This is a genomic window from Aeromonas sp. SER, assembly GCF_038739615.1.
Lineage (GTDB): Bacteria > Pseudomonadota > Gammaproteobacteria > Enterobacterales > Aeromonadaceae > Aeromonas > Aeromonas jandaei.
In genome coordinates this window covers 1-57,416 of the sequence record NZ_JBCGFC010000018.1, presented here as the reverse complement: position 1 = coordinate 57,416, position 57,416 = coordinate 1, and the positions used below count along the sequence as shown (strand labels likewise).

At 60.0% G+C, this 57,416-nt stretch carries 51 protein-coding genes, 1 tRNA gene, 1 rRNA gene and 1 riboswitch (1 of these 54 running past the window's edge); of the genes, 25 read left to right on the top strand and 28 right to left on the bottom strand.

What is annotated here, in order from left to right:
* The 5 genes from fadB to AAHA41_RS20270 form a co-directional block, all read left to right on the top strand.
* On the top strand, positions 1-9 hold the final stretch of the coding sequence (gene fadB / locus AAHA41_RS20290) for a fatty acid oxidation complex subunit alpha FadB (RefSeq protein WP_323071151.1). Its footprint begins 2,139 nt before the window's first position; only the last 9 of its 2,148 coding nucleotides appear in the window; its start codon lies off the left edge, out of view; the stop codon is at positions 7-9.
* On the top strand, positions 10-1,194 hold the full coding sequence (fadA, locus tag AAHA41_RS20285) for an acetyl-CoA C-acyltransferase FadA (protein WP_323071150.1): 1,185 nt from the start codon (positions 10-12) through the stop codon (positions 1,192-1,194). It abuts the gene before it with no gap.
* Positions 1,195-1,459: 265 nt separating this feature from the next.
* Positions 1,460-2,182 carry a response regulator transcription factor gene (locus AAHA41_RS20280; protein WP_033112852.1) on the top strand — a complete coding sequence of 241 codons (723 nt, stop codon included), beginning with the start codon at positions 1,460-1,462 and terminating at the stop codon, positions 2,180-2,182.
* Positions 2,179-3,621 carry an ATP-binding protein gene (locus AAHA41_RS20275; RefSeq protein WP_041210601.1) on the top strand — a complete coding sequence of 481 codons (1,443 nt, stop codon included), beginning with the start codon at positions 2,179-2,181 and terminating at the stop codon, positions 3,619-3,621. The genes AAHA41_RS20280 and AAHA41_RS20275 overlap by 4 nt, the downstream gene beginning before the upstream one ends.
* Positions 3,622-3,628: 7 nt before the next feature.
* A complete protein-coding gene (locus AAHA41_RS20270) occupies positions 3,629-4,867 on the top strand; it encodes an ABC transporter substrate-binding protein (protein ID WP_201931666.1) in 1,239 nt (412 codons plus the stop codon).
* A 73-nt stretch (positions 4,868-4,940) separates the two neighbouring features.
* On the opposite strand, the gene AAHA41_RS20265 is transcribed toward AAHA41_RS20270, so the two are convergent.
* A complete protein-coding gene (locus AAHA41_RS20265) occupies positions 4,941-5,132 on the bottom strand; it encodes a hypothetical protein (protein ID WP_005339471.1) in 192 nt (63 codons plus the stop codon).
* Positions 5,133-5,301: 169 nt separating this feature from the next.
* Here AAHA41_RS20265 and tusA point away from each other — a divergent pair, with 169 nt between their 5' ends.
* Positions 5,302-5,547 carry a sulfurtransferase TusA gene (gene tusA, locus AAHA41_RS20260; RefSeq protein ID WP_005342448.1) on the top strand — a complete coding sequence of 82 codons (246 nt, stop codon included), beginning with the start codon at positions 5,302-5,304 and terminating at the stop codon, positions 5,545-5,547.
* A gap of 22 nt (positions 5,548-5,569) precedes the next feature.
* Positions 5,570-5,917, top strand: coding sequence for a RidA family protein (locus tag AAHA41_RS20255; protein ID WP_033112855.1), 348 nt, complete (start codon positions 5,570-5,572; stop codon positions 5,915-5,917).
* A 144-nt stretch (positions 5,918-6,061) separates the two neighbouring features.
* Here the strand turns inward: AAHA41_RS20255 and AAHA41_RS20250 are convergent, their stop codons facing one another.
* A complete protein-coding gene (locus AAHA41_RS20250; RefSeq protein WP_043850520.1) occupies positions 6,062-6,718 on the bottom strand; it encodes an OmpA family lipoprotein in 657 nt (218 codons plus the stop codon).
* A 252-nt stretch (positions 6,719-6,970) separates the two neighbouring features.
* Here AAHA41_RS20250 and AAHA41_RS20245 point away from each other — a divergent pair, with 252 nt between their 5' ends.
* The gene (locus tag AAHA41_RS20245; RefSeq protein ID WP_323071149.1) at positions 6,971-9,007 is read left to right on the top strand and encodes a bacteriohemerythrin; all 2,037 of its coding nucleotides are present in this window, start codon (positions 6,971-6,973) and stop codon (positions 9,005-9,007) included.
* An 81-nt stretch (positions 9,008-9,088) separates the two neighbouring features.
* On the opposite strand, the gene AAHA41_RS20240 is transcribed toward AAHA41_RS20245, so the two are convergent.
* Positions 9,089-9,676: a DNA-3-methyladenine glycosylase I gene (locus tag AAHA41_RS20240; RefSeq protein ID WP_043850518.1), complete on the bottom strand. Its 588-nt coding sequence runs from the start codon at positions 9,674-9,676 to the stop codon at positions 9,089-9,091.
* Positions 9,677-9,898: 222 nt separating this feature from the next.
* Between AAHA41_RS20240 and glyQ the strand changes: the two genes are divergently transcribed.
* On the top strand, positions 9,899-10,822 hold the full coding sequence (gene glyQ, locus AAHA41_RS20235; RefSeq protein WP_005339464.1) for a glycine--tRNA ligase subunit alpha: 924 nt from the start codon (positions 9,899-9,901) through the stop codon (positions 10,820-10,822).
* 9 nt (positions 10,823-10,831) lie between these two features.
* A complete protein-coding gene (glyS, locus tag AAHA41_RS20230) occupies positions 10,832-12,901 on the top strand; it encodes a glycine--tRNA ligase subunit beta (RefSeq protein ID WP_043850517.1) in 2,070 nt (689 codons plus the stop codon).
* 125 nt (positions 12,902-13,026) lie between these two features.
* Here glyS and AAHA41_RS20225 read toward each other — a convergent pair whose 3' ends face one another.
* Entirely contained in the window at positions 13,027-13,500 is a 474-nt protein-coding gene (locus AAHA41_RS20225; protein ID WP_043850516.1) for a DUF2846 domain-containing protein, read from the bottom strand.
* A 798-nt stretch (positions 13,501-14,298) separates the two neighbouring features.
* Between AAHA41_RS20225 and AAHA41_RS20220 the strand changes: the two genes are divergently transcribed.
* Positions 14,299-15,063, top strand: coding sequence for an EAL domain-containing protein (locus AAHA41_RS20220; protein ID WP_323070771.1), 765 nt, complete (start codon positions 14,299-14,301; stop codon positions 15,061-15,063).
* A gap of 88 nt (positions 15,064-15,151) precedes the next feature.
* On the opposite strand, the gene AAHA41_RS20215 is transcribed toward AAHA41_RS20220, so the two are convergent.
* Positions 15,152-17,191: a bacteriohemerythrin gene (locus AAHA41_RS20215; protein WP_323070770.1), complete on the bottom strand. Its 2,040-nt coding sequence runs from the start codon at positions 17,189-17,191 to the stop codon at positions 15,152-15,154.
* Between the two features lie 324 nt (positions 17,192-17,515).
* On the opposite strand from AAHA41_RS20215, the gene AAHA41_RS20210 reads away from it, so the two are divergent.
* Positions 17,516-17,920, top strand: coding sequence for a g-type lysozyme inhibitor (locus AAHA41_RS20210; RefSeq protein ID WP_071914724.1), 405 nt, complete (start codon positions 17,516-17,518; stop codon positions 17,918-17,920).
* Positions 17,921-18,006: 86 nt separating this feature from the next.
* Here the strand turns inward: AAHA41_RS20210 and AAHA41_RS20205 are convergent, their stop codons facing one another.
* Positions 18,007-20,271 (bottom strand): methyl-accepting chemotaxis protein, encoded by a 2,265-nt coding sequence (locus AAHA41_RS20205; protein WP_323070769.1) that lies wholly within the window; start codon positions 20,269-20,271, stop codon positions 18,007-18,009.
* A 240-nt stretch (positions 20,272-20,511) separates the two neighbouring features.
* Complete coding sequence (locus AAHA41_RS20200) at positions 20,512-21,516, bottom strand: substrate-binding domain-containing protein (protein WP_033112863.1); 1,005 nt, start codon at positions 21,514-21,516, stop codon at positions 20,512-20,514.
* Between the two features lie 434 nt (positions 21,517-21,950).
* Here AAHA41_RS20200 and AAHA41_RS20195 point away from each other — a divergent pair, with 434 nt between their 5' ends.
* The 8 genes from AAHA41_RS20195 (at position 21,951) to AAHA41_RS20160 (ending at position 28,542) form a co-directional block, all read left to right on the top strand.
* Complete coding sequence (locus tag AAHA41_RS20195; RefSeq protein WP_033112864.1) at positions 21,951-23,072, top strand: branched-chain amino acid ABC transporter substrate-binding protein; 1,122 nt, start codon at positions 21,951-21,953, stop codon at positions 23,070-23,072.
* Positions 23,073-23,138: 66 nt separating this feature from the next.
* Positions 23,139-24,065 (top strand): high-affinity branched-chain amino acid ABC transporter permease LivH, encoded by a 927-nt coding sequence (gene livH, locus AAHA41_RS20190; protein WP_323070768.1) that lies wholly within the window; start codon positions 23,139-23,141, stop codon positions 24,063-24,065.
* Positions 24,065-25,333 carry a high-affinity branched-chain amino acid ABC transporter permease LivM gene (locus AAHA41_RS20185; protein WP_033112866.1) on the top strand — a complete coding sequence of 423 codons (1,269 nt, stop codon included), beginning with the start codon at positions 24,065-24,067 and terminating at the stop codon, positions 25,331-25,333. Before livH ends, AAHA41_RS20185 begins: the two co-directional genes overlap by 1 nt.
* Positions 25,330-26,103, top strand: coding sequence for a high-affinity branched-chain amino acid ABC transporter ATP-binding protein LivG (livG, locus tag AAHA41_RS20180; protein ID WP_041210591.1), 774 nt, complete (start codon positions 25,330-25,332; stop codon positions 26,101-26,103). Before AAHA41_RS20185 ends, livG begins: the two co-directional genes overlap by 4 nt.
* Positions 26,104-26,113: 10 nt before the next feature.
* A complete protein-coding gene (locus AAHA41_RS20175) occupies positions 26,114-26,815 on the top strand; it encodes an ATP-binding cassette domain-containing protein (protein WP_071914731.1) in 702 nt (233 codons plus the stop codon).
* A gap of 122 nt (positions 26,816-26,937) precedes the next feature.
* The gene (gene glpE, locus AAHA41_RS20170; protein WP_323070767.1) at positions 26,938-27,261 is read left to right on the top strand and encodes a thiosulfate sulfurtransferase GlpE; all 324 of its coding nucleotides are present in this window, start codon (positions 26,938-26,940) and stop codon (positions 27,259-27,261) included.
* A complete protein-coding gene (glpG, locus tag AAHA41_RS20165; RefSeq protein WP_323070766.1) occupies positions 27,258-28,091 on the top strand; it encodes a rhomboid family intramembrane serine protease GlpG in 834 nt (277 codons plus the stop codon). Before glpE ends, glpG begins: the two co-directional genes overlap by 4 nt.
* Positions 28,092-28,284: 193 nt before the next feature.
* Complete coding sequence (locus AAHA41_RS20160) at positions 28,285-28,542, top strand: accessory factor UbiK family protein (RefSeq protein WP_033112871.1); 258 nt, start codon at positions 28,285-28,287, stop codon at positions 28,540-28,542.
* 51 nt (positions 28,543-28,593) lie between these two features.
* On the opposite strand, the gene AAHA41_RS20155 is transcribed toward AAHA41_RS20160, so the two are convergent.
* From AAHA41_RS20155 to trxA, 6 genes are all read right to left on the bottom strand, one after another.
* Positions 28,594-29,607 carry a sensor domain-containing diguanylate cyclase gene (locus AAHA41_RS20155; protein WP_323070765.1) on the bottom strand — a complete coding sequence of 338 codons (1,014 nt, stop codon included), beginning with the start codon at positions 29,605-29,607 and terminating at the stop codon, positions 28,594-28,596.
* Positions 29,608-29,821: 214 nt separating this feature from the next.
* Positions 29,822-30,520 carry an NAD(P)H-flavin reductase gene (fre, locus tag AAHA41_RS20150; RefSeq protein ID WP_042032751.1) on the bottom strand — a complete coding sequence of 233 codons (699 nt, stop codon included), beginning with the start codon at positions 30,518-30,520 and terminating at the stop codon, positions 29,822-29,824.
* Between the two features lie 146 nt (positions 30,521-30,666).
* Positions 30,667-32,136, bottom strand: a complete 1,470-nt coding sequence (gene ubiD, locus AAHA41_RS20145) for a 4-hydroxy-3-polyprenylbenzoate decarboxylase (RefSeq protein ID WP_042032750.1) — start codon at positions 32,134-32,136, stop codon at positions 30,667-30,669.
* A 33-nt stretch (positions 32,137-32,169) separates the two neighbouring features.
* Positions 32,170-33,168, bottom strand: a complete 999-nt coding sequence (locus tag AAHA41_RS20140; protein WP_323070764.1) for a hypothetical protein — start codon at positions 33,166-33,168, stop codon at positions 32,170-32,172.
* Between the two features lie 108 nt (positions 33,169-33,276).
* Entirely contained in the window at positions 33,277-34,542 is a 1,266-nt protein-coding gene (gene rho / locus AAHA41_RS20135; protein ID WP_005339417.1) for a transcription termination factor Rho, read from the bottom strand.
* A 200-nt stretch (positions 34,543-34,742) separates the two neighbouring features.
* A complete protein-coding gene (gene trxA, locus AAHA41_RS20130) occupies positions 34,743-35,069 on the bottom strand; it encodes a thioredoxin TrxA (RefSeq protein WP_005339416.1) in 327 nt (108 codons plus the stop codon).
* Between the two features lie 113 nt (positions 35,070-35,182).
* On the opposite strand from trxA, the gene rhlB reads away from it, so the two are divergent.
* The 3 genes from rhlB to AAHA41_RS20115 are packed head-to-tail and all read left to right on the top strand — an operon-like array spanning position 35,183 to position 38,269.
* Entirely contained in the window at positions 35,183-36,469 is a 1,287-nt protein-coding gene (rhlB, locus tag AAHA41_RS20125) for an ATP-dependent RNA helicase RhlB (protein ID WP_120415937.1), read from the top strand.
* 12 nt (positions 36,470-36,481) lie between these two features.
* Entirely contained in the window at positions 36,482-37,972 is a 1,491-nt protein-coding gene (gppA, locus tag AAHA41_RS20120) for a guanosine-5'-triphosphate,3'-diphosphate diphosphatase (protein ID WP_108571140.1), read from the top strand.
* A gap of 27 nt (positions 37,973-37,999) precedes the next feature.
* The gene (locus AAHA41_RS20115) at positions 38,000-38,269 is read left to right on the top strand and encodes a Rho-binding antiterminator (RefSeq protein WP_215802572.1); all 270 of its coding nucleotides are present in this window, start codon (positions 38,000-38,002) and stop codon (positions 38,267-38,269) included.
* 74 nt (positions 38,270-38,343) lie between these two features.
* On the opposite strand, the gene AAHA41_RS20110 is transcribed toward AAHA41_RS20115, so the two are convergent.
* A complete protein-coding gene (locus AAHA41_RS20110) occupies positions 38,344-39,090 on the bottom strand; it encodes a class I SAM-dependent methyltransferase (RefSeq protein ID WP_042032741.1) in 747 nt (248 codons plus the stop codon).
* A gap of 76 nt (positions 39,091-39,166) precedes the next feature.
* Here AAHA41_RS20110 and AAHA41_RS20105 point away from each other — a divergent pair, with 76 nt between their 5' ends.
* Complete coding sequence (locus AAHA41_RS20105) at positions 39,167-39,907, top strand: transporter substrate-binding domain-containing protein (protein WP_323070763.1); 741 nt, start codon at positions 39,167-39,169, stop codon at positions 39,905-39,907.
* A 3-nt stretch (positions 39,908-39,910) separates the two neighbouring features.
* On the opposite strand, the gene AAHA41_RS20100 is transcribed toward AAHA41_RS20105, so the two are convergent.
* Together AAHA41_RS20100 and prlC are read right to left on the bottom strand one after the other, a co-directional pair.
* Positions 39,911-42,460 (bottom strand): EAL domain-containing protein, encoded by a 2,550-nt coding sequence (locus AAHA41_RS20100; RefSeq protein ID WP_323070762.1) that lies wholly within the window; start codon positions 42,458-42,460, stop codon positions 39,911-39,913.
* 206 nt (positions 42,461-42,666) lie between these two features.
* A complete protein-coding gene (prlC, locus tag AAHA41_RS20095) occupies positions 42,667-44,709 on the bottom strand; it encodes an oligopeptidase A (protein ID WP_323070761.1) in 2,043 nt (680 codons plus the stop codon).
* 424 nt (positions 44,710-45,133) lie between these two features.
* Positions 45,134-45,219: riboswitch (cyclic di-GMP riboswitch) on the top strand.
* A 54-nt stretch (positions 45,220-45,273) separates the two neighbouring features.
* Between prlC and AAHA41_RS20090 the strand changes: the two genes are divergently transcribed.
* Complete coding sequence (locus tag AAHA41_RS20090; RefSeq protein ID WP_323070760.1) at positions 45,274-47,466, top strand: immunoglobulin-like domain-containing protein; 2,193 nt, start codon at positions 45,274-45,276, stop codon at positions 47,464-47,466.
* 172 nt (positions 47,467-47,638) lie between these two features.
* On the opposite strand, the gene hemB is transcribed toward AAHA41_RS20090, so the two are convergent.
* From hemB to rrf, 12 genes are all read right to left on the bottom strand, one after another.
* On the bottom strand, positions 47,639-48,655 hold the full coding sequence (gene hemB / locus AAHA41_RS20085; protein WP_005355877.1) for a porphobilinogen synthase: 1,017 nt from the start codon (positions 48,653-48,655) through the stop codon (positions 47,639-47,641).
* Between the two features lie 3 nt (positions 48,656-48,658).
* A complete protein-coding gene (locus tag AAHA41_RS20080; RefSeq protein ID WP_323070759.1) occupies positions 48,659-49,444 on the bottom strand; it encodes a TatD family hydrolase in 786 nt (261 codons plus the stop codon).
* Positions 49,445-49,555: 111 nt separating this feature from the next.
* Positions 49,556-50,311, bottom strand: coding sequence for a twin-arginine translocase subunit TatC (gene tatC, locus AAHA41_RS20075; RefSeq protein WP_033112884.1), 756 nt, complete (start codon positions 50,309-50,311; stop codon positions 49,556-49,558).
* On the bottom strand, positions 50,308-50,757 hold the full coding sequence (gene tatB / locus AAHA41_RS20070; RefSeq protein WP_108573079.1) for a Sec-independent protein translocase protein TatB: 450 nt from the start codon (positions 50,755-50,757) through the stop codon (positions 50,308-50,310). The genes tatC and tatB overlap by 4 nt, the downstream gene beginning before the upstream one ends.
* A 3-nt stretch (positions 50,758-50,760) precedes the next feature.
* Complete coding sequence (gene tatA, locus AAHA41_RS20065; protein WP_041210572.1) at positions 50,761-51,009, bottom strand: Sec-independent protein translocase subunit TatA; 249 nt, start codon at positions 51,007-51,009, stop codon at positions 50,761-50,763.
* 42 nt (positions 51,010-51,051) lie between these two features.
* Positions 51,052-52,692 carry a ubiquinone biosynthesis regulatory protein kinase UbiB gene (ubiB, locus tag AAHA41_RS20060; RefSeq protein WP_323070758.1) on the bottom strand — a complete coding sequence of 547 codons (1,641 nt, stop codon included), beginning with the start codon at positions 52,690-52,692 and terminating at the stop codon, positions 51,052-51,054.
* Complete coding sequence (locus AAHA41_RS20055; protein ID WP_042032730.1) at positions 52,692-53,300, bottom strand: SCP2 sterol-binding domain-containing protein; 609 nt, start codon at positions 53,298-53,300, stop codon at positions 52,692-52,694. Before AAHA41_RS20055 ends, ubiB begins: the two co-directional genes overlap by 1 nt.
* Before the next feature lie 8 nt (positions 53,301-53,308).
* Positions 53,309-54,061, bottom strand: a complete 753-nt coding sequence (gene ubiE / locus AAHA41_RS20050; protein WP_043850499.1) for a bifunctional demethylmenaquinone methyltransferase/2-methoxy-6-polyprenyl-1,4-benzoquinol methylase UbiE — start codon at positions 54,059-54,061, stop codon at positions 53,309-53,311.
* Between the two features lie 355 nt (positions 54,062-54,416).
* A complete protein-coding gene (locus tag AAHA41_RS20045; RefSeq protein ID WP_323070757.1) occupies positions 54,417-55,682 on the bottom strand; it encodes a cytosine deaminase in 1,266 nt (421 codons plus the stop codon).
* Positions 55,676-56,920, bottom strand: coding sequence for a cytosine permease (gene codB, locus AAHA41_RS20040; RefSeq protein ID WP_323070756.1), 1,245 nt, complete (start codon positions 56,918-56,920; stop codon positions 55,676-55,678). Before codB ends, AAHA41_RS20045 begins: the two co-directional genes overlap by 7 nt.
* 253 nt (positions 56,921-57,173) lie before the next feature.
* Positions 57,174-57,249 (bottom strand) — tRNA-Thr (locus AAHA41_RS20035).
* 47 nt (positions 57,250-57,296) lie between these two features.
* A 5S ribosomal RNA gene (gene rrf / locus AAHA41_RS20030) occupies positions 57,297-57,411 on the bottom strand.
* Between the last annotated feature and the right edge of the window lie 5 nt (positions 57,412-57,416).

Here is a 57,416-nt window from a genome sequence, read left to right as displayed (position 1 = left end):
TTCTACTGATTGCGGAAAGGAGATCCATTCATGAAAGACGTAGTCATTGTCGACTGTATCCGGACCCCGATGGGCCGGTCCAAGGGCGGCGCCTTCCGCAACGTGCGTGCAGAAGACTTGTCCGCGCACCTGATGAAATCCATCCTGCTGCGCAACCCCAACCTCGACCCGAACGAGATCGAGGATATCTACTGGGGCTGCGTGCAGCAGACCCTGGAGCAGGGTTTCAACATCGCCCGCAACGCCGCCTTGCTGGCCGGTATTCCGAAGCAGGTGGGAGCGGTCACCGTCAACCGTCTGTGCGGCTCCAGTATGCAGGCGCTGCATGATGCCTCTCGCGCCATTCAGGTAGGTGATGGGGATATCTTCATCATCGGCGGCGTCGAGCACATGGGTCACGTGCCAATGAGCCACGGCGTCGACTTCCACCCCGGCATGGCCAAGTCGGTAGCGAAAGCCTCCGGCATGATGGGGTTGACCGCCGAGATGCTCGGCAAGCTGCACGGCATCAGCCGTCAGCAGCAGGACGAGTTTGCCGCCCGCTCCCATCGCCGTGCCCACGCGGCAACCGTGGAAGGACGTTTTGCCAAGGAGATCGTCGGGCTGGAAGGCCATGACGCCAGCGGCGCCCGCTTCTTCTACGACTACGACGAGGTGATCCGCCCGGAGACCACGGTCGAAACCCTGAGCCAGCTGCGCCCGGTGTTTGACCCGGTCAACGGCACCGTCACCGCCGGCAGCTCCTCGGCCCTGTCCGATGGCGCCGCCGCCATGCTGGTGATGAGCGCGGATCGTGCCAAGGCCCTCGGCTTCACGCCGCGCGCCAAGGTACGTGCCATGGCCATCGCTGGCTGTGACGCTGCCATCATGGGTTACGGCCCGGTTCCGGCGACCCAGAAGGCGCTCAAACGGGCCGGTCTGACCATCGGTGACATCGACCTGTTCGAGCTGAACGAGGCGTTTGCCGCCCAGTCCCTGCCCTGCGTGAAAGATTTGGGTCTGCAGGATCAGGTGGACGAGAAGGTGAACCTGAACGGCGGCGCCATTGCGCTGGGTCACCCGCTCGGCTGCTCCGGTGCGCGCATCTCCACTACCCTCATCAATCTGATGGAGGAGAAGGATGCCACCCTGGGGGTTGCCACCATGTGTATCGGTCTGGGTCAGGGCATCGCCACCGTATTCGAACGGGTGTGATCCACAAGCAACTCGATCGAATATCAACGTTTTCGGGGCCGGCATTACCGGCCCCTTTTCAAATCTGAGGCCATCGCCACACGGGGTGCTGGCCTGTAGTCGGATGCTGGGTATTGGCCGTCCCGTTTGGGTCGGCCTTTTTTCGTTTTAAACCCGGCAATGGGTGGTTATTGCTCCAAACCTCACATTAGATGGGGGGCTTGCTTGCTTTTTGCTCCCCCGACAGGTTCAATCTGCACAAAAAAATGGGTGGATGCACATACATATGTCAATGAGCAAACAACTGCTGATCGTCGATGACGACCAAGAGATCCGCGAGCTGCTCAATGAATACCTGACCCGGGCGGGCTTTCAGGTATTGACGGCGGCAGAGGGCAACGAGATGCGCGAGCAGCTCGCCCAGCACAGCCCGGACCTGATCATTCTGGACATCATGATGCCCGGCGAGGATGGCTTTACCCTCTGCCAGCAGATCCGTCGCACCTCCCAGGTGCCCATCATCATGCTGACTGCAGCTTCCGACGAGGCGGATCGGGTGATCGGCCTCGAACTCGGCGCCGATGACTACATCGCCAAGCCCTTCAGCCCGCGCGAACTGCAGGCCCGCATCAAGGCCTTGCTGCGCCGCGCCGAATTCCGCCAGCCGGAAAAAGAGAAAGAGCCGAGCCGTCGCCTGCGCTTTGCCGAGTGGACCCTCGACACCCTGAGCCACCAGCTGACCCACGAAGATGGCAGCCTGCTGGACCTCTCCGGCAGCGATGCCATGCTGCTCGGCATGTTCCTGCAACAGCCCGGTGTGGTGCTGGATCGCGACACCATCTCCGATGCCACCCGCGGCCGCGAAAGCCTGCCGATGGAGCGCGGCATCGACGTGCAGATCAGCCGCCTGCGCCAGAAGCTGGGCGACAATGGCAAGAGCCCGCGCATCATCAAAACCATCCGCGGTAGCGGCTACATGCTGATCGCCGAGGTGCACGAACTGCCATGAGCAACAAATGGTCCTGGGGGGCGCTGGTGCCCCGCTCTCTGCTGTCGCGGATGATCCTGCTGCTGCTGCTGGCCATCCTGCTCTCCCAGACCATTCTGACCGGCATCTGGATGCAGCAGATCCAGAAGCGGGAGCTGGAGGGGATGCTCAGCACCACCCGCAACCTCGCCATGTCTGCCGCCTCCACCGTCAACTTCTTCAAATCCCTGCCGCTGCAATATCGCCATATCGCTCTCGATCAGCTGCGCAACATGGGCGGCAGCCGCTTCTTCGTCTCGCTGAACGAAGAGGAGATCCACATCAACGCCATCCCCGACAGCGAACGCAAGACGCAGGTGCTGGAGGAGGTGCAGGGAGTGCTGACCCGCAAGCTCTCCGATGCCATGGCGATCAAGGTGGACTTCTCGCGGCCCGAAGACCTCCACGTATTCAACAACGACACCCTGCTGGCGGATCTTCCCTCCTCCTGGGCGCGCTACACCCTGTCGCTCGAGCCTATCAACCCGCCGGTGCTGGTGACCCAGATCGAGATCGAAAAGGGGGAGTGGCTCTATCTGGCGGCCCTGCTGCCCGCCCCCTACATGACCTTGGATGACACCGTCATGCCGAGCAATCAGGTGCGCTTCATCGCCCTGATGACGGTGTTCCTCTGCTTCTTCACCTTTATGCTGGTGCGCTGGCAGACCCGGCCCCTGCGTCGGCTGGCCAAGGCGGCGGTCAATCTGGGCAAGGATATCGACCAGCCTTCGCTCAAGGAGGAGGGCGCCTCCGAGATAGTGGCGGCGACCCGCGCCTTCAACATCATGCAGCACCGAATCCGGCGCTATATCGATGATCGGGAGCGGCTGTTCAGCTCGATTTCCCACGACCTCAAGACCCCCATCACCCGGCTGCGGCTGCGGGTCGAGCTGCTCGACGACGAGGTACAGATCGCCAAGTTCAACAAGGATCTCGACGAACTGGAGCTGATGGTGAAAGGGGCGCTGCAGACGGTCAAAGAGACCGACATCCACGAGAACATCGAGGAGATCGACATCAACGCCCTGCTGGAGCAGATGGCCGAGTCGCTCAACCTCCACGACGAACGTCTCACCATCGAGGGGCACTGCAAGTGGCCCTACCGCGGCAAGCTGCTGGCGCTCAAGCGCTGCATCGGTAATCTGGTGGACAACGGCATCAAATATGGCCAGCGGGTACGCATCATCATCATGGATGACGAGGAGATGCTGATCCTCTTCATCATGGATGAGGGCCCCGGCCTGCCGGATGACCAGTTCGAGCGCATCTTCGAGCCCTATTACCGGCTCAGCACGGATCAGGCCGGCACCGGCCTCGGGCTCGGCATCGCCCGCAACATCGCCCACGCCCACGGCGGCGATCTGGTGCTGGAAAATCGTCCGCAAGGTGGCCTGCAGGCCACCCTCTCACTGCCAAGGTAGTCTTCTCATGAAGTGGTTCCCTCTCCCCCTGCTCGCCCTGCTCTCCGGTTCTGTCTGTGCCTCCCAGGTGGAGGTGCTGCACTGGTGGACCTCCGGCGGCGAAGCGCAGGCGGTCGAAGTGCTCAAATCGGAGTGGATCGCCAAGGGCAACCAGTGGAATGACTTCGCGGTACAGGGCGGTGGTGGCAAGAGCGCCATGACGGTGCTGAAAAGCCGGGCGCTGGCAGCCAACCCGCCGGAGGCGGCCCATCTCAAGGGGTATGAGCTCAAGGAGTGGGCCGGGCTCGGTTTTTTGCGCGACCTCACCCCCATGGCGGAGCACCTCGGCTGGTACAGCCAGATGCCGCCTATGGTGCGGGCCACCCTCAGCCAGAACGGCGCCCTGATGGCGGTGCCTACCGGTATCCACCGGGTCAACTGGTTATGGCTCAACCGCAAGGTGTTCGAGCAACAGAAACTCACCCCTCCCACCGACTGGGCCCAGTTCGTGACGGTCGCCGACAAGCTTAAAAAACGGGGCATCACTCCGCTCGCCATCGGTAACGAGCCCTGGCAGCTGGCCGTCCTGTTTGAAACGGTGGCGCTCGGTGAAGGGGGCAAGCAGTTCTATCGCAAAGCCTTTGTGGAACAGGACAGCGCCACCCTGACCGGCCCTGACATGGTACGGGTCCTGACCCGCTTCCAGCAGCTGCGCGCCTACGTCCCGCAAAAGTACGCCGGACTGAAATGGCATCAGGCCACCAATCTGCTGGAAAGCGGCGGGGCAGCCATGCAGGTGATGGGTGACTGGGTGAAGGGGGAGCTGCTCGCCGGCAACTACCGGCCGGGCGAAGATATCGAATGCCTGCCAAGCCCCGGCAGCACCGGGCTATTCAGCTACAACCTCGACTCCATCGCCATGTTCAAACAGCGGGATCCGGCCCAGCTGCAGGCGCAGGGGGAACTGGCCCAGCTGCTGATGACGCCGAAGTTTCAGGAGGAGTTCAACCGGGTGAAGGGGTCGATCCCGGCGCTGACCAAACCCAACATGAGCAAGTTTGATCGCTGTGCCATCCGCTCCTATCAGGATTTCCTCCATGCCGAGCAGCAGGACAATCTGCTGCCAAGCATGGCAGAGGGGATGGCCACTCCCACCAATATGCGTCAGGCGATTCTGGATGTGCTGAGCAACTTCTTCAACGACCCCAAAGCCAACCCGCAGCAGACAGCGCTGCATCTGGAGCGGGCGATGCGCTCGACCCGCTGATCCGGTCTACTAGCCAATCGACAGAAATGACAAAGGCGGATTGCTCCGCCTTTGTTGTTGAATCGTCATCAAGTCAGGATTGATCGTTTTCGTCCTCATCCTCGTCATAGTAATCGCTGAGCTCGATCCAGAGCCCCAGCCCGACCATCACCATGGAACCGAACCAGGTACCGGTATTCCCGATCGGGCTGCCCATCACTATCATGGCGAAGGACAAGAACCCCATGCCTGCATAGGCCTGCAATCTGCCGTAGGAGACCTGCATATTCACCTCCTTGTTGAATATGGTTCAATTTTTATATTACTCGTCCGGCAGGCGCTGGATAGTCCGCAATAACATTTTGGTTACATATGCTGTTAGACAGGCCAATGGTTTGCTTATTTTTTAGCCCTGAGTATCATTGGCAGCCGAATAGGTTGAAGGTTGATGATAGATGAGTGATTTATTCTGCGATGCAACTCACGAGTTGGACGCAATCGGGCTTCGCTGCCCGGAGCCTGTGATGATGGTGCGTAAAAAAGTACGGCTGATGGCTGACGGGGAGACCCTGCTGGTCAGTGCCGACGATCCCTCAACCACCCGCGACATCCCCAGTTTCTGCCGCTTTATGGATCACACTCTGGTCGCCAGCGAGACAGAGCAGGCCCCCTACCGTTATCTGATCCGCAAGGGTCAATAATTCCCCGTCTCCGGAGCACGCCATGACAACCATTACCCGAATCGGCACCACCCAGCGTTGGTCTGACGTCGTCATTCACAACGGCACCCTCTATGTGGTGGAAGTCCCCGTCAGCGAAGAGGCCGACATCCACCAGCAGACCCGTGAAGTGCTGACCAGCCTGCAACGCCTGCTGGAAGCCAACGGCTCCGGCGTCGACAAGATCCTGATGGCCAACATCTATCTGAAAGACATTGGCGATATCGCCGCTTTCAACGAGCAGTGGGATGCCTGGATCCCTGCCGGCACCGCACCGGTACGCGCCTGTGTACAAGCCCGTCTGGCCCACGAAGGCTACAAGGTGGAAGTGCAGCTGACTGCGGCTGTCTAAGAGGCGGTTTCCCCCTCATCCACCAGCCCTGCCACCGCAAGGGGAGCAGGGTGCAAATAACATGATGCTGTTACTCGCAACGGCACCAATAGAAAGGCCCCCCCATCACTGGCGGGGCCTTTTCGTTACCGAAACCCGAGCGACTTAGGCAGTCGGGGTCAGGGTAATGGTGACACGGCGGTTCTGGGCTTTGCCGGCTGCGGTGCTGTTGGTGGCAATCGGCTGATCCGGGCCAACGCCGGTAGTGGAGATACGGCTGCCAGCAACACCCTGACCGATCAGTTGAGCGGCAACGGCGTCGGCGCGCTCGCGGGAGAGCTTCATGTTCAGATCGCGGGAACCAGTGCTGTCGGTGTGACCGACTACGTTCAGGCGAGTCTTGTCGAACTCGGCAACCACCATGGCCACGCCGGACAGGGTGTTGGCACCGGCCGCTTTCAGCTGGGAGCTGGAGCTGTCGAAGGTGACGTTGTTCGGCATGTTGAGGATCAGATCGTTGCCATTGCGGGTAACGCTGACGCCAGTGCCCTGCAGCTTCTCGCGCAGCTTGGCCTCCTGCACATCCATGTAGTAACCGATACCGCCACCCAGCGCGGCACCGGCGGCCACGCCAGTCAGGATACCCTTCTTGCGGTCACCCTTGCTGGAGGAGAGCGCGCCTACTGCGGCACCGGCAGCGGCACCGGCCAGCGCGCCCCAGGCGCCCTTGGAGGTCTGGGATTCGCCAGTGTAGGGGTTGGTGGTACAGCCACTCAGAGCAACGGCGAGTGCAACAGCGGGAACCAGAGTCTTGAAATGCATGAAAAAACCTCAAAGAAACAACTCGATAAACTGAAGGGCGGCATTCTACCCCAGAGGTGTGCCAAGGTGTGACGTCAGCAGAAAGAGAGTGACACCGGGCAGAAAAGGGCAGTATCGGTCATTGAACTTGCTCTTCCCTGAACCAGAGGGGAAAACCTGATGAAGAGAATGGATCTGCGATTAAAGGCAGTCCGTTGGGTGGCTCCATTGACTACTATTGAAGGTACTGTCAATAGGGCATCCGAGGGTTCCATGTCTTCACTGCTTCGCAATATATCGATCCGGCGCCTGCTGCTGGGGGCAAGCCTCATCATCTTGCTGACCATGGTACTGAGCAACATCTGGCGCAGCACATTGACCAACCAGCTCGGACTGCTACCGGGCGAAGTGATCAAGATCACCAACGCCCAGATAGCGCTGCAGGAGCTGCGTTACCACACTACCCAGGTACAACAATTCCTCACCGATGCCGCCGTATCGGGGGAGCAGGACTCCATCGGCGAGGCGGAGCAGCATGCTCAGGCGGCTCGTCAGCTACTCGACACCCTGCCCCGGTTGCAGAGTGCCCTCACCCCCCTACTGACCCGTCAGCTGGATGTGGGCAAGCGGATGGTCGATGCCTATCTCAAAGAGGGACGTGAGGCGGGCAACCGCCTGATGAAAGAGCCGGATCAGGGCTTCGATGCGCTGACCGATAGCATATCCAGCGCTGTCGAACAGGCGCTCGAACAGCAGCGGCAACAACTGGAGCAGCAGGAGCTTGTCATTGAAAATCAGAACCAGACCCTGCAGAGCCAGGATATGATCCTGCTGGTCGTCAGCCTGGCCGTTATCATGCTGATGCTGCTGCTGATCCACTTCAAAACCGTCAAACCGTTACAACAACTGATGGCCCAGCTGGTCGAGCTGGCCAATCACAGCCACAACCTCACCTTCCGGCTGCGCATTCAGGGGCAGGACGAATTCGCCTATCTGGCCAAGGTGTTCAACCGCTTCCTCGACAATATCGACAGCCTGATCGGCTCGGTGCAGCAGGTTTCCCACAAGACTCATGACAAGATGGCTCTGCTGATGAACCACTCCGGCAGCACCTTCAACAGCATGCAGCAGGCTCAGCAAAACACCGACATGCTGGCGGCCGCCATCAACGAAATGACCGCCACCGTCCACAACATCGAGCACAACACCGAGCAGGCCAGTCAGGATACCCTGCTCACCCAACAGCAGGCCCACGATGGCCAGCAGCAGGTGAGCCAGACCATCGCCCTGATCCGCCAGGTCGCCGACCATATTGAGCAATCCGCCGGAGAAGTAACCCAGCTGGATCAGGAGAGCACCCAGATCGGCAACATCTTGCAGGTGATCCGCACCATCTCGGAACAGACCAACCTGCTGGCCCTCAACGCCGCCATCGAGGCGGCCCGGGCCGGCGAACAGGGGCGCGGCTTTGCGGTGGTGGCCGACGAGGTGCGCCAGCTGGCCATCCGTACCCAGGCGGCCACCGTCGATATCCAGCAGCGGATCGAAGCGTTGCAGAACAACACCCGCCATGCGGTCAACACCATGCACACCACCCGCAATGTCAGCGAGCAGGCGGTCAATCAGGCGGCCGGCACCGGCGAAACTCTGGGAGCCATCGTCGAGGCGATCACCCGGGTAGCCGACATGAACGGCCAGATCGCCACCGCCGCGGAGCAGCAGGCCAAGGTGACCGAAGAGACCAACCGCAACGTCATGCTGGTCGCCAACATCGCCCGCGAGTGTCTGGACCTTTCGCGCGAGAGCCGCACCCACACCCGGGATCTCAATCAGGCCAATGAGGAGATCCGTCTGGTCAGCGATCAGTTCGAGGTCAACTCAAAAGCGCTCAACGGCAACGAGCAAGATCTGCTGCACTGGAACGAATCCTTTATGGTCAACGTGCCGAGCGTGGACCGCCAGCATCAGGGGTTGTTCGAGGCGATGAACCGCTTCTACCACGCCGTCCGTGACAACAGTTCGCCCCAGCAGCGCAAACAGCGGCTGGACGAGCTGCTCAAGCTGGCGACCCAGCACTTTGCCGATGAAGAGAAGAGCATGGAGCTGGCCTGCTACCCCGACTTGCAACGCCACAAGCAGGAGCATGCCAAGCTGCTGGCCGAGCTGGGCGCCCTGATCCGCCGTGAAGGGGGAGACGAGCAGGAGCGCAATATGGAGATGATCATCTTCCTCAAGAATTGGCTGCTCAACCACATCTTCCGGGTGGACAAGCAGTACAGCGACTGCATGATCAAAGCGGGGGTGAAATAACCCTCCTTCAGCTTGCCAGCAACCGGACAATGCCAGTCAGCCATGACTGGCATTGTTGTTTTCGGGGCCGGTTTGACAGAACTATGTGCGGGGCTGGCGAGCGGCCTGCTGGCATTCGGCGTGGCAGGGGCAGCTGACCAGATGATCGTTCACCATCCCCACCGCCTGCATAAAGGCGTAGCAGATGGTGCTGCCGACGAAGGTAAAACCGCGTTTCTTGAGCGCTTTCGACATAGCATCCGACTCCGGCGAGGTCGCCGGAATGTCGCCGTTACCCTGGCGCTGGTGGACTATGGGGGCACCGCCGACAAAGCCCCACAGATAATCGACAAAGTCGATGCCCTCGGCTTCCAGCGCCAGATAGGCGCGGGCGTTTTTGATGATCGACTGCACCTTGAGCCGGTTTCGGATAATGCCGCTATCCTGCATCAGCCGCTCCACATCCTGCTCGGCGAACTGCACGATACGCTGCGGCTCAAAGTCGGCATAGGCGCGGTAATAGCTCTCGGTGCGCTTGAGGATGGTGATCCACGACAGTCCCGCCTGCTGGCCGTCGAGGCAGAGCTTGGCAAACAGCTCGCGGGCGTCATAGACCGGCCTGCCCCACTGTTTGTCATGGTATTCAATGTATTCCGGGTCTTTGGTCACCCAGGCGCAGCGCAGTTCCATTTCCTCTCCCTCGTTATTTCAGCGGTTTCCCCGACCCTGCCCACTCTACAGGCGGCACTGCTCACATCATATACCGGACAGCCCGCCCGACCAGCCAGAGCGCAGCACCATCCCGCGAATCCGCTGCAATTTCGCCTATTATCCGACCATGCCAGACGGTATACTCCCTCGGTTCACATTCAGCAAATCTTGCTCTGATTTTCATTTCGCGCGAAAAAAATTATGCAAAAATTCGATGTCAAAACCTTTCAGGGCCTGATCCTGCAGCTGCAGGACTATTGGTCCCGCCAGGGCTGTACCATCATTCAGCCGCTGGATATGGAAGTGGGTGCCGGTACTTCCCACCCCATGACCTGTCTGCGAGCCCTGGGCCCGGAGCCCATCGCCTGCGCTTACGTGCAACCGTCCCGCCGTCCGACTGACGGCCGCTACGGTGAAAACCCGAACCGCCTGCAGCACTACTACCAGTTCCAGGTGATCATCAAGCCTTCCCCCGACAACATTCAGGAACTCTATCTGGGCTCCCTGAAAGAGCTGGGCATGGATCCTGAAATCCACGACATCCGCTTCGTGGAAGACAACTGGGAAAACCCGACTCTGGGTGCCTGGGGTCTGGGTTGGGAAGTGTGGCTGAACGGCATGGAAGTGACCCAGTTCACCTACTTCCAGCAAGTTGGCGGCCTCGAGTGCAAACCGGTCACCGGCGAGATCACCTACGGTCTCGAGCGTCTGGCCATGTACATTCAGGGCGTGGACAGCGTCTACGATCTGGTCTGGTCTGACGGCCCGCTGGGCAAGACCACCTACGGCGACGTGTTCCACCAGAACGAAGTGGAGCAATCCACCTACAACTTCGAACACGCCGATGTGGAGTTCCTGTTCCACTGCTTCGAGCAGTACGAGAAGGAAGCCCAGAATCTGCTGGCACTGGAAAAACCGCTGCCGCTGCCTGCCTACGAGCGCATCCTGAAAGCCGCTCACTCCTTCAACCTGCTGGATGCCCGCAAGGCCATCTCGGTCACCGAGCGTCAGCGCTACATCCTGCGCATTCGCACCCTGACCAAGGCCGTGGCAGAGGCATACTACGCCTCCCGCGAAGCGCTGGGCTTCCCTATGTGTCAGCGCAGTGAGAACAAGCAAGGTTAAGGAACGGACATGGCACAACATACATTTCTGGTAGAGATCGGTACTGCTGAGCTGCCGCCCAAAGCCCTGCGCTCCCTGGCCGAAGCCTTTGCCGACAACTTCAAAGCCGAACTGACCAAGGCCGATCTGGCCTTTGGCGACGTTGAGTGGTTTGCTTCACCGCGCCGTCTGGCGCTGAAGGTAAGCGAGCTGGCCGGCGAACAGCCGAGCAAGAGCGTCGAGAAGCGCGGTCCGGCCGTGGCTCAGGCGTTCGATGCCGAAGGCAAGCCGACCAAGGCTGCCGAAGGCTGGGCCCGTGGCAACGGCATCACCGTTGAGCAGGCCGAGCGTCTGGTCACCGACAAGGGCGAGTGGCTGGTTCACACCGCCAAGATTGAAGGTCGTCCGGCCAAAGAATTGCTGGGCGAGCTGGTCGCCTCCGCACTGGCCAAGCTGCCGATCCCGAAAATGATGCGCTGGGGCGACAAGACCATCCAGTTCGTGCGTCCGGTCTTCACCGTGACCCTGCTGCTGGATGGCGAGCTGGTTCCCGCCCACATTCTGGGTATCGACTCTGCCCGTACCCTTCGCGGCCACCGCTTTATGGGCGAGAGCGAATTCACCATCGACAACGCCAGCCAGTACCCGCAGATCCTGCAGGAGCGCGGCATGGTGATTGCCGACTTCATGGCGCGCAAGGCCAAGATCAAGGCTGACGTCGAAGCGGCCGCTGCCGCCTTCGGTGGCGTAGCCGATCTGGACGACGCCCTGCTGGAAGAAGTGACCGCACTGGTCGAGTGGCCGGTGGTGCTGACTGCCAACTTCGAAGAGAAGTTCCTGGCCGTTCCAGCTGAAGCGCTGGTGCACACCATGAAGGGTGACCAGAAGTACTTCCCGGTCTACGACAAGAACGGCAAGCTGCTGCCGAAGTTCATCTTCGTCACCAACATCGAGTCCAAAGACCCGAGCCAGATCATCAGCGGCAACGAGAAGGTGGTTCGCCCCCGTCTCTCTGACGCCGAGTTCTTCTTCAAGACCGACCTCAAGCAGACCCTGGCCTCCCGCCTGCCGCGCCTTGAAACCGTGCTGTTCCAGCAACAGCTGGGCACCGTCAAGGCCAAGGTCGAGCGCATCGAGACCGTCGCCGGCTTTATCGCCGAGCGTATCGGCGCCGACGTGGCTCAGGCCAAGCGTGCCGGTCTGCTCTCCAAGTGTGACCTGATGACCAACATGGTCGGCGAGTTCACCGACACCCAGGGTGTCATGGGGATGCACTACGCCCGTCACGATGGCGAAGACGAAGCAGTGGCCGTGGCCCTCAACGAGCAGTACATGCCGCGCTTTGCCGGTGATGCCCTGCCGTCCGGTCTGGTTGCCTGCGCCGTCGCGCTGGCCGACAAGTTCGACACCCTGGCCGGTATCTTCGGCATCGGCATGCTGCCGAAGGGTGACAAGGACCCGTTCGCCCTGCGTCGCGCCGCCATCGGTGCCCTGCGCATCATGACCGAGAAGCAGCTGGATCTGGATCTGGTTGAACTGGTTGAAGAAGCGGTACGCGTCTACGGCGACAAGCTGACCAACAAAACCGTCGTCACCGACGTGGTCGACTTTATGCTGGGCCGCTTCCGTGCCGCCTATCAGGACGAAGGCATCGGTGCCGACGTGGTGCTGGCCGTACTGGCCCGCCGCCCGACCCGTCCGCTCGACTTCGATCGTCGCGTCAAGGCCGTCAGCCACTTCCGCACGCTGGATGCCGCACTGGCACTGGCTGCCGCCAACAAGCGCGTGAGCAACATTCTGGCCAAGGTTGAAGGCGAGTTGCCGACTGCCGTCAAACCGGAACTGCTGGTCGATGCCGCCGAGAAAGCGCTGGCCACCCAGGTTGCCGAACTGCAAGCCGAACTGGCCCCGCTGTTCGCTGCCGGCGACTATCAGGCTGCCCTCACCCGTCTGGCCGCCCTGCGCGAGCCGGTCGACACCTTCTTCAACGAAGTGATGGTGATGGCCGACGACGAAGCCCTCAAGGCCAACCGTCTGGCGCTGCTGAACAACCTGCGCAACCTGTTCCTGCAAGTCGCGGATATCTCCCTGCTGCAGTGATCTTGGTTGGGTTGAGTGATATTAAAAACGGCGCCGTTAAGGCGCCGTTTTTATTTTGAGAGATAGCTAAGCTATCCCCCCAAAAATGCCAACTGCATTTTAATTATATATTTTCCTTGTGATGATTAATTGCTGCACACCCCCGATTTCGCAAGCTGTACATCTACTTTGGAGATCACGCGCTTACCTTCACTCTCGGGAACAGCCTCAAGCTTGGCTCCACCGACAAAAACACCAATTTTTATAATTTGACGGAAAAAGTAGTTTTTACCTGGCTCAGTAAAAACAGAAATTTTGTTATCTGAAAATTCCGACTCGGTAGAGAGTTCGTGATTTTTACCACCCGCTACCTGCTTATAGAAAAAGGTATGGTTAGCTGACTCACCAAGGCATTCAGAATCGATATAGATGTCTTTCTTCTGCGCCTTCCCCATATAGCTATCTCGGTATACGTAAATACCTGCCATATTACTTTCCGGCGCAGGGAAGGCTTTTAACCGGACACTCTCCTGAGCACTTTCCATTGGAACACTGGCACAGCCAGCCAACAACAAGGTGCCCAATACAGTGGATGCCAGTGCCAGTTTTTTTAACATCATGGGAAATTCTCCGTGCAATATTTAGCCTGAAATTTATATTTTAATAAATAATGAGTTGTCTCTGACAACAATGAATTTAACCATATGAATCCCAGCGTCACCAGAAGACTTTATATTTCAACCTCAAGAACTAAACATGATGTGACAAACATCAAACTTAAATATTGATATATCATGCTTGCCTCATGATAACGGGCAACTCGTGGTGTAAATAAAACATCGATAAATTTCCAACTTGTCGGTTCGATTAGCCTTTAGGCGTAATCGGACGTTCGCGTAAATAGATTCTCCCGCCATAACGGCCAGCCAAATTTCCCCCTCCGACTGGCCGCCTCTGTTGCACGGCAACAACCAAAACCTCTCGTTCGTCCGATGATGCTGCGCTAATCGAACCTGCAGGGCGGTGGCTGGCGCTCTATGCCGGTTGATCAAGACCGGCCATTGCCCTTTGCGAGCCGTGAATGGGCCAATCAGCGGCATCAGGGCACACTGTAAACATGCATAAGTAAAAATTGGGTCATTATCCGAAAACCCATAAATTTTGTTTATACCGACTGCCTTGGCGGAGTTGGCGGCCACCAGCGGCGATAACGGGTGCCTGCGGGGCATCGCCCGATCTCTGGCAAACAAGCGAGGCCATCCGCGCCCGCCCTTGCCGCATTTCCTGCAGAAAACGGGGTAACGTTTGGTACCTCAGGAGGAGTGGCTGCGTATTACCGGGAAATTACCCTGCTGGCGGAGCCGAGCTGTTATCATTTGAGTCAGTCCCCAGCGCCGCCACGCCCCGAGAGGAGAGTCATGGATATACCTGCCGCCCCGTCCCCCGCCATCTGCCAGCTGTGTCAGGAGAAAGCAGATCTCGACTTCGACTTCACCATGGCCTTTCAGCCCATCGTCGATTGCAGCAAGCGCACCATTTTCGGCTACGAGGCGCTGGTGCGGGGGCTCAACAACGAGCCGGCGCAGAGCGTGATTGCCCGGGTCAACGACGGCAATCGCTACCGCTTCGACCAGCTGTGCCGGATCAAGGCCATCGCGCTGGCCGCCCGGCTCGATATGCGGGGCATACTGAGCATCAACTTTCTGCCCAATGCGGTCTACCGCCCGGAGCGCTGCATCCGCACCACCCTGCAGGCGGCCCGCGAGCATCTCTTTCCCATCGAGCAGATCATGTTCGAGTTCACCGAGGTGGAGCAGGTGCTGGATAACCGCCATATTCGCGGCATCGTCGATCACTATCAGGCGCTCGGCTTCAAGACGGCGATCGATGACTTTGGCGCCGGTTACTCGGGCCTCAGCCTGCTGGCCGATTTTCGCCCCGACATCGTCAAACTCGATATGCACCTGCTGCGCGGCATCGACCATGACCCGACCCGGCAAGCCATAGTGCGCCACTCTCTGGCCCTGCTTGCCGAGTTGCAGATCACCCCGCTGGCGGAGGGGGTCGAGACCAGCGAAGAGATGGCCTGCCTGCGGGAGATGGGCGTCAGCCTGATGCAGGGCTATCTGTTTGCCCGCCCCGGCTTCGAAACCCTGCCCGAAGTGGATTTCGCCAGCCTGTAAGCGGCTACCGCTATTCCTGCTTTTGCTATCAACGAATCGAGGCGCCATGGGCGCCTCGATTCGTTTGGTTGTTGGGCAAGCGGCGGGATCAGTGGATCCCGGCGGCATGCAGCTCGGGGACGTACTGTTTGTCGACCCGGAAGATATGGTCGATCAGCCAGCTCTTGAGGAACATGACGATATTGAGGTCGGCATCGGGCTCGCCGCGGGCAAAGCTGCCGAGGTGGCGCTCCAGATCCTGCAGCAACTTGACGTGAACCCCCTTGTGGGGAGTGAGCTGGCTGTAACCGGCCCGCTCCATCAGCTTCTCCTCGTCCAGCAGGTGCTGTTTGGCCAGCCCCACCAGCCGGTCGAGCCGCTGTTTTACCTGATCGCTGCCGCTGCCATCCTGAATGGAGCGGTAGAGCTGGTTCATGGCATCGAACAGGCCGATATGCTGGCGATCTATCTCGGCCACCTGCACGCTGAAGGCCTCGCTCCAGTGGACGATATCCTCGTTATTGGCGTGCTCGGTGCGATGGCTGACCTGGAACTGACTGCCGAGCAGGCGGATCTCTTCGCTGCCAAAGCCCACCTCCTTGGTACTGCGGGAGCTTTGCAGGGTAAGCGCCAACGTCTGATGGGCGATGTCGGCCACCTGTACCACACTGCGGTTGGTCTCTTCGGCCACCTGTGACTGCTGCTCGGCGGCGGTGGCAATCTGGGTGTTGAGCCCGGTGATGCGCTCGACCGCCGAGACGATGGCATGCAGGGTCTGCCCCGCTTCGCCCGCCTGCACCACCGCCTGTTCGCTCTGACGGGTGGTCTCGTGCATGGTGCTGACCGCTTCGCTGGTGCGCCGCTGCAGCTGCTCAATCTTCTGCTGGATCTCGACGGTGGCGTTCTGGGTACGGCTCGCCAGGGTGCGCACCTCATCGGCCACCACCGCAAAGCCGCGTCCCTGCTCGCCAGCGCGGGCCGCTTCGATGGCAGCGTTGAGGGCCAGCAGGTTGGTCTGCTCGGAGATGGCGCGGATGGCGTTGACGATCTCGCCGATCTGGTTGCTCTCCTGCTCCAGCCGGTTGATGGTGCCAGCCGCCTGCTCCATGCCGCTGGCGACCTTGTGGATCATCTCCATCGCCTCTTCGACCCGACCCTGCCCGGTAAGCGCCTCGCGCTGGGTCTGCTCGGTCTCCAGCCGCGCCTCTTCGGTGTTGCGGGCGATCTCCTGCACCGTGCTGGCCATCTCGTTGATGGCGGTGGCCAGCATGTCGGTATTGGTCTGCACCTGAACCATCCCCTGTCGGGTGCGATCGGTCTGCTCTTTCAGGCCACCAATCTTGCGGTTGTTCTGCTCCGCCACCCCCTGCACCGTGGCAATGATGTGGTCCACATCGCCGATAAAGTGGTTGAACGTTACCGCCAGCTTGGCAAATTCATCCCGCCCGATCACCGGCAGGCGAAAGGTGAGGTTCTTGCTGCCGTGAGCCAGGTTCTCGAGGTTGCGATCCAGCTGCTTGAGCGGCACCAGTACCTTGAGCAGCAGAACGCCCAGAATGGCGAGCACCAGCAGGCAGGTGAGCAGCCGCAGCGCCACCATCTGGGTCTCGAAACTCTCTTGCAGCGCGAGGTTGGATTCGCGATTGTCGGCCAGCTCCTGCCCATGGCGCTGCAACGCCCCGCCGACCAGGTCGGCGATGGAGGCGGAAACAGCATCAAAGCCACTACCATCGGCTTTCATCACCCGGTTGCCCGCCTCGGCCCCCTGCTGCTGATAGGCGGTGACCATCTGCTGGCCCACCGCCATCTGCTGTTGTAGCAGTTGCTGCAGATCAAGCTTGTCCTCCGCCAGTGAAGGCAACAGAGCCTGCGCAGCTTCTGAGTGGCTGCGTGCCTCGGCCATTGAGCCGGCATCGCCGGTCAGGGAGGCATCGGTCAGAAACTGCTGGATCTGGGTGGTGTGGTAGCGCAGCTCCTGCAACAGGTTTTGGGTGCTATTGAGGTGGGCGGTCTCTTCGTCCATGGCGGCCATCTGTCGGCTCAAGCGCTGATCCAGCACGCTGGTCGCAAACAAAGTGAGCACTATCAGGGCAACGCACCACAGGGTGAAGGTTCGCAGGGAGTAGAGGGCAAGCCAGCGATACAGCATACAACGTCCTCGTCAGGTTGAGTCCATGTCCATATTCGGTGTCAATGTTGAGTTTAGAGGGTTAATTTCCCATTCTTCCTCTTCATCTCATCTTAGCGGCCAAACGACCTCTTTGCGGATCGGTCTGTATCAGGAGCAAGGCCCGGCTCACATATCCGTTTGCCTCCATGGGATAACTGGCTGCATAAAGATCGCGTCCCGCCAGGCCATAAACGACCACACTTGGTGATGTTACCGGGTCATGACGCTGCGTCTGGTAAGCTGTCGGCGTAAAATAGCAGGCTTTGTTGATTAAATAGTTAATAAACAGGGGGGGGTTGAGAGATGAAGAGATCCATAATGGCCGTCTTGCTGACTCTGGCCATGGCAACCGGTGCTCAGGCGGCCGACAAGGTGACCACCGTACCGGTGCAGTTCACCAAGGGAGCCCACAGTGCCCAGATCAAGGGCACCTTCGCAGGCTATGACACCATCAACTACACGCTGGTCGCCAAAGCGGGCCAGACCATGACGGTCGGCATCTCCGGCAGCAGCAATGCCAACTTCAACGTCTTTGCCCCCGGCGCGGTGCCCGGTCAGGCCGAAGCGCTGAGCTCGGGCGCAGTCGGCGAGCAGTGGCAGGGCAAGCTGCCTGCCTCCGGCAAATATCTGATCCAGGTCTATCAGATGCGCGCCTCCGCCCGCCGTGGCGAGCAGGTGCCCCATACCCTGTCGGTCTCTATCCAGTAATTCTTTCCGGCTCAGCCATGACCGAGTAACCACGCAATGAAAAAGGGCCTGACATCGCTGTCAGCCCTTTTCTATCTGCGCCGTCGCTAGCGCTCCGCTCTGGTCATCTCCTGCAACAGCTGATCTATGTAACCCACCACCTGTTCGGAGTTATGTTCGAGCTCGCGGTAAAGCGCCTCTGCCTCAGCATGCTTGTGCTGGTTTTTCAGCTCGATAACCTGCTGGATTACCTGATGCAATCTGGCGTGAGGCGTGGCGATCGCCTTGAAGGCTGGCTGATTGCAACAACAGGCCGCCCCTTCACTGAAATACCAGCGACCAAGACGGCACTCCTTGTCACTCACCGCCTCGCTGCGCGACAACCCCTCCTGCCCATCCAGATAGGCCCGCACCCGGGTCTTCCAGCCCATGTGGGCGGCACGGGCCCGACTCAATACCATCCGCACGTTGGAACCATCCTGGAACTGACCGGCCAGATCCCCCAGTTTGTCCACCAGGGTCGCCACATGGGTAGCAATCTGGGCAGTATCCCGCGCCACCAACGTGGTCGCCTGCGAGATCTCGTGAACGCTGACAATATTGCGGGTGATCTCGTCGCTCACCGAGGATTGCTCCTCCGAGGCGGCGGCGATCTGGGTGTTCATGTCGCGAATGCTATTTACCGCTCCCTTGATATTGCCGAGCGCATCGCCCGCCCGATTGGCTCGCTCTACCGTCTCGCCCGCCCGCTGCACGCTGTGCTCTATCATTCCCACGGTCGCACCGACCGCCCGTTGCAGCTGATCGATGGTGCTGTTGATCTCGGCAGTGGAGTGCTGGGTGCGCCCTGCCAGCGAGCGAACCTCGTCCGCCACCACGGCAAAACCGCGCCCCTGCTCACCGGCCCGTGCCGCCTCGATGGCGGCATTGAGCGCCAGCAGGTTGGTCTGTTCGGCAATGGACTGGATCACTGCCAGCACCGAACCGATCTGCTCGCTCGCCCGCGCGACCTCCTTGACGGTCTGGCCGGCGCTGGCTATCTCGTCGGCAAGCTGCTCAATCATGGTGACGCTCTCTTGCACCACCGCATCACCGGTGATCGCCTGATTGTCCGCCTCGTTGGCCGCTTCGGCAGCCTGCGCCGTGTTGTTGGCCACTTCATGCACCGTGCTGGTCATCTCGGTCATGGCGGTGGCGAGCTGGGTGGTCTGCTCCTGCTGGCGCGTCATGCTGCCAAGGTTGCCCGCCGCACTGCGTGACAGCCGCTCGCTCTCGCCAGCCAGCTCGCCGAGGGTGGCAGTCAGCTGGCTGATGGTGTCACGGATCTTGCCGACAAAAGCATTGAACGCCACGCCGAGGCGGCGGGTCTCCTCCGGCCCGGCAACCGGCAGCTTGCTACCCAGATCGCCGGAACCGTTGGCCAACGCCTCCAGCGCCCTGACACTCTCCTGCAACGGGCGGTTGAGACGGCCCAGCAGCCACACCAACGCCAGCGCAATCAGGACGGTGCCGAGCAGGGCGATCATCACCATCTGCCAGCTCTGGCGCGCCAGCGCAGCGGCAACCACACTGTGATCCCGCGCCAGCTCAATGATGCCGACCGCCTTGCCGGAGAAGTCGCGCAGCGGCGCCGCCATCACCAGAAAATCGCGCCCCTGCTGTCTGATGGTGGTGAAACAGCTCTCGCCCGCCAACACTCCCTGATACCACTCCGCCGACTCGCCGAGCATGGATGTGCCGGTCAGCATTACCGGCTTACCCTGATCAAACAGATAGATGGCGAGCCGACTCCCCTGCCCCAGCAGATCGGCAAACAGCGAATCATCGAGGGCACGGCCAAACTCCACCGAGCCGACCGGCTGACCGTTGAAAGTAACCGGCACCACGCCACGGATCCCGGTGCCGCCCTGACCGGTCTCCAGCCCGCCCACCGGTTGATGGTTGCGGTTTACCTCGACGACTGCCAACCGGGTAGTCGAGAGGTCGTCGCCATGGTTGGCAGGCTTGTGCACCCGATAAAGGGAAGTGGCCGGGGGAATGTGAAAGTGGAACTGCTGGATCCCCTGCGCCTTCAGGGCTGGCCAAACCGGGTCGAACAGTCTGGCGAGGGTCTGCCAATCCTGGTCTGCCACCGCCCTAGCGGCGTCGGGCCGCTGCGCAATCAGGGTTGCCGCCAGCATGGTTTCATGGCTGGCATTGCGGATCACCGATTCGATATTTTGCAGCTCGGTTTGCAGTGCACCCTGTTCGGCCATCAGCGCTCGCTGGCGGTTCTCAAACAGATTGAAGGTGAGCAGCACCACGGCCAGCAATACGATTCCGCTGATCGCCAGCAGCGTGATCTGGTGGCCCAATTTGCGAGGGGGGAACATAAGACACCATCCTTGACAGTCATACCCAACTTACAGGATGGAGCGGTTAAAGAGGGAGTCCATCAGAACTTAACCCTTTGTTGATAGTGATCAAACCATCAACAAAGAAACTGCGAGCCGGGTCAAACTGTTGCAAAAAACAGCTGATACCCCGCGTCCCTGCTCCCGTTCAGCCCAAACAGGCCATAAACAAAAACCCCCTCGCGATGGAGGGGGTTTCTCGTTGCAAACAGGGAAGGATCAGCGCAGCGGCTTGACCGAGCGACGGACGATCAGCTCCGGCTGTACCGTCATCGACTCCACTTCCAGCTCCTTGTTGCGGATCCGGCTGACCAGATGCTTCACCGCCAGCTGGCCCAGTTCGGCCTTCGGGTGACGGATGGTGGTCAGCGGCGGACTGGAGAAGCGCGCCATCTCCACATCGTCGTAGCCGATGATGGAGATATCGTCCGGCACCTTGATCCCGGCTTCCCAGGCAGCGCAGATGGCGCCGATCGCCATGGGATCGTCGAAGGCGAAGACCGCGGTCGGGCGAGGCTGCAGGGTCAGGATGCGCTGCATGGCATCGAAACCACTCTGGCTCTCGTAATCCCCTTCAAAGATCTGCTCCTCTTTCAGAGTCAGACCGTGTTCGCCCAGCGCATCGCGCACCCCGTCCAGTCGCTGCTGGGTGGTCGGCTTGGAGAGCTGACCCGTGATGCAGACGATGTCGCGGTGGCCCTGCTCCATCAGATAGCGCATGGCCATGCGCGCACCGGTACGGGCGTTGTCATTGATAACGTTGGCGAAATCGCACTCGGTTCCCCAATCCAGCACCACCTGCGGCACGTTCTTGTGGATACGCAGCATGTCGCGCAGCTGAGCATCGATATCGGTACCAAGCACCAGCAGGCCGTCCACCCGCTTCTCCATCAGCATGCGCAGATAGTGCTGCTGACGGGGCGGCTGGTTTTCGGTGTTGCAGAGGATCAGGCTGTAGCCCTGCTCGAAGCAGTAGGCTTCCACCCCTTGCACCACTTCCGCAAAGAAGGGGTTCACGCTGGTGGTGACCAGCATGCCGATGGTTTTGGTCGAATTTATTTTAAGACTGCGCGCTACCGAGTTGGGCGCGTAGTTGAGTTCTGCCACCGCCTCAATCACTTTCTGGGTCGCGTCTTCGCTGACCCGGCGAGTGTGGTTGAGCACATGTGAGACGGTGGAGATGGATACGCCTGCACGGGAGGCGACATCCTTGATTGTTGCCATCTCTGTCTCCTGACTTTCAAAGGCGGAACATTAGCAGATTTCCCGAATAAAGGCTTGGTTTTAACGAGCTCTGCCACGGAATTGTCAATGCTGGCTAATTTAGGCGCTCATTTTTGTTTGCGCAAACGGGTTGTGGTCAAAATGGGAGCAGCATCAGGGTAAAATATCGTCAGATTAATCCTCTGGCGTTTATCCAGGCCGCCTCTGGTTACCGAGATGTTAACACCAACTTTCAAAATTAAACTCCAAATTCTATTTTAAAACAGGTCATTTATTTCAAAATACCCGCTCGCGACCCCCTCTGGTTAGTATCTTTAACATCTTGTTATTGCCCCGTGAGGAATGATAGAACCTTATCTACTGCCGGACATGCAGGATCTGGATCCGGAAAGGCACACGGGAATGAAACAATCCACTGATTAAAGGATGAATCAATGAATAATTTTGGAAGAATGGCAGTAAAGGCAGCGGTTTCTTTGGCTCTGTTTGGATCAGTTTCCATGGCCCATGCCGCCGATACCATCAAGATCGGCATCGCCGGTCCGGTCACCGGCCCGGTCGCCCAGTACGGTGACATGCAGTTCACCGGCGGCAAGATGGCGGTCGAGCAGATCAACAAGGCAGGCGGCATCAAGGGCAAGCAGATCGAAGCGATCGTCTATGACGATGCCTGCGATCCCAAGCAGGCCGTCGCGGTCGCCAACAAGGTAGTGAACGACGGCGTCAAATTCGTGGTCGGCCACCTCTGCTCCGACAACACCCTGCCCGCCTCCGACATCTATGAAGACGAGGGGATCCTGATGATCACCCCCGCCTCTACCAACCCCAAGATCACCGAGCGCGGCTACCAGCTGACCCTGCGCACCATCGGTCTGGATAGCGATCAGGGCCCGACTGCCGCCAAATACATCATCGAGCAGGTCAAACCCAAGCGCGTCGCCGTTATCCACGACAAGAAGCAGTATGGCGAAGGCATCGCTTCCAGCGTGAAAGCGGCGCTGGACAAGGCTGGCGTGAAAGTAGTGGCCTTTGAAGGGATCACAGCCGGTGACAAGGACTTCTCCGCCCTGATCGCCAAGCTGCAGAAAGAGAACGTCGATTTCGTCTACTACGGCGGCTATCACCCGGAGCTGGGTCTGATCCTGCGTCAGGCTGGCGAGAAGGGTCTGAAGGCCAAATTCATGGGCCCGGAAGGGGTAGGCAACAAGGACATCTCCGCCATCGGTGGCCCGGCTTCCGAAGGTCTGCTGGTAACCCTGCCGAACAAGTATGATCTGGTGCCGGCCAACGCCCCGCTGGTTGCGGCGTTCAAGGCCAAGGGTCAGGACTCCTCCGGCCCGTTCGTCTGGACTACCTATGCCGCGGTGCAAACCCTGGCTGCCGGTATCGCCAAGGCGGGTGACGAGGATCCGGCTGCCGTTGCTGCCGCCATCAAGGCTGCGCCGGTCGATACCGTGATGGGCCAGCTCAACTGGGCACCGAACGGCGACCTGAAAGGCTTCGAATTCGGTGTGTTCCAGTGGCACGCTGACGGTACCTCTACCCAACTCAAATAATCTGCCGATCGGGGGCGAGCCGACTCGCCCCCTCCTCTCTTTGCGGGCAAGTACAGGGAACGCAGTATGTCCGAACACCTCCTTTATCTCGTTCAGCAGCTGCTGAACGGGCTAACCATAGGCAGCACCTATGCGTTGATCGCCATCGGCTACACCATGGTCTATGGCATCATCGGCATGATCAACTTCGCCCACGGCGAGGTTTACATGATCGGCTCCTATGTCGCTTTCATGGTGATGGCGGGGCTCATGATGATGGGCATCGACAGCACCGTTTTGCTGCTGGGCGGCGCCTTTCTGGTCAGCATCGTCATCACCGGCACCTATGGCTGGACCATAGAGCGGGTCGCCTACCGGCCGCTACGCGGTGGCAACCGGCTGATCCCCCTCATCTCCGCCATCGGTATGTCGATCTTCCTGCAGAACATGATGCGAATGGCGCAGGGCTCGCGGGATATCGCCATTCCCAGCCTCATCTCCGGCGGCTGGACCCTGGGCGAGGCTGACGGCTTTCAGGCCAGCCTCTCCTATATGCAGCTCATCATCTTCGTGATCACCTTCGTCACCATGCTGGCGCTGACCCAGTTCATCGGTCGCTCCCGCATGGGGCGCGCCTGCCGCGCATGCTCGGAAGATATCAAGATGGCCAACCTGTTAGGGATAGACACTCACGTGGTCATCTCCATCACCTTCGTGCTGGGGGCCGCGCTGGCCGCCGTTGCCGGGGTGCTGCTCGGCATGTACTACGGCGTCATCAACCCCTATCTCGGCTTTATGGCCGGGCTGAAAGCCTTCACCGCCGCGGTACTGGGCGGCATCGGCAGCATTCCCGGCGCCGTGCTGGGTGGTCTGTTGCTCGGCGTGGTGGAAGCGCTCACCGCCGGCTATCTCAGCACCGAATACAAGGATGTGATGGCGTTCGCCCTGCTCATCTTTGTGCTGCTCTTTATGCCGACCGGCATTCTGGGCCGCCCGGAAGTGGAGAAAGTATGATGAAACGCCAATTCATCCATGCCTGCATCGCCAGCCTGGTGCTGCTGGTGCTCTCCTTCTGGCTGCTCGGCTTCAAGCTGGAGACCGATGGTTCCCGCCTGCTGGTGGTGAGTCGCCTCGATGTGTCGCTGGCCTGGCTGCTGGGCGGCGCGACCCTGGTGTTCTGGTTCCAGCTGCTGCGCGGCCAGATTGCCAAGCTGTTCCAGGCCTCCATCAGCGGCTTCTCGGTCGGCTTTGGCAAGCTGGTGCTGCCGAGTCAGGAGGAGGCGCCACGCCTCTACAACACCACCGCCATTCTGGTGCTGCTGTTTGCGGTGAGCTGGCCCTTTATGGCCTCTCGCGGTGCCATCGATCTGGCCACTCTCACCCTGATTTACATCATGCTGGGGCTGGGTCTGAACGTGGTGGTCGGCCTCGCCGGTCTGCTCGATCTCGGCTATGTCGGCTTCTATGCGGTCGGCGCCTACAGCTACGCCCTGCTCAACAACTACTTCGGACTGAGCTTCTGGGAGTGTCTGCCCATCGCCGGTGGGCTGGCGGCCCTGTTCGGCTTCCTGCTCGGCTTCCCGGTGCTGCGGCTGCGGGGGGACTATCTGGCCATCGTCACCCTCGGCTTTGGCGAGATCATCCGGATTCTGCTCAACAACATGACCAGCCTGACCGGCGGCCCCAACGGTATCTCCGGCATTCCCAAACCGACCCTGGGCGGTCTGGAGTTCAACCGCACCGTCAAAGATGGCGGCTTCGAGACCTTCCACGAGTTCTTCGGCATCGCCTACAACGCCAACCACAAGGTGATCTTTCTCTACCTGATGGCGCTGGTGCTGGTGATCGCCACCCTGTTCGTCATCAACCGCCTGCTGCGCATGCCCCTTGGCCGCGCCTGGGAAGCGCTGCGGGAAGACGAGATCGCCTGCAAATCGCTGGGGCTCAACCCCACCATCATCAAGCTGACCGCCTTCACCATAGGCGCTACCTTCGCCGGTTTTGCGGGGAGTTTCTTTGCCTCCCGGCAGGGCTTTATCAGCCCGGAATCCTTCGTCTTTATCGAGTCGGCCATCGTGCTCGCCATCGTGGTGCTGGGCGGTATGGGCTCCCAGATCGGGGTGGTGCTGGCGGCCATCGTGATGACTGTGTTGCCCGAGCTGGCTCGCGAGTTCAACGAGTACCGCATGCTGATGTTCGGCCTCTTGATGGTGTTCATGATGATCTGGCGGCCACAGGGATTGCTGCCGATGACCCGTCCGCATCTGGAGTTGAAGAAATGAGTACTCATCAGAAGTTAATGGAAGTCTCTGATCTGTCGATGCGCTTCGGAGGGTTGCTGGCAGTCAATGGGGTCAAGCTGGATATCGACAAGGGCGAGGTGATCTCCATCATCGGCCCCAACGGCGCAGGCAAGACCACCATTTTCAACTGCCTGACTGGCTTCTATCGCCCGAGCGGCGGCACCATCCGCTACAAGGGTGAGGAGATCCAGGGGTTACCCGGTCACCTCATCGCCCGCAAGGGAATCGTGCGTACCTTCCAGCACGTGCGGCTGTTCAAGGAGATGACGGCGGTGGAGAACCTGCTGGTTGCCCAGCACAGGCACCTCAACACCGGCTTTCTGGCCGGGCTGTTCAAGACCCCCTCGTTCCGCCGTGCTGAAGAGGAGGGGCTGGAGCAGGCCGCCTTCTGGCTGGATAAGGTGGGGCTCAAGGATCTCTCCAACCGCGCCGCCGGCAACCTGGCCTACGGTCAGCAGCGCCGGCTCGAGATCGCCCGCTGCATGGCGACCCGCCCCGAGCTGCTGATGCTGGACGAACCGGCTGCCGGCCTCAACCCGAAGGAGACCGACGAGCTGGACGAGCTGATCATGAGCCTGCGGGACGAATTCGGGGTCTCGGTGCTGCTGATCGAGCACGATATGAAGCTGGTGATGGGCATCTCCAACCGCATCTTCGTGGTCAGTCAGGGCACCCCGCTGGCCCACGGCAAGCCGGATGAAATCCGCAACAACCCGGCAGTGATCAAGGCCTATTTGGGCGAGTCGTAAGGAACACAAGATGTTAGAACTTCGCAACGTATCGACCCACTACGGCAAAATTCAGGCACTGCACGATGTCAGCGTCGAGGTGAAAGAGGGGGAAATCGTCACTCTGATCGGTGCCAACGGCGCCGGCAAGACCACCTTGCTGATGACCCTCTGCGGCGAACCCAAGCCCAGCAGCGGCTCCATCTGGTTCGAGGGGGAGCAGATCAGCGACCTCTCCACCGCTCGCATCATGCGCAAGGATATCGCCGTGGTGCCGGAGGGGCGCCGCATCTTTGCCCGCCTGACGGTGGAGGAGAACCTGCTGATGGGCGCCTTCTTCGTCGACAAGACCGAGCAGCATGGCCTGCTGGATCAGGTGTTTACCCTGTTCCCGCGCCTGCATGAGCGACTGGAGCAGCGCGCCGGCACCATGTCAGGCGGCGAGCAGCAGATGCTGGCCATCGGCCGCGCCCTGATGAGCAAACCGCGCCTGCTGCTGCTGGACGAGCCCTCGCTGGGGCTGGCCCCCATCGTCATCCAGCAGATCTTCGACACCATAGAGCAGCTGCGCCAGAAGGGAATGACCATCTTTCTGGTGGAGCAGAACGCCAATCAGGCGCTCAAGCTGGCCGACCGCGGCTATGTGCTGGAGAACGGCCGCGTGGTGCTGCAGGATACGGGAGCGGCACTGCTCGCCAACCCGGCGGTGCGACAGGCTTATCTCGGCGGTTAACCCACTGACCCGCATGCCATATCGACAAGGGAGCCACAGGCTCCCTTATCTTTTGTGGGGTTAGTTTGCGCCCAAGCTTGCGGTACACTGACCGGCAATCAACCTATTCTCAGGACATCCAGATGGACCAGTTTGCCCATATCAATACCCATGATGCCCACCAGAAACTGAGTGCAGGCGAAGCCCGCCTGGTGGATATTCGCGACCCGCAATCCTTCGCGGCAGCCCACGCGGTTGGCGCCTTCCACCTCAACAACGGTACTCTGGTGCGCTTCATGAACGAGGTGGAGTTCGACACCCCGGTCATCGTGATGTGCTACCACGGCAACAGCAGTCAGGGCGCCGCCCAGTACCTGCTGCAACAGGGGTACGACGAGGTTTACAGTCTGGATGGCGGCTTCGAGGCGTGGCGCCGGGAATTTCCCATCGAGGCAGGCGAAGCATGATCCAGCTGCTGGTGCTCGACAACGCCCGCATGGCGCAGGCGCTGGTGGACTATCTGGCGACGCTGGGGATCTCCTGCGAGCTGACCCAGTCCGAGCTGGGGGTCACCATCTGGCTGGCTGACGAGCCGCGCCTTGCTCAGGCCCAGCTGGAGGTGAAACGCTTCCTCGCCGAGCCGAACCACCCGCGCTATATGGAAGCCTCCTGGCAGTCCGGCCGGGCCGATGCCCGCATCGACTACAGCAAGGGGATGACGGATCCCGTCACCGATTTCCTCCATCAGGCGGGGCCACTGACGCTGGTGGTGATCATCGCCTGTCTCGCCATCTACGGCATCGATGCCATCGGCCTGCCCATCTACGACGAACTGGCCTTCCACCCGACGCTGGCCCAGTTCACCGACTGGCAGGCATGGCGCTACTTTACCCCGGCCTTCATCCACTTCTCGGTGCTCAATCTGGTGTTCAACTTGCTGTGGTGGTGGTATCTCGGTGGTCAGATCGAGCAGCGTCTTGGCAGCGGCAAGCTGCTGATCCTGCTGCTGGTGGGCGCCGCCCTGCCCAACATCGCCGAGTTTTTTGCCAGCGGCCCGCTGTTTGGCGGCCTCTCCGGCGTGGTCTATGCCCTGCTCGGCTACTGCTGGCTGCGCAGCAAGCTGCAACCGGCCTGTGGCCTGACTCTGCCACCGGCGCTGATGGGCTTTATGCTGTTCTGGATGGTGCTCGGCTTTTTCGACATGCTCGGCACCAGCACCGCCAATATCGCCCACCTGACCGGACTGCTGGTCGGCCTGCTGCAAGGCTGGCTGGATCGCAACCACCAGCCGGGCTGATTTTCAGCTATCGCAGAAACAACAACGCCGCCCCGAAGGGCGGCGTTTGTTTATGGTCTGCGCAGTTACTGCTTGAGCAGGGAGCTGTTGGCCACTTACGAAGTTCGCTGACTCAACGGTAAAAAGCTGCCGCGATCTCGGCAAAATGAGGGAATTGTCGGTAGAATGTCCACCAACGCTTAAGGAGGACATCATGATCGACCCGAAGAAACTGGAAGAGATCGCCAAACAGGTACACAACTCCCTGCCGCCCGGCATCCGCAGCATGGGCGAAGAGGCCGAAAAGAAGATCCGTCAGGTGTTGCAGGCACAGCTCAACAAGCTGGATCTGGTAAGCCGTGAAGAGTTCGACGTGCAGACCAAGGTTCTGCTGCGTACCCGGGAAAAACTGGCCGCCCTCGAAAGCAAGCTGGCTCAACTCGAAGAGCAGCTCGGCGCCAAAGGTGAATAACGGAAACCCCAGCATGGCTGGGGTTTCTGCTTTACGGGGCTCGGGTTGTCGTCACACCCGCAGCAAGTGCCAGGCCCGTTTGCCACGCGCCTTCGCCTCGTACATGGCCTGATCGGCCACCTCCAGCGCCTGCCGAAACGACAGCGATGCCCCCTCCCACAAAGCGATGCCAATACTGAGCCCGACCCTTTGTGAACAACCGGGTCTGGGCACATAGCTTTGCATCCGGCCAATCAGGGCATCAGCCAGCTCGGCCAGGGTATGGCTCGAAACCCCCCGGCTGAGGTGCACCACAAATTCGTCGCCACCATAGCGACCACACAGGGCCGAGCCCGGCATGATGAGACGCAGCCACTCCGCCATCTGCTGCAGAACCTGATCGCCACAGGCATGACCTAGCTGGTCATTGATCCCCTTGAAATCGTCCAGATCGATAAAGAGCAGCGCTCCTGCTCCATCATGTTGCTGCTGAGCAAACGCCTTGCCAAACCCCTGCCGGTTGAGCAGACCGGTCAGGGCATCGCTGTTGGCACGCTCGGCCAGCCTCTGCTCATAAGCTTTGCGCTGGGTGATATCGATATGGGAACCCATGATCCGCAGCGGCTTGCCATCGGCGTCCCGATCGACCACCCGCCCCCGATCCCAGAGCCAGGTGACCTCCCCTTGCGGGTTGATGGTGCGGTATTCAACTTCGTAGAAGGGGGTTTTCCCCTCGAGATGATCGAAATAGCTGCCCATGGCATGAGCGCGATCGTCGGGGTGGAGCTTGGCGCTCCATTGGTCGAAGTGGGGAGCCATGTCGCCAACCTGAAAGTTCTGCAGATTGAACACCCGCAATTCACCGGTCGGGATAATCCCCTGCCAGAGACAGATGCCGGTGCCATCGAGGGCGGCGTTGAGCTTCTCCTGCAGCAGGCTGTTTTCATGCTTCAGAGCGGCAATTTCTGCCTGCAGCCGGGTCAGTTCACCAATACGGGAGGAGGAGATCAGGGTCGCCGCTGGCTCCGCAGAACCCAGCTCTCCCCTTGCACCTTCTGTCGATGATCTTCCCTCTTCGCTCAACACAGCGCCTCCTCGCCCCATCCCGGAATATCCTTATCCTGCTGCCGACAATCACGCACAAAGATGCCACCAGCTGCAGGGAATTAGTAGCCATTCATACCTGAAATTGCGAAAAAAACTGGACTTGAATGACGAACTCCACAATATCCCGAACTGGTCGCGCCACCATAGCAAAACCCCCGGCTTGACCGGGGGTTTTGGCAGCACAAACGGCTTGTCAGATGAACTCGTAAGCGTCGCCGAAGATGCGTTCCGGCTCGGCACCGAGGATCTTGAACTCCTCACGGGCCGCCCCCGCCATCTCGAAGCGACCGGCGACATAGATGTCGTACTCATGGAGGCTGACGAAATCATCCATGATCGCCTTGTGTACCAGACCGGTACGGCCACTCCAGTCGCTCTCAGGCTCCTGCACCACCGGGATGAAGGTGAGCGGCGCGTAGTCACGCTCCCACTGCTGCATCTGCTCCAGCTCGTAGAGCCAGTGCGCCTGACGCACCCCCCAGTAGAAGAAGACCGGGCGCTTGCTGCCGCTGTCGATCAGGTACTCCAGAATCGATTTGGCATAGGAGAAACCGGTGCCGCCGGCCATCAGGATCAGCGGGCGGGGAGATTCGTTGCGCAGGAAGGCTTTGCCGGCGGGCAGCTCGACCTCGATCTCCCCCTGTTCGCGCATGCGGGCCAGCACCTGACCGGCATAGGCGTTTTCGGGAGTCGCGCCGATTTGCAGCTCCAGCACGCCCGGGCGGGTCGGCGAGTTGGCGATGGAGAAGGGACGCTTGTCCGAATCGCTCATCACCACCAGCAGATACTGGCCCGGCTTGAAGCTGATCTCTTGCTGCGGCGTCAGGGCCACATGCCAGATGGTGTCGACATATTCGCGCAGTTCCTCTACGCGGCATTTGATACGTTGCATTCTTGTCCTTGTGGCGGGTTCGCTCGACCCGCTTCGCTCATTGTTTCACTGTCAGGTGATGACCAGCACTGCTGGCCCTATTCGTCGAGGATACCCAAATCGCTGCGGATCTCATCCATTTTTGCAGCAAACGGGCCATTTTCGCCTCAACCGAGGATATTCAACTCATCCCAGATGGCATCGATCTTCTGCTTCACCGTCTCATCCTGCACGATGGGCTGACCCCACTCGCGGTTGGTCTCCCCCGGCCACTTGTTGGTGGCATCCAGCCCCATCTTGGAACCCAGGCCCGAGATGGGCGAGGCGAAGTCCAGATAGTCGATCGGGGTGTGTTCGATCAGGGTGGTATCACGGGCCGGGTCCATCCGGGTGGTAATGGCCCAGATCACATCCTTCCAGTCGCGGGCGTTGACGTCGTCATCACACACCACCACGAACTTGGTATACATGAACTGGCGCAGGAAAGACCAGACCCCCAGCATCACCCGCTTGGCGTGGCCCGGGTAACGCTTCTTGATGGTGACTACCGCCATCCGGTAGGAGCACCCCTCCGGCGGCAGATAGAAGTCGACGATCTCGGGGAACTGCTTCTGCAGCAGCGGCACGAACACCTCGTTCAGCGCCAGACCCAGCACCGCCGGCTCATCGGGCGGACGGCCGGTGTAGGTGCTGTGATAGATGGCATCCTTGCGCATCGTCATATGGGTGATGGTAAAGACCGGGAATTCGTCCACCTCGTTGTAGTAGCCGGTGTGGTCGCCATAAGGGCCTTCCGGCGCCATCTCGCCCGGCTCCAGATAGCCTTCCAGCACGATCTCGGCACTGGCGGGCACCTCCAGGTCACAGCTGATGGCTTTTACCACCTCGGTACGGCTGCCGCGCAGCAGACCGGCAAAGGCGTATTCGGAGAGGGTATCCGGCACTGGCGTCACGGCACCGAGAATTGTCGCCGGATCGGCACCAAGCGCCACCACCACCGGGAAGCGCTCGCCCGGATGGGCCTCCTGCCACTCGCGAAAATCGATGGCTCCGCCGCGATGATCCAGCCAGCGCATGATCAGCTTGTTCTTGGCGATCTTCTGCTGGCGGTAGATGCCGAGGTTCTGCCGCTTCTTGTAGGGGCCGCGGGTGATGGTGAGACCCCAGGTAACCAGCGGCGCCACATCGCCCGGCCAGCAGTGCTGGATAGGAATCTGGTCGAGATCGACCGCATCCCCCTCCTGCACCACCTGCTGGCAGGGGGCGGAAGAGAGCCGCTTGGTCGGCATGTTGAGTACCTGCTTGAAGATCGGCAGCTTCTCCATCAGCTCTTTGAAGCCACGGGGCGGTTCCGGCTCCTTCAGATAGGAGAGCCATACCCCGACCTGACGCAAGGCGCTCACATCGGGCTGGCCCATCCCCATGGCGACCCGATCCGGGGTACCAAACAGGTTGGTCAACACCGGCATGGTGTAGCCTTTGGGATTTTCAAACAGCAGAGCCGGGCCGCCCGCACGCAGGGTGCGGTCGCTGATTTCGGTCATCTCCAGATAGGGGTCTATCTCGCGGGTAATCCGCTTGAGTTGTCCGTTTTGTTCCAGCTGCGCAACAAAATCACGCAAGTCCTTGTATTTCATGCAGGTTCCCAACCAGATTCAGGAGGTAAGGCATTATAACCCTGGCCGCCTCTTCGTTGTACCCGAATCGGGGAAGAGAGCTGGGGCCAGGGGGATCATGTTGTGCTGACCAAGGCGTTTGGCCAGTGCCGACAGCAGTAATGGCTCATCCACCTCCATCAGCAGATCGGCTACCAGAGATCCATACTGCCGGTTGGCCAGCTCACCAAGCAGGTAGCTTCTTGCCTGTTGCGGCAGGGGGGATAGCGCGCTCAGCTGGCGCAGGGCCGGCTCTTTCAAATGGGGATTGGTGCTCGCGGCGATCAGCAGCTCGCTGGCCTCATTACCCTGATGAAAGCGGTTGATGGTGGCCAGTGCAGCCAGAGCATCCTGATCCACCGGTTGGCGCCAGAGGCGGCTGTAGAGGGCCAGCTCACCGGTACGCTGCAGCAGGTAACTCAGTAGACGGTTGTCAGGCAGATAGATGTTCTGGGCAGCCAGCGTCCGGCTCTCGCGCTGCAGCAGGGAAACCGGCAGCTGATCGAGGGCCTGCAGCAGCGCCTGTTGCTGACGAGCCAGCTCGGGGTTGCCGCGGTAGTAGATCGACTTGAAACCGAAAGTACCCCGCTCCAGTTGCTGGCGATAATCAGCCTGCCACGCCAGTTGCTGCCACTGACCCAGCAGCAGCCGGGCCTGAGCGGCAAAATCGTAGGCAGGCTGCTGCACCAGAAAGCCGTCCACCCGCTGCTCGACCAGCCACCGGGGGGCCTTGTCTGCCTGGGCTGCCACCCAGGCGTGCAGTTCGGGTGACGCCGGCAGGGTCACGTTGATATTGCGCAGCAGTTGCAGCAGCAGATACTCGCGCTGCTCGCGGCTCTGGGTCGCCAGCAGGGAATCGACAGCGGCAAACTGCCCCCGTTGCAGGCAATTCGACAGATAGCGCAGATCGGTGCCCAGCTCAGCTACCTCCACCGAAGGAGGCTCTGGCACGCTCTGCGCAAAGGCCGGGATACCGAACAGCAATCCCGGCAGTAACCAGTAAACGGGTCTCATGACGTCTCTATCCTTGTGACATCGAAGCTTCATACTACCCAGTCGGCCGAAATTTAGATAAACAAAAACCGCGACCTTGGCCGCGGTTTCGTCATTTTCTGACCTGACTTACTTCTGCTGGCGCCGCATGGCGTCGAAGAACTCGTCGTTGGTCTTGGTCATCGCCAGCTTGTCGATGAGGAACTCGATACCGTCGATCTCGCCCATCGGGTGGACAATCTTGCGCAGGATCCACATCTTCTGCAGCTCGTCACCGGAAGTGAGCAGCTCTTCTTTACGGGTGCCTGAACGGGTGATGTCGATAGCCGGATAGACGCGCTTCTCGGCAATCTTGCGCGAGAGGTGCAGCTCCATGTTGCCGGTACCCTTGAACTCTTCGTAGATAACCTCGTCCATCTTGGAACCGGTATCGATCAGCGCGGTGGCGATGATGGTCAGGCTGCCGCCCTCTTCAACATTACGCGCGGCGCCGAAGAAGCGCTTGGGACGGTGCAGGGCGTTGGCGTCCACACCACCGGTCAGTACCTTGCCGGATGACGGGATAACGGTGTTGTAGGCACGAGCCAGACGGGTGATGGAGTCCAGCAGGATCACTACGTCCTTCTTGTGCTCGACCAGACGCTTGGCCTTCTCGATCACCATTTCGGCAACCTGAACGTGACGGGATGCCGGCTCGTCGAAGGTGGAAGCGATCACTTCACCTTTAACCATGCGCTGCATCTCGGTCACTTCTTCCGGACGCTCGTCGATCAGCAGAACGATCAGTTCACAGTCGGGATGGTTGTAGGCGATGCTCTGGGCGATGTTCTGCAGCAGCATGGTCTTACCGGCCTTGGGCGGTGCGACGATGAGGCCACGCTGACCTTTACCGATCGGGGAGGCCAGATCCAGAACGCGAGCAGTGATGTCTTCGGTAGAACCGTTGCCACGCTCCATGCGCAGACGCTCGTTGGCGTGCAGCGGAGTGAGGTTTTCAAACAGGATCTTGTTGCGGGAGTTTTCCGGACGGTCGTAGTTGACCTCGTTGACCTTGAGCAGCGCGAAGTAGCGTTCGCCCTCTTTCGGCGGCCGGATCTTGCCGGAGATGGTATCGCCGGTACGCAGGTTGAAGCGGCGGATCTGGCTCGGGGAGACGTAGATATCGTCCGGGCCTGCCAGGTAGGAACCGTCAGCACTGCGCAGGAACCCGAAACCGTCGGTCAGGATTTCCAGCACACCGTCGCCAAAGATATCCTCGCCACCCTTGGCGTGCGCCTTGAGGATCGCGAAAATAATGTCTTTCTTGTGCGCCCGAGCCAGATTTTCCAACCCCATGGATTCGCCGAGCTTGACCAGCTCAGACACAGGAGTGTTCTTTAATTCAGTCAGATTCATAGTGGTGAAAGTCTGTAAGCAAGGATTGAAATGAGGAGACAGTCTGCTGGATTGATGCTGATCGGATTTGACTTGCCAGGCTAGCAATGGAGTCAGGCAAAAAGGTTAGCAAACGAGCGATAAACTAGCACCAATCGGGATGAGCGTCTAGGTGATAAAACAGAAGGAGCGCATTATTGCAATGCGCTCCTCTTCGATTATTACAGGTTGCCGTCCAGGAACTCTTTCAGCTGAGTCTTGGACAGTGCACCGACCTTGGTCGCTGCCACTTCGCCATTCTTGAACAGCAAGAGGGTCGGGATACCACGAATGCCGTACTTGGGCGGAGTATCAGAGTTATGGTCGATGTTCAGTTTGGCTACGGTCACGCGACCTTCGTACTCTTGGGCAACTTCTTCCAGGATCGGGGCAATCATCTTGCACGGACCACACCACTCGGCCCAGAAGTCGACCAGAACGGCGCCATCGGCTTTGATTACATCTGCCTCGAAGCTGGCATCGCTCAGCTGAACAATCTTGTCACTCATCTCCAACTCCAGTCAGTAAATAAGGCTTTATTGACACGTCAATAAAGGCAATAGTTGCCCTATTTGAAATGATCCTGTTTATTATTGCAAGCCTAACCTGATAACCTACCGCCATGAGCAAAACACACTTAACGACCGACAAATTCGCCCAAATGGGCCTCGAACCCGAAGTTCTGGCTGGTCTGGAAGCAAAGGGATTTCACTATTGTACGCCCATCCAGGCACTGTCCCTGCCACTGCTGGTAGAGGGCCATGACCTCGCCGGGCAAGCACAGACAGGCACCGGCAAAACCATCGCCTTTCTGGCCGCCACCTTCAACTATCTTCTTACCCACCCGCTGACCAAACCCCGTCTGGTAAATCAACCCAGAGCCATCATCATGGCACCCACCCGGGAGCTGGCAGTACAGATCTATAACGATGCCGACAGCATCGCCGCCTCTACCGGCCTGAAACTCGGCCTCGCCTACGGTGGTGAAGGTTACGACAAGCAGCTGGCCGTGCTGGAGCAGGGCGTCGACATCCTGATCGGCACCACTGGCCGCATCATCGACTACTTCAAGTCCAAGGTGATCGACCTGAGCAACATTCAGGTCGTGGTTCTGGACGAAGCGGATCGCATGTTCGATCTGGGCTTCATCAAGGACATCCGCTTCCTGTTCCGCCGCATGCCGCCCGCCACCGAGCGTCTGAGCATGCTGTTCTCCGCCACCCTCTCCCTGCGCGTGCAGGAGCTGGCCTACGAACACATGAACCACCCGGAACATGTGCAGGTAGAGCCGGAGCAGATGACCGGCGTGCGGATCAAGGAGGAGCTGTTCTACCCCTCCAACGAAGACAAGATGTTGCTGCTGCTCTCCCTGATGGAAGAGGAGTGGCCGGAGAAAGCGATCGTCTTCGCCAACACCAAGCACGTCTGTGAAGACGTTCATGCCTGGCTGGAGAACGACGGCCACCGCGTTGGTCTGCTGACCGGCGACGTGCCGCAGAAGAAGCGGATGAAGATCCTGGAAGAGTTCACCAAGGGTTCGCTGGACATTCTGGTCGCCACCGACGTGGCCGCCCGTGGTCTGCACATCCCCGACGTGACCCACGTCTTCAACTACGACCTGCCCGACGATGCCGAAGACTATGTTCACCGTATCGGTCGTACCGGCCGTGCCGGCAAGAGCGGTCACTCCATCAGCCTGGCCTGTGAAGACTATGCCTTCAACCTGCCGGCCATCGAGGAGTACATCCACCACCCGATCCCGGTCAGCAAGTATGATCGCGAAGCACTGCTGGATGATGTCACCGCGCCGAAACGGGTGTTCCGCAACCGCCAGCCGGTGAACCGCAACATGCGCGATCGCCAGGGTGGCAACAGCAACAACCGCCGTCGTCCGCCGCGCAAAAGCTAAAGGATAGGCCCGTTGCACAACTCGCCTCTCTATGCCGCCATCGACCTCGGCTCCAACAGCTTTCACATGCTGGTGGTGCGCGAGGTCGCCGGGGCCCTGCGCACCGTTGCCAAGGTCAAACGCAAGGTTCGCCTCGCCGCCGGGCTTGATGCCGACTTCCGTCTCAGCCGTGTCGCCATGGAGCGGGGCTGGGACTGTCTGCGCCTATTCGCCGAACAGCTGCAGGACATACCGGCCGACAACATCCGGGTAGTGGGTACCGCCACCCTGCGGCTGGCTACCAACGTCGACGAGTTCATCAGCGAAGCGGAACGGGTGCTCAACCACAGCATCGAGATCATCTCGGGCGAGGAAGAGGCCAAGACCATCTATGAGGGGGTCTCCTGGACTTCTGCCGGTGAAGGTAACCGACTGGTTATCGACATCGGCGGTGCCAGTACCGAACTGGTGATCGGCGAGCATAGCGAAGCGAAACTGCTCAACAGCCTGCACATGGGCTGCGTCACCTGGCTCAACAATCACTTCGGTGATGGCGAGCTCTCCGAAGCCCGTTTCGAGCAGGCGATTGCCGCCGCCAAGGCGGTGCTGGAGAAGGTGGCGGATGATTACCGTGCCCTTGGCTGGCGCACTTGCGTCGGTGCCTCCGGTACGGTACAGGCGCTGCAGGAGATCATGCTGGCGCAGGGGAAGAGCGAGCGGGTCACCCTGCCGAAACTGCAGGAGCTGATGGGTCAGGCCATCGCCTGCGGCAAGCTCGACCAGCTGCAACTGGAAGGGCTGGCAGCCGAACGGCTGACCGTGTTCCCCTCCGGCCTTGCCATCCTGATCGCCATCTTCGAAACCCTGAACATCGAGAGCATGACGCTGGCGGGTGGTGCCCTGCGCGAAGGCTTGATCTACGGCCTGCTCGGCAACAATCACGACTGCGATGCCCGTGACCGCACCGCCGACAGCCTGATCAACCGCTACCAGCTGGACAAGGAGCACGCCGAGCGGGTGCGTGATACCGCCATCGAGGCGTTCACCCAGTTACAGCCGGCCTGGCGGCTCTCCAAGCGCTACGGTCGGCCGATCCTGCGCTATGCGGCACTGCTGCACGAAATCGGTCTCTGCATCGAGTACAAGAAGGCACCGCAACACGCTGCCTACATCATCGACAACATCGATATGCCGGGCTTCACTCCCGCGCAGAAGAAGCTGTTGTCGGCCCTGCTGTTCAACCAGCGGGATGAATTCAAGCTGGAACCGCTGGAGAAGCAGGGGGCGGTCACCGCTCGTCAGGCGATCCGGCTGGCTCGCATCCTGCGTATCGCCCTGATCCTCTGCATGCGCCGCACCCAGGGAACCGTGCCCGGCTTCACGCTGGAAGCGGACGAGGATGCGCTCACCCTGACCCTGCCCAAAGGGTGGCTAGAAGAGCACTACCTGCGCGCCAGCGAACTGCGCTTTGAAGTGGAGCGCCAGCAGAAGATGGGCTGGCCGACCCGTTTGCAGGAAGCCTGATCCCTCTGCCTTCTCAAGGAGCAGACCATGCCGGATTACCAACCCATCAGCTGTGACCTCTACGACTGGTTGGAGATTGCTGCCAGCTGGCAGTTGCAGGTCGCGCTGACCAGTCGGGACGGACGTCAGTGGGCGGATCGGATCCGCACCATAGAGGCCCGCGATGGGGTGGAGTATCTCCAGCTGCACAGCGGCGAGCAGCTCAGTCTGGCAGAACTGGCGACCATGAGATTCAGCTGGCAGGGAGAGGAGAAGCTGATCCGCTTCGCCCCACCAGCCCAGTCAGACAGCCAATAAATAGCAAGAGGGCCAACCCCATCGGGTTGGCCCTCTTTTTTGTTTGGTCGCCCGGACGATATGCCAGTCGCCGCTTAACTCGCCAGTGCCGCCATGACGTAGACATCGAAGCGGTTGCTCTTGGTTTCGATGGCCATGCTCGGCTTCTGTTCGTTGAGCCAGCCAGCGTAGTCGGGGCGCTTCACCACCACCCGCTTCTCTGCCATTTGGAGCGCAGCTGGCAGCAGGGCATCCGCATCGAGATCCGGCCCCACCAGCGACTGGAACACTCGCATCTCTTTTTTCACCAGCGCCGACTTCTGCTTGTGCGGGAACATGGGGTCGAGGTAGATCACCTCGGGCCGTTCGGTCAGCCCCAGCAGGGTATCCACCGCAGGGCCGTGCAGCAGCTGCATCCGCTCGCGTACCCATGGGCCGATCTCGGAGTCTTCTGCGGCGCGTGCCAGACCATCCTGCAGCAGGGCGGCCACCACGGGACTGCGCTCAATCATGGTCACCCGGCAACCGAGAGAGGCGAGTACGAAGGCATCGCGCCCCAGCCCGGCCGTGGCATCGACCACGGTAGGAGTCGCTCCCGACTTGAGCCCAACCGCCTTGGCAATGGATTGACCGCGACCGCCGCCAAACTTGCGGCGATGGGCGACGGCCCCTTCGACGAAATCCACGTAGACAGCCCCCAGCTTGGGCTCATCCAGCTTGCGCAGCTCCAGCCGCTCCGGGGTAAATACCAGGGCAAACTGGGGAAGGTCTATCTGGGCAAGCTGGCTGGCCAGCGCGTCTGCCAGCGCGGCCTTGGCGGGGTCTTCGAGGAGGATTTGCATGGTCTCTGGATGCGTTCTAAGTTCAGTGAACCGAGTGTACCACAGCCCCTTCGCGTCGCTGTAGGGAGGAAACCCCATGAACCTGCTCATCGCCTTGCTGCTCGCAGCCCAGAATAGCCCCCATCTCAAGGTCTGTGGCGTGGACTGGCCCCCCTTCTCCTATGCCGAACAGGGCAACCTGAAAGAGGGGATATCGGTCGAGATCCATCAGGAGGTGGCGCACCGCCTCGGCATGAGCCTCACCCTGCTCGAACTGCCGTGGGGACGTTGCGAACAGTACGTCAACACCGAGCTGGCGGACGGCATTCTCGATAATGCTCCCCTGCCCGGCTGCTACCACTCTGACCTTGCTACTGCTTTCTACCCGCTGGCCGCCTATGTGCGCACCGACAGCCCGCTGCAGACTTTCTCGTGGGAGATGGCCAAGGGATTGAAAGTGGGGATGGTCAGGGGCTATGACTACACGGACAAAATCAAGAACTTCACCGGCTGGGAACCCATCAAGGCCCACTCCGACAAACAGTTGTTGCTGATGCTGGAGAAGAGCCGGGTCGACATGATAGTGCTGGATTACTTCTCGGCCCCCATCCTCTCCAAAGAGCAGGACGTCAAGATCCGCGCCCTCACCCCCTTTATCGATTCAACCCCGCTCTATCTCTGCTTTGGCAAACAGAGAGCAGAGCTGCTGCCAGCCTACAACAAGGCGCTGCAGCAGATGCTGGATGAGGGCGTGCTGGATCGCATCTATATGCGCTATCTCGGAGAGGATTACCGGACGCTGCGGGGCAAACAGGAGAAATTGAAACCGGCGCAGTGACGGTCAGCTGGAACGAGCCTGCAAAAACATGTTCTTGTCGTTGAGCTGCAAGTATTCGGTGAGATCGTCGTAGGCGAGTGGACGACTGAGCAGATAACCCTGAGTAAAGGCACACCCCTTCTGGCAGAGGAAGTTGAGCTGCTCGCGAGTCTCCACCCCTTCTATCACCACCTGCATCCCGAGGTTGTGCACTATGTTGATGATGCCGTCGAGCAGCATGCGATCCTGTTCGTTGAAGGGAATATGGCGCACGAAAGATCGGTCGATTTTGACGAGATCGACCGGGAATGTGCGCAGATAGTTGAGCGCCGAGTAGCCGGTGCCGAAGTCATCGATGGCCAGCTTGCAGCCCGCCTCGCGCAGGGCATCGATCCGCACCCTATGCTGATCGCTGCTCTCCATCAGCAGAGATTCGGTAATTTCGATGACGATGTCGGCAGGATCGAGCTCAAAATGGTGGATAACCTTGAGCCACTCGCTCGCCTCGGGGTCGATGGTCTGGAACTCCATGGTGGAGCGGTTGATCGACATCTGCAGATCCGGAAAACCGGAGCGCTGCAAACGCGCCAGATCCCGACACGACTGCCACAGCACCAATGAACCCAGCCCCTGGATCAGCCCCGCCTCCTCCGCCAGTGGAATGAACTCGGCCGGTGAAACCTGTCCCCACTGGGGGTGATACCAGCGCACCAGCGCCTCCAGCTTGGCCACCCGCCCGCTGCGGTTGTCCCAGATGGGCTGGTAGGCCATGGTCAGCTGCTCCTGCTTGATCGCCTCCGCCAGATCCTGCTGCATCTGATGACGCTGGCGCACCTCTTCGCGCATGGAGGAACAGTAGGTGCCGATCAGCCGTCCCTGCCGTTTGGCGGCAAACAGCGCCTGCTCGGCGTTACGCAGCAGCTCGTCGCTCTCGCTGCCATCGATGGGGCAGAGGGTCATCCCCACGGTTGCCGTCACATAGAGGTGCTGGTTGGCCAGCATGAAGGGGCGGGCAAAGCTGCCGATCACCTGCTTGGCAAACACCTCTGCCTGACGGCGGGTCACTATGCCCGGCACCAGAAAGGCGAACTCGTCACCACCGATGCGGGCCACCAGATCTTCGGTGCGCACCCGGCTCACCAGCCGATCCGACACCTCCCGCAGCAGGGCGTCACCGGCATGGTGATCCATGCTGTTGTTGACCGCCTTGAAGTTGTTGAGGTCGAGCACCATCAGGGCGAAGCGTTCGCCCCGCTCGCAGAAACGACCGAGGCAACGGCCAAACAGCCAGCGGTTGGGCAGGCTGGTGAGGTTGTCGTAGTTGGCCTGTGCCGCGATCTTCTGTTCGGCGAGCTTGGTCTGGGAAAGATCGCTGAAAATGGCGATATATTGCTGGATCTTGCCCCCTTCACGCAGAGTGCTGATCATCAGCTGCTGCGGATAGAGCTTGCCGTTCTTGCGCTTGTTCCACACCTCGCCGCGCCACACCCCCACCCGCTCCAGCGCGTGGTACATGTCGGCATAGAAGGTCTGATCGTGCAGGCCGGACTTGAGGATGCTGGGGCGTTGGCCGCACACCTCCTCGCTGCTGTAGCCGGTGATCTGCTCGAACGCCGGGTTGACCGAGATGATGCGGCTGTCGTCATCACACACCAGGATCGCCTCGGAGAGGTTGTCATAGACCCGGTGGGAAAGCTTGAGCTGCTCGGCGTGGCGCTTGAGGGGATCGATATTCTCCAGCAGCACCATCAGATAATCCGGCTGCTGTAGCGCATCGCGAATAAGGGTTACCGTCACCCGCCCCCACAGCACTTCCCCGCCCTTGCAGAAGTAGCGCTTCTCCTGAGTGAAGCTGCTGCGCTCGCCACGATAGAGCTGCTCGTAGTATTCGGCGCTGCGCATCCAGTCTTCGGGATGATTGATGTCGGAGATGGTGCGATGGAGCAACTCGTCGAGCGGGTATCCCAGCATCTTTTCGATAGCCGGGTTGGCCCACAGGATTCGCCCGGCAAGATCCAGCTTGCCGATCCCGACAGGCGCATGGGAGAGCATGCTCTGCAGCATATGGGGCGAATCGGGCAGCGGTTGCTGCGCACGCTGCAGCAGGAGAGCCAGCTCGCGACCGGCCAGCGGCCCCAGCAGCTTGAGCAACCCCATTACCTTGCCCATGTTGGCCTGCGGCTGGCGATAGAGCAGGCTGCAGATACCGATGGACTCGCCATCGGCATTCTTGAGCACGATGCCGGCATAGGCCTGCGGCTGCCACTCCTGCGCAAGAGGCACATGGGGGAAGAGCTGGAGCAGACGGTCGCTGAACCAGGCTTCTCCCTCATGCCAGGTGATGGCATCGGGCGAGCCGGTTAGCGGCAGTTGCAGGGATTCGGGTTCAAGACAGGAGGGATAAGCGGCCTGCGCCCTGAACTGGGCAGCGTTTGGTTCCCATGTTGCGATCAGGACGACATCAGCCATCACAACCGCGGCGATTTCACTCACAAAGGTATCGAAATATCCCTGACCACTCGAATGAGCCAGACTGGAGATGATTTGATAGACGGAATCGAGTGCTCGCCTCATGGCAAGGGGCTTTCTCTCCTTGAAGATGTAGAACACGACTCTACTTAAGAGGCGCGGGCAGTGCAAACATGCATTCAGCAAGATATTAAAAAGGCATGAGAAAAGGGACCAAAAGGTCCCTTTTTATGGCAAAAATCACGTCTTGATCCCACTATGCCGCAAAAGCGTATCTGCTTGAAGCTCACCGCTACGGCGGGGATAAAAGGTTATGCCGCAATCCCGCTATGGCGCAGCAGCGCATCGACCTTTGGCTCCCGGCCACGGAAAGCACGGAACAGCTCCATCGGCTCCTTCGAGCCCCCTTTCTCCAGAATGTTCTGCAGGAAGGATTGGCCGGTCGCCGGGTTGAAGATCCCCTCCTCCTCAAAGCGGGAGAAGGCATCGGCAGAGAGCACTTCCGCCCACTTGTAGCTGTAGTAGCCCGCCGCATAGCCGCCCGCGAAGATGTGGGAGAAGCTGTGCTGGAAGCGGTTGAACGCCGGCGGCGTCATCACCGCCACCTGGCTGCGCACCTCATCCAGCAGCGCCGGAATTTGCGCCGGATTGGCCGGGTCAAACTCCTGATGCAGACGGAAGTCGAACAGAGCGAACTCCAGCTGACGCAGCATCTGCATCGCCGCCTGGAAGTTGCGGGCAGTCAGCATCTTCTCCAGCAGATCGGCAGGCAGCGGCTCGCCGGTCTCGTAATGGCCGGAGATAAAGGCCAGCGCCTCCGATTCCCAGCACCAGTTTTCGAGGAACTGGCTCGGCAGCTCGACCGCATCCCAGGCCACGCCGTTGATACCGGCCACGCCAGCCACATCGATCCGGGTCAGCATATGGTGAATGCCGTGACCAAATTCGTGGAACAGGGTGACCACTTCGTCATGGGTGAAGAGCGCAGGCTTGCCATCTACCGGGCCGTTGAAGTTGCAGGTCAGGTAGGCGACCGGCTTTTGCAGCGACCCATCCTGACGGTAGCGACGACCCAGACACACATCCATCCAGGCACCGCCCCGCTTGTGCTCGCGAGCGTAGAGGTCGAGATAGAAGCTGCCGCGCAACTCATCCTCGCTATCGAAGATGTCGTAGAAGCGCACATCCGGATGCCAGGTGTCGATGCCGAGGCGCTCGCGCACCTTCATGCCGAACACCCGCTTGACCACTTCGAACAACCCTTTCACCACCTTGTTGGCAGGGAAGTAGGGGCGCAGCTGCTCGTCGGAGATGGAGAATTTGTGCTGCTTGAGCTTCTCGGCGTAGTAGGCAATATCCCAGGCCGCCAGCTCGCTCTGGCCATGTTGTTCGGCGGCGAAGGTGCGGATCTCTTCCAGCTCTGCTTTGCCTTGCGGCAGGGATTTGGCCGCCAGATCGGTGAGGAAATCCACCACCTGACTGGTCTTGTCGGCCATCTTGGTCGCCAGCGACAGCTCGGCATAGTTGGCAAAGCCCAGCAACCTGGCGAGCTCGCTGCGCAGGGTGAGCAGCTCGGTCATGATGGCGGAGTTGTCCCACTTGCCAGCATTGGGCCCCTGATCGGAGGCGCGAGTGGTGAAGGCCTCATACATCTCGGCGCGCAGTTCGCGGTTGTCGGCATACATCATCACCGGCAGGTAGGAGGGAATATCCAGCGTGAACAGCCACCCCTCCTTGCCCTTGAGTTCGGCCATCTGACGAGCCGCCGCCAGCACGCTCTCCGGCAGACCGGCCAGCTCGGCTTCATCGGCCACCAGCTTGTGCCAGCCTTGGGTCGCATCCAGCACGTTGTTGCTGAAGCGGGAAGCCAGCTCGGAGAGGCGGGCCTGAATTTCGCCGTAGCGCTGCTGCGCTTCGGCGGGCAGACCGATACCGGAGAGACGGAAATCGCGCAGGGTGTTCTGGATCTCCTTGCGCTGGGCGCCGCCAAGCCGCGGGAAATCATCGCTCTCGGAGAGCGCCAGATAGGCTTGATAGAGCCCCTCGTGTTGACCGACATAGGTCTGGAATTCGGAGAGCAGCGGCAGACAGGCATCGTGGGCCGCGCGCAGTGGTTCGCTGTTGAGCACGGAGTTGAGGTGGCTGACCGGTGACCAGATCCGCGCCAGACGGTCGTTGACCTCTTCCAGCGGGGCGATCAGGCTGTCCCAGGTGTGGGGCTCGGTGTGCGCCAGCACATCCTTGATCTTCTGTTTGCAATCGGCGATGGCCTGCGTCACGGCGGGCTGTACATGATCAGGCTGGATCTGGCTGAAAGGGGGCAGCGAATCCATTGACAGCAAAGGGTTATTCATCCCGGTTACCTCTTGTTTGGTCTTGAACAGACCGCTTTAGCAGCTCTTCATGGTTCTCTAACATGTGGCCAAGTCACGCAATAATCAAGCTTCAATCCGCCTGTCAGCACTGTTTTCCCCTCTTTGTGAGCTCAAACACCTCTCTGCCAGATACTGGACGGCAACAGCATGAATAATCGGTACTTTTTTGCTCTTTTTGCGGCTTTTTCAACTCTCGAACCACAAGGAAGCAGAGCAAATCCAATCGACAAAAGAGTAGGTCACAGCAGCGTATCACCGGCCCTTTCCATGCTTGGGAAATAACTAATCAACAAGTTAATAACCAAAACAAATCATACACATACGTTGATTAATTTGTTTTTAAGTGCATATCATAAGCAGCCTGTTACTCAGGTCACTTGATTCTCCGTGCCGCACGGAGAACGGGTGAAAAAGGCAAAGTGACCCGAAAGGGCACGACGCAAAGCCACCGGTCTAAGGGAGATTTCCTATGACAGCGGGGCTGCCCCCGGGAGCGTTCGGCCATAGCTGGACGCTCCGTTTGTACTGTATGGAGATATCAAGATGAACAAATTGAAGTTATCCCTGCTGAGCTGTCTGCTCGGCATGGGCGCCCCCATGGCGCAGGCCACCTCGGCCGGTCAGGCCATGGTCAATCCCCAATCCGGTGTCGTCGTGGGTTACTGGCACAACTGGTGTGGCGGCGCTGGCTATCAGGGCGGTACCGCTCCCTGCGTCAAGCTCGACCAGGTCAATCCGCAATATAACGTGGTCGATGTCTCTTTCATGAAGGTATATAGCGGCAGCTCGATCCCGACCTTCAAGCTCGACCCGGCTACCGGCATGAGCGAGAGCCAATTTATCGAGCAGATCGCAGAGCTCAACCGCCAGGGCCGCTCCGTGCTGCTGGCGCTGGGCGGTGCCGATGCGCATATCGAGCTGCGTACCGGTCAGGAGCAGGCCTTCGCCGACGAAATCATCCGTCTGGTGGAGACCTATGGCTTCGACGGTCTGGACATCGATCTGGAACAGTCCGCCATCACTGCCGCCAACAACCAGACCGTGATCCCGGCCGCCCTGCGGCTGGTCAAGGATCACTATCGCGCCCAGGGGAAAAACTTCCTCATCACCATGGCGCCCGAGTTCCCCTACCTGACAGCCAGCGGTCTCTATACCCCCTATCTGCGGGCGCTGGAAGGCTACTACGACTGGATCAACCCCCAGTTCTACAACCAGGGTGGCGACGGTATCTGGATCGATGGCATTGGCTGGATTGCCCAGAACAACGATGCCCTGAAAGAAGAGTTCATCTACTACATGGCGGACTCGCTGATCAACGGCAGCCGCGGCTACTACAAGATCCCCCACGACAAGCTGGTATTCGGCATTCCGACCAATATCGATGCCGCCGCCACCGGTTACGTCAAGAATCCGCAGGATCTGTTCGATGCTTTCAACAAACTGAAGAGCCAAGGTCAGCCCCTGCGCGGCGTGATGACCTGGTCCATCAACTGGGACATGGGTCGCAACGCGGCCGGTCAGGCCTACAACGAAGCCTTCATCAAGAGCTACGGCCCCTTCATCCACGATCAGAACATCACCCCGCCGGACGAAAACGGCAAGCCGGTGTTCAGTGGCCTGAGCGATGCCCGCGTCAAGCACGGCACCCGCTTTGACCCGCTGGCCGGTGTCAGCGCCAGTGACAAGGAAGATGGCGATCTGACCGGTCAGATCCAGGTGGAAGGGAGCGTCGATACCCAGCGCATCGGCCTCTATCCCCTCACCTACAAGGTGAGCGATCGCGACAATAACGTCACCGAACAGGTGCGTACCGTCGAGGTCTACAGCATGAAGCCGGTCTTTACCGGTATTGCGGACACCACTATCGAACTCGGCACCCCGTTTGATCCGATGACCGGCGTCAGCGCCCACGATGAGGAAGATGGCGATCTGACCGCCAACATTCAGGTCAGCGGCAACGTCGACAGCAGCAAGGTCGGCCGCTACCCCCTCACCTATCAGGTGAGCGACAGTGCCAACCAGCAGGTAACCCAGCTGCGCAACGTGACCGTCAGGGAGCAGGGTGCCATCTGTCAAAACAGCTGGGATGCCAAAAAGACCTACGTCAGCGGCGACATCGTCAGCCACAACGGCAAGAGCTGGCGCGCCGAGTGGTGGACCCAGAACGATGAGCCGGGCACAACCGGTGAGTGGGGCGTCTGGCGTCTGCAGGGAGACAGCGACTGCGACGGTGGCGAGAAGCCGCCGGTGATCGGCAGCAGCGACTTCACTGTCGGCGCCATGGGTTCCGACTACACCATAGTTAACGGTCAGGTCTCCATCCGCTTCAACATCACCACCGCCAACCCGGTGCAGATCTCTGCCACGCTGGAGCAGAACGGCCACAGCTATGGCAACACAACCAGTCTGGTGAACGGCACCAGCGCGCTGGTTTTGCAGGGCAGCAATGTGACCGATGGCAGCTATGAAGTGGTGATCAACGGTCTGGCTGATGGCCAGCAGCCGGTGGTACAGCGCTTCCCGGTTGCACTGACCGAGCAGAGCAGCGGCGGTGGTGAGGGTGACTACCCGGCCTACGCCCCCAACACCAGCTATCAGGCCGGTGATCGGGTCAGCAATGCCGGTGGCAACTATGAGTGCAAACCCTGGCCCTACAGCGGCTGGTGTGGCGGCTCGACCAGCCACTATGCACCGGGTACCGGCAGTGCCTGGAGCGATGCCTGGATCAAGCTGTAATTAGCCGGTCATAAAAAAGGGAGCCGTTGGCTCCCTCAGCCACTATGCATCAACCGCGACCGGCACTGCCTGGAGCGATGCCTGGATAAAGCTGTAATCAGCTATCAGTAACGAAAGAGGGGAGCCATCGGCTCCCCTCTTTTCTATCCGTTACACGCTCGGTCACGTCAGCTTAACGGGCATCTTCCTTCAGCCACTGCGCCACGCGCTTGGCGAAGTAGGTAAGGATGCCATCGGCCCCGGCCCGCTTGAAGCAGAGCAGGGACTCCATGATGCACTCCTTCTCTTTCAGCCAGCCGTTCTGGATCGCCGCCATGTGCATGGCGTACTCGCCACTCACCTGATAGGCAAAGGTCGGCACGCCGAACTGATCCTTCACCTGACGGATCACGTCCAGATAGGGCATACCCGGCTTGACCATCACGCTGTCAGCCCCTTCCTGAATATCCAGCGCCACTTCGTGCAGGGCTTCGTTGCTGTTGGCCGGATCCATCTGATAGGTGGCCTTGTTGCTCTTGCCGAGGTTGCCGGCAGAACCGACCGCATCGCGGAACGGGCCGTAGTAGCAGGAGGCGTACTTGGCGGAGTAGGCCATGATCTGGGTGTTGATGAAGCCGTTCTCTTCCAGCGCGGCGCGGATGGCACCGATGCGGCCATCCATCATGTCGGACGGCGCCACGATATCGACCCCGGCCTCGGCATGGGAGAGCGCCTGCTTGATCAGGATCTCGGTGGTGATGTCGTTCAACACATAGCCTTCGTCATCGATGATGCCGTCCTGCCCGTGGGTGGTGAACGGATCGAGCGCCACATCGGTGATGACCCCCAGCTCCGGGAAGCGGGCCTTGAGGGCACGCACGGTGCGCTGGGCCAGTCCGTTCGGGTTGTAGGCCTCTTCCGCCATCAGGCTCTTGCTCTCCAGCGGGGTCACCGGGAACAGGGCAATGGCAGGCACGCCCAGCTCCACCAGCTCGGCAGCCTCGATCAGCAGCAGATCGATGGAGAGACGCTCCACCCCCGGCATGGAGGGAACGGCTTCCCGACGGTTCTCCCCCTCCAGCACGAACACCGGATAGATGAGATCGTTGACGGTCAGTACGTTCTCGCGCACCAGACGACGGCTGAAATCGTGTTTGCGCAGACGGCGCAGGCGGCGGCCCGGAAAGGCGCCCGGAAGAGTTGTAGCCATGAATCACTCCTGGAGAGGAAGTTGGAAGAACGCGGCGGAGGTGGCCCGGGTGTGGGCCAGCAAGGCCTCGGGCGCTTCACCACGACAGGCCGCCACCACCTGGGCGATGTGCGGCAAAAAAGCGGGTTCGTTGCGTTTCGGGCGCGGTTTCAGATCGCGCGGCACCAGATAGGGGGCGTCGGTCTCGATCATCAGGCGGCCAGCTGGAATGCGGGCCACCTGCTCGCGCAGCAGCTGACCGCGGCGTTCGTCGCAGAGCCAGCCGGTCACCCCGATATGTAGCCCCAGCGCCAGACACTCGTCCAGCTCCTCGTCGGAGCCGGTGAAGCAGTGCAGCACGGCTCCCGGTAGTTTCGGCAACCAGGGACGGAGGATCTCGATGAAACGGGCGTGAGCATCACGGCAGTGGAGAAACACCGGCATCCCGAGCTCGGCGGCCAGTGCCAGCTGGACGTCGAACACAGCGTCCTGCACCGGACGGGGGGAGAAGTCGCGGTTGTAGTCGAGACCGCACTCGCCGATGGCCACCACCTGCGGCAAGGCCGCCAGCTCGCGCAGGGCGGGCAGGGTCGCCTCATCGACACTCTTGGCATCGTGGGGATGGACCCCGGCGGTGGAGAAGCAGTAGCCCGGCCAGCGGGCGGCCAACCCGGCGCTCTCGCGGCTGCCGTCCAGATCGGTACCGGTCAGGATCAGCGCTTCCACTCCGGCGGCACGGGCACGGGCCACCAGCTCAGCCTGCTCGCCGGCAAACTGGCTGCTGGTCAGGTTTAAACCGATATCGATCATGGGATGAGGAGTTCCAGACAAAAGGAATACATATCAGGTATTTGAAAACCATCTACCGAATGGGGCCTTACCATACGCCTCGAACGGGAGCATGAAAAGAGGAAGGGAGCCTTAGCTCCCCTCTTCAGTCTGTTCCTGCTTCTCTTCGCTCTCTTCTTTCACGTAGAAACGGGCGAAGAAGAGACCCAGCTCCCACAAGCCCCACATGGGGATCGCGAGCAGCGTCTGGGAGAAGACATCGGGCGGCGTCAGCAGCATGCCGACCACAAACACCCCGACGATAACGTAGGGACGCTTCTCCCGCAGGCTCTTGGGACTGGTTACCCCGGTCCAGCAGAGCAGGATGGTGGCCACCGGAATTTCGAACGCTACCCCGAACGCGAAGAACAGGGTCAGTACAAAGTCCAGATAGCTGGCGATGTCGGTCGCCACCGTCACCCCGGCGGGGGCGGTACTGGTGAAGAAGCCGAATACCAGCGGGAACACCACGTAGTAGGCAAACGCCATCCCCGCGTAGAACAGCAGGGCACTGGAGACCACCAGCGGCATGATGAGCCGGCGTTCATGCTGGTACAGACCGGGGGCGATAAAGGCCCAGGCCTGATAGAGCAGATAAGGGATCGCCACGAAGAAGGAGACCACCAGCGTCAGCTTGATCGGCGTCAGGAAGGGGGTCGCCACATCCGTCGCTATCATGCTGGTGCCTGCCGGCAGCTGGCTCAGCAGCGGCTGCGCCACGAAGTCGTAGATGTTGTTGGAGAAGTAGATCAGCGCCAGAAAGACCAGCAGGATGGCCGTCACCGACCGCAACAGGCGGGTTCTCAGCTCCACCAGATGGCTGATCAGGGGTTGTTCTGCCTGACTCATGGCTTCGCCTCCCCTTTGCTGACCGGCTCGTTCACGACTTCATGCTCCTGCTGGCTGTTGACCGGCGGCACCTCGTCATTCACCTGGGCAACCTGAGCCACTGGCTCGACGGGCGCCACAGGTTCTGCGACGGGGGGACGGATCTCGTTCTCGACCTGATAGGGGCGGTTGACCGACTGGGCCGCCGCCTTGAGCTGTTCGATGGACTCCTGCAGCTCGGGGCTCAGGTTGTTCATCTGCAGCTGTTCGGCCTTCTTCAGGTCGTTGTGCAGCTCTTGCAGCTTGAGCTCCTGCTCCAGCTCGGCCTTGACCGAGTTGGCGGTGGAGCGGATGAGGCGGATCCAGTGCGTCGTCGTGCGGATAGCGCTGGGCAGCCGTTCCGGCCCCAGCACCACCAACGCTACAACGGCGATAACCACCAGCTCCCAAAAACCGATATCGAACATGGCTTAGGCCTGATCTTTGTCTTTCTGCTTGGCGGTCTCGGCGTTCTGGTTAGCCGTTTCGTTCAGCTGCTTCGGCGGAAACTCGGCATCGTTCTGCTGCTTGGTATCGTTTGGTTCATCGGCCAGCGCCTTTTTGAACCCCTTGACCGCCGCACCCAGATCGCCGCCGATCCCGCGCAGTTTCTTGGTACCGAACAGCAGCACGACGATGACTGCGATGATCAACAATTGCCAAATACTGATACCACCCATGACTTTCTCTCCAGAGCAGGCGCCTGATGGCGCGGTTTTTGTTTAATGGGAACGGGTTCGCAGCCAGCCAAGCAGCCAGCAGATCCCGGCACCGGTGAGGCTGATTTGTCCCCACTCGATGTGTTGTTTTTGGGTCAGCAAGAATACACCCGCCAATAGCAGGCTGGCTCCCACCCCTAAGAGGTATCGTGCCTGCCCCTGCCGACGGCTGTGGCGCCGAAATTCGGCAAACATCTGGTCGAAGTGATGCTGCTGATGGCGGGTCTGACGCAGGGTCTCGTAGACCAGCTCGGGCAGTTCCGGCAGCTTCTCCGCCCAGAATGGCGCCTTCTCCTTGATGGCATTCAATACCGACTTGGGCCCCACCTGCTCGTGCATCCAGTTTTCGAGGAACGGCTTGGCGGTCTGCCACAAATCCAGCTGGGGATAGAGCTGACGGCCCAGTCCCTCGACATAGAGCAGAGTCTTCTGCAGCAGCACCAGCTGCGGCTGCACCGCCATATGGAAGCGGCGTGCGGTGTTGAACAGATTGAGCAGCACGTGACCGAACGAGATCTCGGAGAGCGGCTTCTCGAAGATGGGCTCCAGCACGGTGCGGATGGCGAACTCGAACTCGTCCACCTTGGTATCTGCCGGCACCCAGCCTGACTCCACGTGCAGCTCCGCCACCCGGCGATAATCACGGTTGAAGAAGGCGAGGAAGTTCTCCGCCAGATAGCGCTTGTCTTCCCGGTTGAGGGTACCAACGATGCCGCAGTCGATACCGATCCAGAGCGGGTTCTCCGGGTGTTCATAGGAGACGAAGATGTTGCCCGGATGCATGTCGGCGTGGAAGAAGCTGTCGCGGAACACCTGGGTGAAGAATACCTCCACCCCACGCTCGGCCAGCAGCTTCATGTTGGTGCCGTTGGCTTCCAGCGCCGCGATATCGGAGACCGGTATGCCGTAGATGCGCTCCATCACCAACACCTGCTCGCGGCAAAGATCGGTGATAATTTCAGGCACATAGAGCGCCTCTGAGCCGGTGAAGTTGCGCCGCAGCTGGATGGCGTTGGCCGCTTCGCGCATCAGGTTGAGCTCGTCGAGGATGGTCTTGCGATACTCCTCCACCACCTCGATGGGGCGCAGTCGCGCACTCTGGGGCACAAAGCGCGCCACCAGACGGGCCAGCGCCCGCATCAGGCGCAGATCGGCGTCGATGACCGGCTCGATGTCGGGGCGGATCACCTTGATGACGATCTCGCGGCCACTCTCCTTCAGCCGTGCGGTATGCACCTGGGCGATGGAGGCAGAGGCCAGCGGCGTCTCGTCGAAGTCGTCGAACAGGGTTTCGATAGGGCAACCCAGACTGCGCTCAATCTGCTGACGCGCCGCCTGACCGCAGAAGGGGGGCACTCTGTCCTGCAGCAGGGCCAGCTCCTCGGCGATGTCCGGCGGCAGCAAGTCACGCCGGGTCGAGAGCATCTGACCAAACTTGATGAAAATGGGGCCGAGCGCCTCAAAGGCGAGGCGGATACGGGCGCCACGGCTGAGATCAGGTTGCTTGTTCTTGAGCCAGAACAGGGAGTGACGAGCCAGACGACCCGGCCAGGGTTGATAGCGAGCGGGCACCAACTCGTCGATGCCCCGCTCCAGCAGGATGGTGATGATGCGATAGAGGCGTTTGAACTCTTTCGGGGTCATCAGGCCACCTGCTGTTCGAGTCGAGCCAGCCGCAGTTCAACGGCCTTGAGCTGCTGGGCCAGCACCTCGACATCATCGTTGAAGCTCGCCACTTCCAGCGGGCCGGGGGCAAGGCGGATCTCTTCGGTCAGATATTCCGCCAGCTGACGCTGGCTGCGGCACAGTTCGCGGCCGACCAGACGACGTGCCTGACGGGCACCGCTGAACAGGGTGTGCGCCACGACATCGCCGGTATAGCGGGAGAGCTCCTCCTCCCAGTCGATATCCAGCTCCCCCAGCAGCACGCTGAACGCCTGCACCAGCTGAGGGTCACCGCTCAGATCCAGTTTCTCCTCGCGGATATAGCGGGTCAGGGCGGAGGGCTCCTTGAGCAGACCGAGAGCGGTCAGGGAGAGGCTCAGCACTGCATCCGCCTCCCCTTCATAGCTGGCCAGCACATCCAGCCGGCGCTCGGAGAAGACAAACCAGAGTGGCTTGAGTTCGCGCAGCTCCAGCTTGAGGACCTTGCCTGCCAGCTTGCGCAGCCGCTCCGGGCTCTCTTTGTCCAGCCCCAGCAACTGGTTGAGGCTGGTTTCGATCACGGCGGTGACCATGGCATCCATCGGCATAGGCAACCTTAAAACTTGTAACCGCGGTGCAGGGCAACCACGCCCTGAGTCAGGTTGAAGTACTCAACCTGTTCGAAACCGACATTCTCCATCATGCCTGCCAGGGTCTGCTGATCCGGGTGCATGCGAATAGATTCTGCCAGATACTGGTAGCTTTCGCCGTCATTCGCGACGATTTCGCCCATTTTCGGCAGCAGTTTGAAGGAGTAGAGATCGTACAGCTTGGCGATCACTTCGCTGACCGGCTTGGAGAACTCCAGCACCAGCAGACGACCGCCCGGCTTGAGCACCCGGAACATGGAGGCGAGCGCCTTGTCCTTATCGGTGACGTTGCGCAGGCCGAAGCCGATGGTGATGATGTCGAAGTGGTTATCCGGGAACGGGAGCGCCTCGGCGTTGGCCTGGACGTAGGAGACGTTGTTGGCGACCCCAAGATTGCGCAGCTTGTCGCGGCCAACCTTGAGCATGGAATCGTTGATATCCGCCAGCACCACCTGACCGGTTTCGCCAACGATGCGTGAGAACTTGGCGGTCAGATCGCCAGTACCACCGGCCAGATCCAGCACCTTCTGTCCCTTGCGCACGCCGGAGCAGTCGATAGTGAAGCGCTTCCACAGGCGGTGGATGCCGAACGACATCAGATCGTTCATCAGATCATACTTGGCTGCCACCGAATGGAAGACGCCTGCCACCAGAGTCTCTTTCTCGGTCGCGGCCACGGTTTTAAAGCCGAAATGCGTTGTCGTAGCTTGTTCTGACATCCCTTAAACACCCATAGAACAAAGAATGGTCGCCAGTTTACCAGAGCCAATGGCGTGCGGACACCTTAAACCCGGCTCGCAACCATCTGCATGCCGAGCATGAGCATGGCCAGACAAAGGCACAGATTGAGACCGATATTGAGCTGCGACGTCAGAGAGGCGTCGTGTCGGGCCAGCACCATTGGTATCGAGGGAAAAGGAGGAGACGCTGGTCAAGACACCGAAGCGCCCCCAATCGCAACATAGACCCAGGCTTGCATGGCATCACTCCCTCAGGCTAAGGCCGCCATTATGTCGTAATGGCGGCCCTTGTGCCCAGCGAGGGAACTAATCGCCATCCGGCCTGATTGAAAACTCAGCGGCGAAAATCGATGGGCTCAGGCTGACCCAATACTATCTCGGTCTGGGCTGGTCGGGTCTGGGCAATCACCTTGCCGTGGCGGACCGAGTAACGCACCGGCACCTGACGGCGCACCGCATCGAAGCCGCTCTCGGCGGGCAGGATCAACAGATTGGCCGGTTTGCCCACCTCGATACCATAGCGATCCTGCACGTTCAGGGTGCGGGCGCTGTGACTGCTGATCAGCTTCAGCCCATCATTGATCTGCTCGTAGCCCATGATCTGGCAGACATGCAGCCCCATGTGCAGCACCTGCAACATGTTGGCGGTGCCCATGGGATACCAGGGATCGAACACGTCATCGTGACCGAAGCAGACGTTGATGTTCGCCTCCAGCATCTCCTTCACCCGGGTAATCCCGCGGCGTTTAGGATAGCTGTCAAACCGCCCCTGCAGGTGAATGTTCACCAGCGGATTGGCCACAAAGTTGATGCCTGCCATCTTGAGCAGACGGAACAGGCGGGAGGCATAAGCGCCGTTGTAGGAGTGCATGGCGGTGGTGTGGCTGGCGGTGACTCTATGGCCGATACCCCGCTCGTAGGCCAGAGTTGCCAGTGTCTCGATGAAACGGGACTGTTCGTCATCGATTTCGTCACAGTGCACATCGACCAGAACCTGATACTTCTCGGCAAGATCGAAGATGTAGTGCAGACTTTCGACCCCATATTCCCGGGTAAACTCAAAATGGGGGATGGCGCCAATCACGTCGGCACCCAGCTTGAGCGCCTCCTCCAGCAATGCCTTGCCATTAGGGTAGGAGAGGATCCCCTCCTGCGGGAAGGCGACGATCTGCAGCTCCACCCACTCCTTCATCTCTTCCCGCACTTCCAGCATCGCCTTGAGCGCAACCAGATTGGGATCGGAGACATCGACGTGAGTACGGACAAACTGGATGCCGTTGGCAATCTGCCACTTCAGCGTCTGGATGGCACGCTGTTTCACATCCTCATGGGTCAGCAGTGCCTTGCGCTCGGCCCAGCGCTCGATCCCCTCGAACAGGGTGCCGGAGAGATTCCAGCTCGGCTCGCCAGCCGTCTGGGTGGTATCGAGGTGAATATGGGGTTCGATAAAGGGAGCGATCGCCAGACCACCCTCCCCGTCCAGCACCCGACCGGCGACGGCATGCTCGTCATGGGGCTCAATGGCGGTGATGACCCCATCCTGACAGCGGATCTGCCACAACCCTTCCCGATCGGCCAAACGAATATGTTGAATCAGCATTTGCTAGCTTCCTGTACCAGAACCGGCCGCTGGGTGAGGCGAACCAGAATGAAATAGGTGAAGGCGGCGCCCAATACCGCGTTGAGTGGCACTATGCCCGGCAGCCACTTGCCGACAGCTACCCCTACTGCCGTTGCTACCAGCGCCTGCCAGCGCACCGTCTCGAACTGCTGATCGGCAAACTGACGGTAACGCTCACGATTGAGCAGGAAATCCATGATGATAATGCCACCAATCGGGGGAATTGCCGTACTCAAAAAAGCCAGCCAGCCGACAAAGTTGTTATAGAGCCAGAGGGCACAGGCGGTACCGATCAGACCGTTGATCACGCTGAGCGGCTTGCTCTTGAGACCGGTAATGTTGGCAAAACCGAGGCCGGAGGCGTAGAGGGCGTTGTCGTTGGTGGTCCAGATATTGAGGCCGAGCACCAGAATGGCGGGGATCAGCAGCCCCTGCATCAGCATCACTTCCGAGATATCGGCCTGCCCGGTCACGGCCGCGCCGGCTGCACCGAAGACGAACATTAGCGTGTTGCCCAAAAAAAACGCCACCATGGTAATCATGACGGCGCCCCAGGGTTTGCGACCAAAGCGAACAAAGTCGGCAGTCAGGGTTCCTGCACTAATGAAGGAACCGACCACCATGGTCAATGCCGTGGTGAACTCGATGGGATTGCTTGGTTGCACCTGCTGCAAGGCAGTCATGCCACCGGTCGAGGTCACCGCCAGCCAGACCGAGTAGCCACCCAGCAGGGCGATAGCCGGTACGGCCACAAAGCTCAGCACCATCAGGGCAGAGATCCCGAAGTAGACGGTCACCGTCATCAGAATGCCCGAAATGGCGATGAGCCAGTTCACATCGATGCCGGTCGCCTTCTGCACCGGCAGCGCAAACATGGCGACGCCGACACCGAACCAGCCGACCTGAGTGCCGCCCAGCAACAGGGATGGCAGCCAGGAACCTTTCACCCCAAACGAGTAACGCGCCAGCAGATGGGTAGAGAGACCGGTTGAAGCACCGATATAGCCGAGACAGGCGGTGTAGATACCCAGCAGCAAGTTGCCGAGCAGTACCGCCTTGATGAAATCATTGAACACCAAGCCGGTGCCCAGCGCACCACCGGTCCACATGCTGGCAGAGAAGAAGGTCAGGCCGAGCATCACCAGCATCAGCGACAGCACACCTTTGCGCCCTTTGGTGGGAACCGCCCCCAAACAGTATTCGTTATCCTGCGCCATGCTTTTTCTCCACGTAATAGGCAAAACGCGCCGGATTTTACACGTAAAACGTTTTACGTCAATCAATCATGGTTAAATATCTGGATAAAACCATCAATAGCAGTCAAATGAGTAACACCTTGGGACTCAGATCAGCAGAAAACAGTACAGACTACAAACAGAGGAAAGTATTGAAGGTAAGGAATATGAGGGGATTTTTTGGAAAGCGACAGATGCAAAAAAGCCTCCCTTTTCAGGGAGGCTTTCTCTTTAATGGTGCTGATACCCAGAATCGAACTGGGGACCTCATCCTTACCAAGGATGCGCTCTACCGACTGAGCCATATCAGCACACTAACCGGTAAAGACCACGCTATCCGCGTAATCTAAAATTGGGTGCCTGGCAGTGTCCTACTCTCGCATGGCGAATGCCACACTACCATCGGCGCTACCGCGTTTCACTTCTGAGTTCGGCATGGGATCAGGTGGTTCCACGGCGCTATTGCCGCCAGGCAAAT

Coding starts and splice junctions, on each gene's coding strand:
- tatB (WP_108573079.1), bottom strand. CDS start 50,757: ATGTTCGATATCGGTTTTTGGGAGCTGGTGGTTATCGCCGTTGTAGCG.
- prlC (WP_323070761.1), bottom strand. CDS start 44,709: ATGAATAACCCTTTGCTGTCAATGGATTCGCTGCCCCCTTTCAGCCAG.
- AAHA41_RS20185 (WP_033112866.1), top strand. CDS start 24,065: ATGAAACGCCAATTCATCCATGCCTGCATCGCCAGCCTGGTGCTGCTG.
- trxA (WP_005339416.1), bottom strand. CDS start 35,069: ATGAGTGACAAGATTGTTCAGCTGAGCGATGCCAGCTTCGAGGCAGAT.
- AAHA41_RS20110 (WP_042032741.1), bottom strand. CDS start 39,090: ATGCAAATCCTCCTCGAAGACCCCGCCAAGGCCGCGCTGGCAGACGCG.
- AAHA41_RS20105 (WP_323070763.1), top strand. CDS start 39,167: ATGAACCTGCTCATCGCCTTGCTGCTCGCAGCCCAGAATAGCCCCCAT.
- AAHA41_RS20200 (WP_033112863.1), bottom strand. CDS start 21,516: ATGGCAACAATCAAGGATGTCGCCTCCCGTGCAGGCGTATCCATCTCC.
- AAHA41_RS20055 (WP_042032730.1), bottom strand. CDS start 53,300: ATGCCGATGGATGCCATGGTCACCGCCGTGATCGAAACCAGCCTCAAC.
- livG (WP_041210591.1), top strand. CDS start 25,330: ATGAGTACTCATCAGAAGTTAATGGAAGTCTCTGATCTGTCGATGCGC.
- AAHA41_RS20090 (WP_323070760.1), top strand. CDS start 45,274: ATGAACAAATTGAAGTTATCCCTGCTGAGCTGTCTGCTCGGCATGGGC.
- AAHA41_RS20140 (WP_323070764.1), bottom strand. CDS start 33,168: ATGAGACCCGTTTACTGGTTACTGCCGGGATTGCTGTTCGGTATCCCG.
- glpG (WP_323070766.1), top strand. CDS start 27,258: ATGATCCAGCTGCTGGTGCTCGACAACGCCCGCATGGCGCAGGCGCTG.
- AAHA41_RS20115 (WP_215802572.1), top strand. CDS start 38,000: ATGCCGGATTACCAACCCATCAGCTGTGACCTCTACGACTGGTTGGAG.
- ubiB (WP_323070758.1), bottom strand. CDS start 52,692: ATGACCCCGAAAGAGTTCAAACGCCTCTATCGCATCATCACCATCCTG.
- glyQ (WP_005339464.1), top strand. CDS start 9,899: ATGCAAAAATTCGATGTCAAAACCTTTCAGGGCCTGATCCTGCAGCTG.
- AAHA41_RS20245 (WP_323071149.1), top strand. CDS start 6,971: ATGTCTTCACTGCTTCGCAATATATCGATCCGGCGCCTGCTGCTGGGG.
- AAHA41_RS20250 (WP_043850520.1), bottom strand. CDS start 6,718: ATGCATTTCAAGACTCTGGTTCCCGCTGTTGCACTCGCCGTTGCTCTG.
- AAHA41_RS20240 (WP_043850518.1), bottom strand. CDS start 9,676: ATGGAACTGCGCTGCGCCTGGGTGACCAAAGACCCGGAATACATTGAA.
- AAHA41_RS20080 (WP_323070759.1), bottom strand. CDS start 49,444: ATGATCGATATCGGTTTAAACCTGACCAGCAGCCAGTTTGCCGGCGAG.
- rhlB (WP_120415937.1), top strand. CDS start 35,183: ATGAGCAAAACACACTTAACGACCGACAAATTCGCCCAAATGGGCCTC.
- tusA (WP_005342448.1), top strand. CDS start 5,302: ATGAGTGATTTATTCTGCGATGCAACTCACGAGTTGGACGCAATCGGG.
- glpE (WP_323070767.1), top strand. CDS start 26,938: ATGGACCAGTTTGCCCATATCAATACCCATGATGCCCACCAGAAACTG.
- tatC (WP_033112884.1), bottom strand. CDS start 50,311: ATGAGTCAGGCAGAACAACCCCTGATCAGCCATCTGGTGGAGCTGAGA.
- AAHA41_RS20195 (WP_033112864.1), top strand. CDS start 21,951: ATGAATAATTTTGGAAGAATGGCAGTAAAGGCAGCGGTTTCTTTGGCT.
- codB (WP_323070756.1), bottom strand. CDS start 56,920: ATGGCGCAGGATAACGAATACTGTTTGGGGGCGGTTCCCACCAAAGGG.
- AAHA41_RS20220 (WP_323070771.1), top strand. CDS start 14,299: ATGGATATACCTGCCGCCCCGTCCCCCGCCATCTGCCAGCTGTGTCAG.
- AAHA41_RS20265 (WP_005339471.1), bottom strand. CDS start 5,132: ATGCAGGTCTCCTACGGCAGATTGCAGGCCTATGCAGGCATGGGGTTC.
- AAHA41_RS20045 (WP_323070757.1), bottom strand. CDS start 55,682: ATGCTGATTCAACATATTCGTTTGGCCGATCGGGAAGGGTTGTGGCAG.
- AAHA41_RS20255 (WP_033112855.1), top strand. CDS start 5,570: ATGACAACCATTACCCGAATCGGCACCACCCAGCGTTGGTCTGACGTC.
- AAHA41_RS20280 (WP_033112852.1), top strand. CDS start 1,460: ATGTCAATGAGCAAACAACTGCTGATCGTCGATGACGACCAAGAGATC.
- AAHA41_RS20270 (WP_201931666.1), top strand. CDS start 3,629: ATGAAGTGGTTCCCTCTCCCCCTGCTCGCCCTGCTCTCCGGTTCTGTC.
- AAHA41_RS20275 (WP_041210601.1), top strand. CDS start 2,179: ATGAGCAACAAATGGTCCTGGGGGGCGCTGGTGCCCCGCTCTCTGCTG.
- AAHA41_RS20175 (WP_071914731.1), top strand. CDS start 26,114: ATGTTAGAACTTCGCAACGTATCGACCCACTACGGCAAAATTCAGGCA.
- rho (WP_005339417.1), bottom strand. CDS start 34,542: ATGAATCTGACTGAATTAAAGAACACTCCTGTGTCTGAGCTGGTCAAG.
- ubiD (WP_042032750.1), bottom strand. CDS start 32,136: ATGAAATACAAGGACTTGCGTGATTTTGTTGCGCAGCTGGAACAAAAC.
- AAHA41_RS20225 (WP_043850516.1), bottom strand. CDS start 13,500: ATGATGTTAAAAAAACTGGCACTGGCATCCACTGTATTGGGCACCTTG.
- glyS (WP_043850517.1), top strand. CDS start 10,832: ATGGCACAACATACATTTCTGGTAGAGATCGGTACTGCTGAGCTGCCG.
- AAHA41_RS20210 (WP_071914724.1), top strand. CDS start 17,516: ATGAAGAGATCCATAATGGCCGTCTTGCTGACTCTGGCCATGGCAACC.
- fre (WP_042032751.1), bottom strand. CDS start 30,520: ATGCAACGTATCAAATGCCGCGTAGAGGAACTGCGCGAATATGTCGAC.
- tatA (WP_041210572.1), bottom strand. CDS start 51,009: ATGGGTGGTATCAGTATTTGGCAATTGTTGATCATCGCAGTCATCGTC.
- AAHA41_RS20160 (WP_033112871.1), top strand. CDS start 28,285: ATGATCGACCCGAAGAAACTGGAAGAGATCGCCAAACAGGTACACAAC.
- AAHA41_RS20215 (WP_323070770.1), bottom strand. CDS start 17,191: ATGCTGTATCGCTGGCTTGCCCTCTACTCCCTGCGAACCTTCACCCTG.
- livH (WP_323070768.1), top strand. CDS start 23,139: ATGTCCGAACACCTCCTTTATCTCGTTCAGCAGCTGCTGAACGGGCTA.
- hemB (WP_005355877.1), bottom strand. CDS start 48,655: ATGGCTACAACTCTTCCGGGCGCCTTTCCGGGCCGCCGCCTGCGCCGT.
- AAHA41_RS20100 (WP_323070762.1), bottom strand. CDS start 42,460: ATGAGGCGAGCACTCGATTCCGTCTATCAAATCATCTCCAGTCTGGCT.
- ubiE (WP_043850499.1), bottom strand. CDS start 54,061: ATGTCAGAACAAGCTACGACAACGCATTTCGGCTTTAAAACCGTGGCC.
- AAHA41_RS20205 (WP_323070769.1), bottom strand. CDS start 20,271: ATGTTCCCCCCTCGCAAATTGGGCCACCAGATCACGCTGCTGGCGATC.